This window comes from Mycobacterium sp. NGS61 (assembly GCF_059812325.1).
The window spans coordinates 1-56,293 of sequence record NZ_JCALCL010000004.1; the positions used below are offsets into that span (position 1 = coordinate 1).

50 protein-coding genes and 4 pseudogenes (1 of these 54 cut by a window edge) are annotated in these 56,293 nt (G+C 66.6%); 25 read left to right on the forward strand and 29 right to left on the reverse strand.

From position 1 onward, the window contains the following. Nucleotides 1-71: 71 nt before the first annotated feature. From AC5Y3Z_RS10055 to AC5Y3Z_RS10070, 4 genes and pseudogenes are all read right to left on the reverse strand, one after another. Nucleotides 72-1,634 (reverse strand): AMP-binding protein, encoded by a 1,563-nt coding sequence (locus tag AC5Y3Z_RS10055; protein ID WP_473138940.1) that lies wholly within the window; start codon nucleotides 1,632-1,634, stop codon nucleotides 72-74. Nucleotides 1,635-1,636: 2 nt separating this feature from the next. Next, on the reverse strand, nucleotides 1,637-2,521 hold the full coding sequence (locus AC5Y3Z_RS10060) for an SDR family NAD(P)-dependent oxidoreductase (RefSeq protein WP_473138827.1): 885 nt from the start codon (nucleotides 2,519-2,521) through the stop codon (nucleotides 1,637-1,639). Between the two features lie 101 nt (nucleotides 2,522-2,622). Beyond that, nucleotides 2,623-2,777, reverse strand: a pseudogene (locus AC5Y3Z_RS10065) (phenazine antibiotic biosynthesis protein); the annotation flags it as partial. A gap of 64 nt (nucleotides 2,778-2,841) precedes the next feature. Next, complete coding sequence (locus AC5Y3Z_RS10070) at nucleotides 2,842-3,762, reverse strand: oxygenase MpaB family protein (RefSeq protein ID WP_463827861.1); 921 nt, start codon at nucleotides 3,760-3,762, stop codon at nucleotides 2,842-2,844. A 138-nt stretch (nucleotides 3,763-3,900) separates the two neighbouring features. Between AC5Y3Z_RS10070 and AC5Y3Z_RS10075 the strand changes: the two genes are divergently transcribed. From AC5Y3Z_RS10075 to AC5Y3Z_RS10085, 3 genes are read left to right on the forward strand one after another with little or no spacing between them, the layout of a single operon-like run. Beyond that, nucleotides 3,901-4,476: a TetR/AcrR family transcriptional regulator gene (locus AC5Y3Z_RS10075; protein WP_463827860.1), complete on the forward strand. Its 576-nt coding sequence runs from the start codon at nucleotides 3,901-3,903 to the stop codon at nucleotides 4,474-4,476. 58 nt (nucleotides 4,477-4,534) lie between these two features. Then, the gene (locus AC5Y3Z_RS10080) at nucleotides 4,535-6,790 is read left to right on the forward strand and encodes a heavy metal translocating P-type ATPase (protein WP_473138826.1); all 2,256 of its coding nucleotides are present in this window, start codon (nucleotides 4,535-4,537) and stop codon (nucleotides 6,788-6,790) included. Beyond that, nucleotides 6,783-7,001 carry a heavy-metal-associated domain-containing protein gene (locus tag AC5Y3Z_RS10085; protein ID WP_463827858.1) on the forward strand — a complete coding sequence of 73 codons (219 nt, stop codon included), beginning with the start codon at nucleotides 6,783-6,785 and terminating at the stop codon, nucleotides 6,999-7,001. The genes AC5Y3Z_RS10080 and AC5Y3Z_RS10085 overlap by 8 nt, the downstream gene beginning before the upstream one ends. Nucleotides 7,002-7,017: 16 nt before the next feature. On the opposite strand, the gene AC5Y3Z_RS10090 is transcribed toward AC5Y3Z_RS10085, so the two are convergent. Continuing rightward, entirely contained in the window at nucleotides 7,018-8,979 is a 1,962-nt protein-coding gene (locus AC5Y3Z_RS10090) for a cytochrome c oxidase assembly protein (RefSeq protein WP_473138825.1), read from the reverse strand. Between the two features lie 62 nt (nucleotides 8,980-9,041). Between AC5Y3Z_RS10090 and AC5Y3Z_RS10095 the strand changes: the two genes are divergently transcribed. Then, complete coding sequence (locus AC5Y3Z_RS10095) at nucleotides 9,042-9,659, forward strand: DUF5134 domain-containing protein (RefSeq protein WP_463827856.1); 618 nt, start codon at nucleotides 9,042-9,044, stop codon at nucleotides 9,657-9,659. Between the two features lie 23 nt (nucleotides 9,660-9,682). Here the strand turns inward: AC5Y3Z_RS10095 and AC5Y3Z_RS10100 are convergent, their stop codons facing one another. The 6 genes from AC5Y3Z_RS10100 to AC5Y3Z_RS10125 form a co-directional block, all read right to left on the reverse strand. Beyond that, nucleotides 9,683-13,810, reverse strand: coding sequence for an AMP-binding protein (locus tag AC5Y3Z_RS10100; RefSeq protein ID WP_473138824.1), 4,128 nt, complete (start codon nucleotides 13,808-13,810; stop codon nucleotides 9,683-9,685). Beyond that, nucleotides 13,797-14,030, reverse strand: a complete 234-nt coding sequence (locus AC5Y3Z_RS10105) for an acyl carrier protein (RefSeq protein WP_463828016.1) — start codon at nucleotides 14,028-14,030, stop codon at nucleotides 13,797-13,799. The genes AC5Y3Z_RS10100 and AC5Y3Z_RS10105 overlap by 14 nt, the downstream gene beginning before the upstream one ends. A 4-nt stretch (nucleotides 14,031-14,034) precedes the next feature. Then, nucleotides 14,035-15,600: a fatty acid--CoA ligase FadD10 gene (gene fadD10 / locus AC5Y3Z_RS10110; protein ID WP_473138823.1), complete on the reverse strand. Its 1,566-nt coding sequence runs from the start codon at nucleotides 15,598-15,600 to the stop codon at nucleotides 14,035-14,037. A gap of 28 nt (nucleotides 15,601-15,628) precedes the next feature. Then, nucleotides 15,629-16,189, reverse strand: a complete 561-nt coding sequence (locus AC5Y3Z_RS10115; RefSeq protein WP_463827853.1) for an FcoT family thioesterase — start codon at nucleotides 16,187-16,189, stop codon at nucleotides 15,629-15,631. Continuing rightward, nucleotides 16,186-17,055, reverse strand: coding sequence for a (3R)-3-[(carboxymethyl)amino]fatty acid oxygenase/decarboxylase (gene scoE / locus AC5Y3Z_RS10120; RefSeq protein ID WP_463827852.1), 870 nt, complete (start codon nucleotides 17,053-17,055; stop codon nucleotides 16,186-16,188). Before scoE ends, AC5Y3Z_RS10115 begins: the two co-directional genes overlap by 4 nt. 194 nt (nucleotides 17,056-17,249) lie before the next feature. Next, nucleotides 17,250-18,641 (reverse strand): PPE domain-containing protein, encoded by a 1,392-nt coding sequence (locus AC5Y3Z_RS10125; RefSeq protein ID WP_473138822.1) that lies wholly within the window; start codon nucleotides 18,639-18,641, stop codon nucleotides 17,250-17,252. A 133-nt stretch (nucleotides 18,642-18,774) separates the two neighbouring features. Here AC5Y3Z_RS10125 and AC5Y3Z_RS10130 point away from each other — a divergent pair, with 133 nt between their 5' ends. Further along, on the forward strand, nucleotides 18,775-19,584 hold the full coding sequence (locus AC5Y3Z_RS10130; RefSeq protein ID WP_473138821.1) for a class I SAM-dependent methyltransferase: 810 nt from the start codon (nucleotides 18,775-18,777) through the stop codon (nucleotides 19,582-19,584). 72 nt (nucleotides 19,585-19,656) lie between these two features. Then, nucleotides 19,657-19,755: pseudogene (locus AC5Y3Z_RS10135) on the forward strand (zf-HC2 domain-containing protein); the annotation flags it as partial. 513 nt (nucleotides 19,756-20,268) lie between these two features. On the opposite strand, the pseudogene AC5Y3Z_RS10140 reads toward AC5Y3Z_RS10135, so the two are convergent. Continuing rightward, nucleotides 20,269-22,607: pseudogene (locus tag AC5Y3Z_RS10140) on the reverse strand (heavy metal translocating P-type ATPase). A gap of 105 nt (nucleotides 22,608-22,712) precedes the next feature. On the opposite strand from AC5Y3Z_RS10140, the gene sigC reads away from it, so the two are divergent. Next, the gene (gene sigC / locus AC5Y3Z_RS10145; RefSeq protein WP_473138820.1) at nucleotides 22,713-23,279 is read left to right on the forward strand and encodes an RNA polymerase sigma factor SigC; all 567 of its coding nucleotides are present in this window, start codon (nucleotides 22,713-22,715) and stop codon (nucleotides 23,277-23,279) included. A gap of 1 nt (nucleotide 23,280) precedes the next feature. On the opposite strand, the gene AC5Y3Z_RS10150 is transcribed toward sigC, so the two are convergent. The 4 genes from AC5Y3Z_RS10150 to AC5Y3Z_RS10165 all read right to left on the reverse strand — a co-directional run bounded on the left by AC5Y3Z_RS10150 (nucleotide 23,281) and on the right by AC5Y3Z_RS10165 (nucleotide 26,313). Then, nucleotides 23,281-24,084: an SDR family NAD(P)-dependent oxidoreductase gene (locus tag AC5Y3Z_RS10150; RefSeq protein ID WP_473138819.1), complete on the reverse strand. Its 804-nt coding sequence runs from the start codon at nucleotides 24,082-24,084 to the stop codon at nucleotides 23,281-23,283. Nucleotides 24,085-24,449: 365 nt separating this feature from the next. Beyond that, the gene (locus AC5Y3Z_RS10155) at nucleotides 24,450-24,932 is read right to left on the reverse strand and encodes a winged helix-turn-helix transcriptional regulator (RefSeq protein WP_473138818.1); all 483 of its coding nucleotides are present in this window, start codon (nucleotides 24,930-24,932) and stop codon (nucleotides 24,450-24,452) included. Between the two features lie 25 nt (nucleotides 24,933-24,957). After that, nucleotides 24,958-25,473 (reverse strand): PaaI family thioesterase, encoded by a 516-nt coding sequence (locus AC5Y3Z_RS10160; protein ID WP_473138817.1) that lies wholly within the window; start codon nucleotides 25,471-25,473, stop codon nucleotides 24,958-24,960. 66 nt (nucleotides 25,474-25,539) lie between these two features. Then, nucleotides 25,540-26,313 (reverse strand): DUF2127 domain-containing protein, encoded by a 774-nt coding sequence (locus AC5Y3Z_RS10165; protein ID WP_463828015.1) that lies wholly within the window; start codon nucleotides 26,311-26,313, stop codon nucleotides 25,540-25,542. 245 nt (nucleotides 26,314-26,558) lie between these two features. On the opposite strand from AC5Y3Z_RS10165, the gene AC5Y3Z_RS10170 reads away from it, so the two are divergent. From AC5Y3Z_RS10170 to AC5Y3Z_RS10180, 3 genes are read left to right on the forward strand one after another with little or no spacing between them, the layout of a single operon-like run. Beyond that, nucleotides 26,559-27,602, forward strand: coding sequence for a zinc-binding dehydrogenase (locus tag AC5Y3Z_RS10170; RefSeq protein ID WP_473138939.1), 1,044 nt, complete (start codon nucleotides 26,559-26,561; stop codon nucleotides 27,600-27,602). After that, nucleotides 27,599-28,006 (forward strand): nuclear transport factor 2 family protein, encoded by a 408-nt coding sequence (locus tag AC5Y3Z_RS10175; protein ID WP_473138816.1) that lies wholly within the window; start codon nucleotides 27,599-27,601, stop codon nucleotides 28,004-28,006. Before AC5Y3Z_RS10170 ends, AC5Y3Z_RS10175 begins: the two co-directional genes overlap by 4 nt. A gap of 8 nt (nucleotides 28,007-28,014) precedes the next feature. Continuing rightward, nucleotides 28,015-28,836 (forward strand): SDR family NAD(P)-dependent oxidoreductase, encoded by an 822-nt coding sequence (locus AC5Y3Z_RS10180; RefSeq protein ID WP_473138815.1) that lies wholly within the window; start codon nucleotides 28,015-28,017, stop codon nucleotides 28,834-28,836. Here the strand turns inward: AC5Y3Z_RS10180 and AC5Y3Z_RS10185 are convergent. Next, nucleotides 28,784-29,419 carry a class I SAM-dependent methyltransferase gene (locus tag AC5Y3Z_RS10185; protein WP_473138814.1) on the reverse strand — a complete coding sequence of 212 codons (636 nt, stop codon included), beginning with the start codon at nucleotides 29,417-29,419 and terminating at the stop codon, nucleotides 28,784-28,786. The genes AC5Y3Z_RS10180 and AC5Y3Z_RS10185 overlap by 53 nt on opposite strands. Nucleotides 29,420-29,496: 77 nt before the next feature. On the opposite strand from AC5Y3Z_RS10185, the gene AC5Y3Z_RS10190 reads away from it, so the two are divergent. Then, the gene (locus AC5Y3Z_RS10190) at nucleotides 29,497-30,318 is read left to right on the forward strand and encodes an SDR family oxidoreductase (RefSeq protein WP_473138813.1); all 822 of its coding nucleotides are present in this window, start codon (nucleotides 29,497-29,499) and stop codon (nucleotides 30,316-30,318) included. Between the two features lie 17 nt (nucleotides 30,319-30,335). Here the strand turns inward: AC5Y3Z_RS10190 and AC5Y3Z_RS10195 are convergent, their stop codons facing one another. Continuing rightward, nucleotides 30,336-31,949, reverse strand: coding sequence for a PE domain-containing protein (locus AC5Y3Z_RS10195; RefSeq protein ID WP_473138812.1), 1,614 nt, complete (start codon nucleotides 31,947-31,949; stop codon nucleotides 30,336-30,338). 168 nt (nucleotides 31,950-32,117) lie between these two features. Continuing rightward, entirely contained in the window at nucleotides 32,118-32,756 is a 639-nt protein-coding gene (locus tag AC5Y3Z_RS10200) for a TetR/AcrR family transcriptional regulator (RefSeq protein WP_473138811.1), read from the reverse strand. A 117-nt stretch (nucleotides 32,757-32,873) separates the two neighbouring features. Between AC5Y3Z_RS10200 and AC5Y3Z_RS10205 the strand changes: the two genes are divergently transcribed. Further along, nucleotides 32,874-33,509, forward strand: a complete 636-nt coding sequence (locus tag AC5Y3Z_RS10205; RefSeq protein ID WP_463827839.1) for a TetR/AcrR family transcriptional regulator — start codon at nucleotides 32,874-32,876, stop codon at nucleotides 33,507-33,509. Between the two features lie 143 nt (nucleotides 33,510-33,652). Then, nucleotides 33,653-34,378 (forward strand): cutinase family protein, encoded by a 726-nt coding sequence (locus AC5Y3Z_RS10210; RefSeq protein WP_463827838.1) that lies wholly within the window; start codon nucleotides 33,653-33,655, stop codon nucleotides 34,376-34,378. Nucleotides 34,379-34,468: 90 nt separating this feature from the next. Here the strand turns inward: AC5Y3Z_RS10210 and AC5Y3Z_RS10215 are convergent, their stop codons facing one another. Together AC5Y3Z_RS10215 and AC5Y3Z_RS10220 are read right to left on the reverse strand one after the other, a co-directional pair. Continuing rightward, complete coding sequence (locus AC5Y3Z_RS10215) at nucleotides 34,469-34,936, reverse strand: SRPBCC family protein (protein ID WP_463827837.1); 468 nt, start codon at nucleotides 34,934-34,936, stop codon at nucleotides 34,469-34,471. Beyond that, nucleotides 34,933-35,919 carry a LysR family transcriptional regulator gene (locus tag AC5Y3Z_RS10220; protein WP_473138810.1) on the reverse strand — a complete coding sequence of 329 codons (987 nt, stop codon included), beginning with the start codon at nucleotides 35,917-35,919 and terminating at the stop codon, nucleotides 34,933-34,935. The genes AC5Y3Z_RS10215 and AC5Y3Z_RS10220 overlap by 4 nt, the downstream gene beginning before the upstream one ends. A 153-nt stretch (nucleotides 35,920-36,072) precedes the next feature. On the opposite strand from AC5Y3Z_RS10220, the gene AC5Y3Z_RS10225 reads away from it, so the two are divergent. The 5 genes from AC5Y3Z_RS10225 to AC5Y3Z_RS10245 all read left to right on the forward strand — a co-directional run bounded on the left by AC5Y3Z_RS10225 (nucleotide 36,073) and on the right by AC5Y3Z_RS10245 (nucleotide 40,656). After that, a complete protein-coding gene (locus AC5Y3Z_RS10225) occupies nucleotides 36,073-36,948 on the forward strand; it encodes an SDR family NAD(P)-dependent oxidoreductase (RefSeq protein ID WP_473138809.1) in 876 nt (291 codons plus the stop codon). A gap of 8 nt (nucleotides 36,949-36,956) precedes the next feature. After that, nucleotides 36,957-37,778, forward strand: a complete 822-nt coding sequence (locus AC5Y3Z_RS10230; RefSeq protein ID WP_473138808.1) for a mycofactocin-coupled SDR family oxidoreductase — start codon at nucleotides 36,957-36,959, stop codon at nucleotides 37,776-37,778. Further along, nucleotides 37,778-38,548: an SDR family NAD(P)-dependent oxidoreductase gene (locus AC5Y3Z_RS10235; RefSeq protein WP_463827833.1), complete on the forward strand. Its 771-nt coding sequence runs from the start codon at nucleotides 37,778-37,780 to the stop codon at nucleotides 38,546-38,548. Before AC5Y3Z_RS10230 ends, AC5Y3Z_RS10235 begins: the two co-directional genes overlap by 1 nt. A 176-nt stretch (nucleotides 38,549-38,724) precedes the next feature. Beyond that, nucleotides 38,725-39,534: a polysaccharide deacetylase family protein gene (locus tag AC5Y3Z_RS10240; protein ID WP_473138938.1), complete on the forward strand. Its 810-nt coding sequence runs from the start codon at nucleotides 38,725-38,727 to the stop codon at nucleotides 39,532-39,534. A gap of 552 nt (nucleotides 39,535-40,086) precedes the next feature. After that, a complete protein-coding gene (locus AC5Y3Z_RS10245; protein ID WP_473138807.1) occupies nucleotides 40,087-40,656 on the forward strand; it encodes a DUF3558 domain-containing protein in 570 nt (189 codons plus the stop codon). Nucleotides 40,657-40,675: 19 nt separating this feature from the next. On the opposite strand, the gene AC5Y3Z_RS10250 is transcribed toward AC5Y3Z_RS10245, so the two are convergent. Then, a complete protein-coding gene (locus AC5Y3Z_RS10250) occupies nucleotides 40,676-41,281 on the reverse strand; it encodes a TetR/AcrR family transcriptional regulator (protein ID WP_473138806.1) in 606 nt (201 codons plus the stop codon). 64 nt (nucleotides 41,282-41,345) lie between these two features. Here AC5Y3Z_RS10250 and AC5Y3Z_RS10255 point away from each other — a divergent pair, with 64 nt between their 5' ends. Continuing rightward, nucleotides 41,346-42,176, forward strand: coding sequence for an alpha/beta fold hydrolase (locus tag AC5Y3Z_RS10255; protein ID WP_473138805.1), 831 nt, complete (start codon nucleotides 41,346-41,348; stop codon nucleotides 42,174-42,176). Between the two features lie 132 nt (nucleotides 42,177-42,308). On the opposite strand, the gene AC5Y3Z_RS10260 is transcribed toward AC5Y3Z_RS10255, so the two are convergent. Together AC5Y3Z_RS10260 and AC5Y3Z_RS10265 are read right to left on the reverse strand one after the other, a co-directional pair. Next, complete coding sequence (locus tag AC5Y3Z_RS10260; RefSeq protein ID WP_473138804.1) at nucleotides 42,309-42,722, reverse strand: Zn-ribbon domain-containing OB-fold protein; 414 nt, start codon at nucleotides 42,720-42,722, stop codon at nucleotides 42,309-42,311. Continuing rightward, entirely contained in the window at nucleotides 42,719-43,876 is a 1,158-nt protein-coding gene (locus AC5Y3Z_RS10265; protein ID WP_473138803.1) for a thiolase family protein, read from the reverse strand. Before AC5Y3Z_RS10265 ends, AC5Y3Z_RS10260 begins: the two co-directional genes overlap by 4 nt. Before the next feature lie 495 nt (nucleotides 43,877-44,371). On the opposite strand from AC5Y3Z_RS10265, the gene AC5Y3Z_RS10270 reads away from it, so the two are divergent. Further along, the gene (locus AC5Y3Z_RS10270; RefSeq protein ID WP_473138802.1) at nucleotides 44,372-45,349 is read left to right on the forward strand and encodes a LacI family DNA-binding transcriptional regulator; all 978 of its coding nucleotides are present in this window, start codon (nucleotides 44,372-44,374) and stop codon (nucleotides 45,347-45,349) included. Nucleotides 45,350-45,438: 89 nt separating this feature from the next. Here the strand turns inward: AC5Y3Z_RS10270 and AC5Y3Z_RS10275 are convergent. The 3 genes and pseudogenes from AC5Y3Z_RS10275 to AC5Y3Z_RS10285 form a co-directional block, all read right to left on the reverse strand. After that, nucleotides 45,439-45,844 (reverse strand): annotated as a pseudogene (locus tag AC5Y3Z_RS10275) (Zn-ribbon domain-containing OB-fold protein). 15 nt (nucleotides 45,845-45,859) lie between these two features. Further along, the gene (locus tag AC5Y3Z_RS10280; protein WP_473138801.1) at nucleotides 45,860-47,068 is read right to left on the reverse strand and encodes a thiolase family protein; all 1,209 of its coding nucleotides are present in this window, start codon (nucleotides 47,066-47,068) and stop codon (nucleotides 45,860-45,862) included. A gap of 10 nt (nucleotides 47,069-47,078) precedes the next feature. Continuing rightward, on the reverse strand, nucleotides 47,079-49,310 hold the full coding sequence (locus AC5Y3Z_RS10285) for an acyl-CoA dehydrogenase family protein (RefSeq protein ID WP_473138800.1): 2,232 nt from the start codon (nucleotides 49,308-49,310) through the stop codon (nucleotides 47,079-47,081). A 145-nt stretch (nucleotides 49,311-49,455) separates the two neighbouring features. Between AC5Y3Z_RS10285 and AC5Y3Z_RS10290 the strand changes: the two genes are divergently transcribed. From AC5Y3Z_RS10290 to AC5Y3Z_RS10310, 5 genes are all read left to right on the forward strand, one after another. Next, entirely contained in the window at nucleotides 49,456-50,031 is a 576-nt protein-coding gene (locus AC5Y3Z_RS10290) for a TetR/AcrR family transcriptional regulator (protein WP_463827824.1), read from the forward strand. Between the two features lie 12 nt (nucleotides 50,032-50,043). After that, complete coding sequence (locus tag AC5Y3Z_RS10295) at nucleotides 50,044-51,108, forward strand: DUF1214 domain-containing protein (protein ID WP_473138799.1); 1,065 nt, start codon at nucleotides 50,044-50,046, stop codon at nucleotides 51,106-51,108. After that, on the forward strand, nucleotides 51,105-52,283 hold the full coding sequence (locus AC5Y3Z_RS10300) for a sulfotransferase family protein (RefSeq protein ID WP_473138798.1): 1,179 nt from the start codon (nucleotides 51,105-51,107) through the stop codon (nucleotides 52,281-52,283). The genes AC5Y3Z_RS10295 and AC5Y3Z_RS10300 overlap by 4 nt, the downstream gene beginning before the upstream one ends. 72 nt (nucleotides 52,284-52,355) lie before the next feature. Beyond that, entirely contained in the window at nucleotides 52,356-52,727 is a 372-nt protein-coding gene (locus tag AC5Y3Z_RS10305) for a hypothetical protein (RefSeq protein ID WP_473138797.1), read from the forward strand. Between the two features lie 77 nt (nucleotides 52,728-52,804). Then, nucleotides 52,805-54,175, forward strand: a complete 1,371-nt coding sequence (locus AC5Y3Z_RS10310; protein ID WP_473138796.1) for an acyltransferase family protein — start codon at nucleotides 52,805-52,807, stop codon at nucleotides 54,173-54,175. A 91-nt stretch (nucleotides 54,176-54,266) separates the two neighbouring features. Here AC5Y3Z_RS10310 and AC5Y3Z_RS10315 read toward each other — a convergent pair whose 3' ends face one another. Together AC5Y3Z_RS10315 and AC5Y3Z_RS10320 are read right to left on the reverse strand one after the other, a co-directional pair. Next, nucleotides 54,267-55,259, reverse strand: a complete 993-nt coding sequence (locus AC5Y3Z_RS10315; RefSeq protein WP_463827819.1) for an ATP-binding cassette domain-containing protein — start codon at nucleotides 55,257-55,259, stop codon at nucleotides 54,267-54,269. A gap of 2 nt (nucleotides 55,260-55,261) precedes the next feature. Beyond that, nucleotides 55,262-56,293: the 3' portion of an ABC transporter permease gene (locus AC5Y3Z_RS10320; protein WP_463827818.1), read on the reverse strand. Its footprint extends 18 nt past the window's final position; only the last 1,032 of its 1,050 coding nucleotides appear in the window; the start codon falls outside the window, past its right edge; the stop codon is at nucleotides 55,262-55,264.

A 56,293-nucleotide genomic window follows, 5' to 3' on the forward strand; every position in this document is an offset into this window, starting at 1 on the left:
CCTACCACCACCCCGAAAAACTCCTCAACCCCGAACACGACGACGAACCCGCTTGACGACTTGACCCGTCGCTACCCGGACAACTCCCGGCGGATCACCTTGCCTGCGGGATTACGCGGGATGCTGTCGACGATATTGATGTCCCGAGGCTGCTCGAAGCGGGAAACCTTGCCCTTCAGGAACTCTCGCAGGGCGGACTCGTCTACGTCTGCGTCCGGCCGCAGTACAACGAACGCTGCCAGGCGCTTGCCGAACTGCTCGTCGGGAACACCGACCACCGCGTTCTCGGCGATGTCGGGATGGCCGGCGAGCGCGTTTTCCAGCGCACGCGGATAGACGTTCTCACCGCCGGAGACGATCATGTCGTCTTCACGGCCCACGATGTACAGCCGGCCGGCTTCGTCGAGGTAGCCCATGTCCCCGGTGCCGGCCATCCGGTCGATCACCGTCTTGGCTCCGCCGCCGATGTAGCCTTCCGAATTCAGTTCGCCACCAACGAATATCCGCCCGGTAACCCTCGGCCCGACCGGCCTGCCGCTGCGGTTGTAGATGCGGACGGGGCATCCCGCGACGGGCCTGCCCACGGTCTCCGGGAAGCGCCGCAGCTCGGCCGGTGTCGCCAGAGATCCGATTCCGACCTCGGTGGAGCCGTACAAGTTGTAGACCACATCGCCGTATTCATCCATGAAACGCCGGGCGAGTCCGGGATCGAGCCGGTCGCCGCTGGACACCACTACTCGCAAGCAGGGCAACGGGTTTCGCGCCCGAACTCGTTCCGGCAGGTCCAGGATGCGGGCCAGCATGATGGGCACCGCACTCAAAGCGTCGGCCCGGTGCAGCGATGCCTGCGCCAGAGTTGCTTCAGCGTCGAAGCGCCGATGGGTCAGGACAGTTCCGCCCAGGCTGACAGTCAGCGTCAGCATGCCGAAACCCAGACCGTGAAACATCGGTGTTGCCATGGCCATTCGGGTGCCGATGTGCAGCCCGGTGCGCTCGAGAACCGTGACGCCGACACCCAGTCCGGAGCTGACCTTCGGGGTGCGCGGCACCCCCTTGGGAACGCCGGTGGTTCCCGACGTCAGCAGAATGATCCGGCCCGACCGCGCGACCTTGGGCCGCGGACCGCCCCGCGGCTCGACCTGCTGCGGGTCGATTGCTGTGATGGACTCGGCGGTTTGGTGTATCTGGTGCAGAAACTCGTTGTCGCAGCACATCGTCAGGATCTGATGTGCGTCCAATGCGCCGGCCAGCGCGTCAGTACGGAATTCGGTGTTCACCAGCACCACGTCCCCGCCCACCAGGCCGGTGGCGAACACCGCCGCGAGGAAGTTGCGTCCGTTGCGGCACATGACCCCAACCGGCTGGCCAGTCCGGAGGCCGGCGTCGCACAACGCACGCGCCAGCGATTCGGTCATCGCCTGCAGCTCGCGGTAACTCAACGCACCGTCGTCATCGATGATCGCGGTGCGGTCAGGCCACCGCGCCGCCGAAACCGCCAGCAGCGTGAAGAGGTTGGTGCCACCCCGGGCGACCTCGCGCACCAGCCGCAGCGCCGTCAGCGGCCCGGGCGGGGCGAGCAGACCCGACGACAGCACCGCACGAGCTGCCGTGCCCAGCACGCTGTCTGTCACGATCGTCACGCTAGCCCGGGACGGGGCTGTGCAGTAAACCGGCGGTGCCACAATCGGGCCGCGGTTTCGGCCGGCCCGGCCAGCAGTACCGAGGCGAGTTCGGCGGGCCACACCCACGGTGGTTCGCTGGTGCGGGGCCGTTCGATGATGGCCTTTGCGATTGCATCGGCCGCCTCATCAGGAGTCAGCGCCGGGAGCCGGCCCAGCAGCGGAGTGGGCTCGATCATCCGGGTGCGCACCAGCGCGAAGTAGATCGTCGACACGCGGACGCCGTCACCGTGCAGTTCGGGCGCCACGCTGCGCAGCCAGCGGTCGAAGGCTCCCTTGGACGCCTGGTAGGCGCCCCAGTGTGGTCCGGGAACCACCCGTACGCCGACACTGGAGACGTTGACGACGTGCCCGCCGCCCGCCTCGCGCATCGCCGGCAGCAGTCCCAGCAGCAGCCAGATCGGCCCGAGGTAGTTGATGTCGATCGTGCGTTGAAAGTCGTGCGGCCGGTCGTACTGGTCCTGCAGCGACCTGCGCAGCGACTTGCCCGCGTTGCTCACCACGATGTCCAGTGGTCCGTGAGTCTCGTTGATCTGCTTGGTCAGCACGCTGACGGCGGTCTCGTCACTGAGATCAGTCGGGTAGGCGACCGCCCGTCCGCCCCCGGCGTTGATCGCGGCGGCGAGGTCGTCGAGTCGCTCCGCGGACCGGGCCACGATCAACACCGTCGCTCCGGCCGCGGCCAGTTTGCGGGCAGTGGCTTCGCCGATGCCGTATGAAGCACCGGTCACCAGCACGGTCAGGCCGGCCACCACGTTGCGCAACTTGTCGGGATCCGATGTGCGCGCCGGATTGGCAAGGCGGTCGACGCCCGTCTGCAGAGCCGCCTGTACCAGATTCATGGCTGCGTCTCCCGGTTGCGTTCGACCTGTGCCCTCCCATTGTGACCCATGGTCACCACGGAAATTCAAGTCCTCGATCCAGTCCCGCACGACGCCTGGCTGGTCAGCGGATCGAAATCCAGCTCTCACGAGTGCGCAACCAGAACCGGCTGCCGGTCTCCTCGCCGAAGTGCCAGGCGATGGCGGCACGCAGATATGCGTCGGGGTCCGGCACCGGTTCCCGCCTCGGTACGTCCAACAACGAAAAGTCGGCCACGCAAACCACTCTGAAACATCAGGGTGGCAGCTGTCGCGTTCCGGGGCGACCCGCCACCAGGGATTCAGCGGTTATTGATCTTGCGGGGGTCGATCCCCACCCGCTCCCACGCGTCCGCCGCCCAGGACGCATAGACCACGCGCAGCGGTAATCGGTTGAACAGCGGATTGAGCGCTCGCATCACGGCGGCGAACCGCTGAAATCGCTTTTCCTTCTTGGCGTTCCAGTCCAGCTGACAAACTTCGCGCATTTGCGGCGGGCAGGTTCCGGCGACGATCAGCCGGGTATATGCGTTCAGCGGCGCGGACAGCACCTTCCAGATCGGCCGCGGAATCCGGCGCGGTCCCGGGATCCCTTTGCGGATGTAACCGGTGCCGTACAGCACCGTCTTGTGCGGCACGAATCGCTCGAGCATGCCGTCCCAGTAGGCGACGAACTCGTCATAGGTCTGCGGTTGGCCCCGGTCACTGACACCGTAGAGGCTGAACCAGACCTTGCTTTCCTCGAAGATCTGTTCCTTCTCGGCGCGCGACAATCGCCGGATGAAAGTGTCGGTGTTGTAGAGCACCTGGTCGACGAACGTGGCGTGCGCCCAATAGAACAACTCCGGATTGAGCGCGTGATACCGGGAGCCGTCGCTGATGGTGCCCTTGATCGGCTTGTGGAAGTCCCGCACGGTGCGGCCCCACGCGTGTGGATCCTCGGAATAGACGGTTTTCATCAACGGCGGCGCGGTGCGTTTCGCCCGGCCCAGGGTGTCGCTGAAGATCACCGAATGGTCCAGCACACCCTGGCCGAGTTGCTCGATGCAATTCTCGGTACCGGCGACCCGCTGGAATCCGAAGAGTTGGGTGCGGTGGTCTCCGTAGAACTTCCAGATCAGCGAGTCCGGACCGAGCACCGCGGTGTCGTCGACGTCGTCGATCACCATGGGCGTCGCTTCGCGCACGCCGGTATCGAAGCCAAACCCGAGTTCAGCAGTCATCAGGACCCCCCAGTCCAGTTGTGAAGCACAGACACAAAACTGTACCTTTGTTTCAAAGGTACCCCAGGACAGCGGCGTAGGTCGACTGCTGTGGTGACCGCCACAGCCAACCCGGTGCGGAAGGGAGGAGGCACAGCCATGCCTGCCAAGTCCACAGAGACCGACCTCGACCGCAACATCCTGGACACCGCTCGGGCGGTGTTCGAAACCTACGGGGTTCGCCGCGCCAACATCGAAGACATCGCAGCCCGGGCCGGTGTCAGCCGGAGCACCATCTACCGGCGATTTCCCAGCAAAGACGACCTGTTCGAAGCCGTGGTGCGGCGCGAGGGCAAGTCATTCTTCACCACGCTGGACCAGGCCACTACCGGTCGCAACCCCCAGGAGGCGGTGATCGAGGCTTTCGGCCTGGGGGTGCGCCTCATCCGGGACTCACCCCTGTATTCGCGCATCGTGGAAAGTGAGCCCGAGCTGTTGGGCATGTTCTCCCGATCGCAGGCCTTCCCGATCAACCAGTTCGCCGACGGGATCGCGCTCACGCTGCGCCGATGTGGCGCTGAGATGCCTGACGCCGACCTGGCCAACATCGCCGACATTCTGTTGCGGGTCGCCGTCGGGATCATCGTGTTCCCCACCGACCGCCTCGACACCGAGGATCCCGCGGCGGTGCGCGAATATGCGGCGCGTTACCTGGTGCCGATCATCAGCCGGTAGCCGCTGTACTGACCCGTGCGCAGGTGGCCGGCATGCCCTGACCCGCTTGTACCCTGGCGTGGTGACTCCTGTTGTGCAGGGCTCCGACCTGGCGCAGCGGGTCCAGCTCGACGTCTCCGGCATGTCGTGTGCGGCGTGCGCAGCGCGGGTGGAGGCCAAGCTCAACAAGATGGCCGGCGTGCGCGCATCGGTGAACTTCGCCACCCGGGTCGCCACCATCGACGCCGTCGAGGTCCCGGTCGACGAGCTGTGCGAGGCCGTGGCGAGGGCCGGCTACCAAGCCGCACCGCACGACGAGACGACAGCCCGCCACCAGGACGGCCCCGACCCCGACGCCGCCCACGCCCGCAGCCTGCTGCGGCGACTGCTGATCGCCGCCGTGCTCTTCGTTCCGCTGGCCGACCTGTCCAGCATGTTCGCCATCGTGCCCGGCGCCAGGTTCCCCGGCTGGGGATTCGTGCTGGTGGCGCTGGCGACGCCGATCGTCACGTGGGCCGCGTGGCCGTTCCACTCGGTCGCGCTGCGCAACGCCCGCCACCGGACGGCGTCCATGGAGACCCTCATCTCGGTCGGCATCGCCGCCGCCACGGTCTGGTCGTTCGCGACGGTCTTCCGTCCCACCCCGCCCCGGGACACGCACGGTATATGGCAGGCGATCCTGCACAGCGACGCGATCTACCTGGAGGTCGCCGCGGGCGTCACGGTGTTCGTGCTGGCGGGCCGATACTTCGAAGCCCGCGCCAAATCGAAGGCCGGCGGCGCGCTGCGTGCCCTGGCAGCCTTGGGCGCCAAGAACGTGACGGTCCTGCTGCCCGACGGCGCCGAGTTGGTGATTCCCGCCGGCGAACTCAAGAAGCGCCAGCGTTTCGTCGTCCGACCCGGTGAGACCATCGCCGCCGACGGCGTCGTCGTCGAAGGCACCGCAGCCGTCGACACCAGCGCCATGACCGGCGAAGCCGAACCCGTCCGCGCCTCTCCGCGGTCCGACGTGGTGGGCGGCACCGTCGTGCTCGACGGGCGCCTGATCGTCGAGGCGACCGCCGTCGGTGCCGACACCCAGTTCGCCGCGATGGTCCGCCTCGTCGAAGAGGCGCAGGCGCAGAAGGCTCGGGCGCAACGCCTTGCCGACCGCATTTCGGCCGTGTTCGTTCCGGTGGTGTTCGCCATCGCGCTGGTCGCCGGGGCCGGGTGGCTGGTGGCCGGCGCCGGTGCCGATCGCGCCTTTTCGGTGACGCTCGGCGTGCTGGTGATCGCGTGTCCCTGCGCGCTGGGACTCGCGACGCCGACGGCGATGATGGTGGCCTCGGGGCGCGGCGCGCAACTCGGGATCTTCATCAAGGGTTACCGGGCGCTGGAGACCGTCCGCAGCGTCGACACGGTGGTGTTCGACAAGACGGGCACCTTGACGGTCGGGCAACTCACGGTCAGTTCGGTGACGACCGCCGACGGGCACGACCGCGATGAAGTCCTGTCGCTGGCCGCGGCCGTGGAAGCGGCGTCCGAGCATGCGGTCGCCGCCGCGATCGTGGCCGCCTCTCCAGACCCGTTGCCCGTCAACGATTTCGTCGTGGTAGCGGGTTGTGGGGTATCGGGGGTCGTGGACGGCCGCCATGTCGAGGTGGGCAAGCCGACGTGGGTCACCCGCACAGCGCCGGGAGCCGCCCTGCTGGAGTCCGCCCGCGCCGACGGTGAAACACGCGGCGAGACAGTGGTGTTCGTCGCGGTGGACGGCACGGCGCGCGCGGCGATCGCGATCGCCGACACCGTCAAGGACTCAGCGGCCGACGCGATCGCCGCACTGCACCAGCGCGGGCTGCAGACGGTGCTGCTCACCGGCGACAACAAGGCGGCGGCCGACTCGATCGCCGCTCAGGTGGGCATCGACACAGTCGTCGCCGACGTGCTGCCGCAGGGCAAAGTCGATGTGATCCAAGGACTGCGCGAGCAGGGCAGGACCGTCGCGATGGTCGGCGACGGGATCAACGACGGCCCCGCCTTGGCTTGCGCCGATTTGGGATTGGCGATCGGGCGGGGCACCGACGTCGCTATCGGCGCTGCCGACATCATCCTGGTTCGCGACGATCTCGACATCGTGCCGCAGTCGCTGGATCTGGCGCGCGCCACCATGCGCACGATCCGGATGAACATGGTCTGGGCGTTCGGCTACAACGTCGCCGCGATCCCGGTGGCCGCCGCCGGACTGCTCAATCCGCTGATCGCCGGTGCCGCAATGGCGTTCTCGTCCTTCTTCGTGGTGTCGAATAGCCTGCGGCTGCGTAACTTTGGACACAGATATGAGGTAAACCATGGCTGAACAAGTATTTTCGGTAGCCGGACTGCACTGCCAGGGCTGCGTCGCCACCATCACCACCGCACTCACGTCGCTGCGGCCCGTCAATGCGGTCAGCGTGGAGTTGAATGCCGAAGGCACCTCCGCAGTGCGTGTTTCGACCAATGTCGAACTCACCCGAGAGCAGGTCCAAGCGGCGTTGGCGGGCGAGGGCAACTTCACCGTCGTCGAGTGAGCCCCGCCTTGTGACATCAGCGGCGCATCCGCGCCAATTCGCGCAGCATGGCGTTGTAGGCCTCCAGGTCGTCGTCGGCGTAGTCGCTGTCGGCGTGCCGGTCACTGCGTGAGGCTACTTTGCGGTCCTGGCGGGCCCACTGCGTCACCAACGCCACGATGACGATGATCACCGGCAATTCCGTGAGGCTCCAGGCAATTCCACCGCCAAGATGCTGGTCGGCCACGATGTCGTGCAGCCACGGCAGGTTGACCGAGCGGTAGAACGTGCTGCCGACCGGCGTGGCCATCGTCATCAGTGCGATTCCGAAGAACGCGTGAAACGGCATGACAGCGAACAGCAACCCGATACGCCCGGGGTAGGGCAGGCGCCGCGGGCCGGGATCGATGCCGATGATCGCCCAGTAGAAAAGGTAACCGACCAGCAGAAAATGGATCGCCATGAACTCGTGGCCCCAGTGGTAGCGGACCAGCGTGTCGAACAGCGGGGTGAAGTACACCACGAAAGGCGAACCGACGAACAGGACGAACGCCACCACCGGATGCGAGACGAACTTCGTCACTTTGGAGTGCAACAGCCAGGTCAGCCATTCCCGTGGGCCCGGCGCCTCGCCCTCTGCGGCGGCCGGCAGCACCCGCAGCGCCAGCGTCACCGGTCCGCCCAGCACCAGCAACACCGGGATGAACATGTTGAGGATCATGTGTTCGGCCATGTGCATGCTGAACATCGCCGATCCGTAGGCCCGCAGTCCCGAGCTACTGGCGAAAACCAGTGCGGCGCAACCGCTGAGCCAGGCGATCAACCGGCCGACCGGCCACGTGTTGCCGTTGCGCCGCAGCCGCAGGAAGCCGACCGCATACGCGATCGCCAAGACCAGACCGGCCGTTCCGATCAGTCCGTCGAAACGCCAGAAGCTCAGCACCCCGAGGACGGTCGGCGGTCGCGACAGTTCGTAACCCAGGAACACGTCCCAGCCGGTGAAGTGGTGCGTGAGCAGGCGCGGCCCGGTCTGCACCGCCATGGCGGCGATCGCCGCCGTGGCCGCCGTCATGGCCAGCGCGACAAGCGTGCCAACGCCCGCGGAGTTCTGCGGCCGGACGTATCCGCAGCAGTCAGCCAGCAGCACCAACGCGGTCAGGCCGCCCACCACGAGTCCGAGGCGGGCAAAGGTCGAGCCCAGCGTCCAGCCCGGGATCAGCAGGTACAGCAGCACCGCCCCGTAGGTGATGACGAGCCCACCGCAGATCACCCGCAGGCCGCGCACGAAGGGGGTCGGCATTGCCCCGGTCAACGCTGCAACCACCGTCAGCCCGGTCAGTACCGAGACCGCGGCGGCGACGACGAGCACGGTGCTGGTCGAATAGTCGTGATCGGGGCCCTGCCCCGCGTTACCGGTCACCGCGGTAGCGACGACCGCGATCAGCGCGGGAACCAACAGCACCACATGGCTGAGCCAACGGGTGCTGATCCGCAGCGTCACCGCGATCGGCAGGGCGCAGACCAGCACGACGATCCAGGCCCGCGCTGTCTCGGACAACTCGACGGCGTCCATCAGCGCCCCGCTGCCCAGCAGCGCAACCGCATCCACCCCGGTGTCGTGGGCGGCCTGGATGACCACCATCAGCGCGGCCGTGATCGGCCAGAAAAGCGAAACACGCTCTGCCACAAGATGGATGCGGAAGGCAGCGGGATCGAGTAGGCCGTCCGCCTCCGGCCGCGAGATCACTACGACCAGGATCAGTGCGCCCAGGCACAGCGCACCCAGCATCGACGCGACGAAGTAGCCGACCGGTTCGGCGACGCTGACAAAACCGCCGGGGAACGGGTTGCGGCCTTCGGCGTAGCGGCCTGGCCCGGAGATCCATCCGTAGCCGGCGAGGGCGATTGCGACAACCGCGAACCCGACGGCCAATGCCACCCTTTGCACGACCGGCGACCGGGCAGGCGGCGTCGTCGCTGCGCTCGGCTCGGTCTGCACCCTTGCAGCTTACGGGCGCACATACAGCCGGTTCGTCGGTGCAACCGCATAGTCTTCGGTGAATGATCGAGGACCTGCCGCTGCGTTGGGCTGTCACCGCCCTTTTCCTGCTCAGCGGTATCGGCTTCGCGCTCGTCCTGGACCGTCGGTCCTGGACGTCGGCGATCAGTCACGTACTACACCTCACGATGGTGATCGCGATGGCAGTGATGGCGTGGCCGCAGGGTCGCCGGTTGCCCGCCACACCGGCTGAGGTCTTTTTCCTGGCTGCGGCGGTGTGGTTCGTGATGACGGCGGTCCTCGCCGCCCGCGTGATCGCGTCCCGGCTCGCGCGGGGTTATCACGCGGTGAAGATGCTGGCGATGGCGTGGATGTACGCCGTGATGGGCGGGCACCTGACGCCCGGGAGTGCCCACGCGGCGCCGGACATGTCGATGCCGGGCATGGAGATGGCCGAGGCCCAGGAATCCACGAGCGAGGCGGCCCACAACTGGATCGGCACCGGCAACTGGGCGTGGGTCGTGGTCTTCTCGGTCGCGGCTCTGGTGTGGGGATACCGGTTCCTCAAGCTGCCACGGCGGCGCGGCAGGCGGTGCTGGCGCAAGCGGTTGGGCAGTGCGGTCCAGGTGATGACGGCTGTCGGCATGGCGATCATGTTCGCCGTGCTTGCCACGGACTGATCCGTTCCGGCTGCGACGAGATCTCACCCCGCCCACGCGTGCGCCAACAGATCCGGGATCGACTGCACCGGCGCGGTGAGTTCGGCAACGGATTCGAGGCCGAGTGCAATGGTCGGGTAGTCCGCCAGATGCTCGGCGTAAGACCGCCCGCCCAATGTCATGCCGAGGGTCAGCCAGCCGTCGACCACCGACCATCTGCGCGGATTCGTCTTCGCCCAATCGCTGCCGTCGAGCCGATACTTCCACGCTGCAACGTCGAGTTCGTCAAGCGCAAATCCGTTGAGCAGCTTGGCATAATCCGTCGCTTCGCCGCGCAACACGGTGATGCCGCGCCCTAACCCGGTGGGCGCTGCCGAGACGCGTCGCAGGATCGCGGACGCCGCGGCGCGTCCGGTGGTGATCTCTTCGGTGAGCGTGAGCGAAGGGTAGGCCTGCACCGCGTGACACGCGTCGGCGACCGAGACCAGGACATCGGCGGAGTCGCGCACCTGATAGTCCTCGCCGAGCACCCGGGGCAACCGAACAACGGTGAAGTCGAGCGTCTCCGGCGCGGCGGCGACGATCAGTTCCGCCAGGGACTTGGCCGCCGCGTACGGATACGGCGCTGTGCGGGGATCGGTGACCCGCGGCGCCGTGACATCCGCGTCAACGACGAAGGTAGACAAGTGCACCAGTTTGGTGTTGCGCTCGGCGCACACCCCGACCAGTGCGGAGACCAAATCGACGTTGGCCGTGCGTAGTTCGCGATAGGGCACCAGCACATTGGTATTGCCGATGCAATTGATGACGGTCCCGGCATCGCTGTCGCGCAACAGCGCGTCCAGTTCCGCCGCACCGAAGTTCGGCGGGAGTTGTTGTATCCGTACCCCGTCCAGGGTCCGCAGCGCACCCCAGGGACCGGCTGCGGGGAGGTCCGACCTGGCGGCCAAAACTATGTCGGGACAGTGCACTCCGGACTTCTTGAGGTCCAGGATTGCGCCGGCGAATCCGGTTCCGAGGATGCCCGATGCGCCCAGTACGACGAGGGCCGCACCGGAGCCGGTCCCCGCGCGCACCGGGTTCACCGGTCGCGTCAGCACGGCGAGATCGTGCTCGATCTCGGCGGCCGTGTCGGCGTCCATCCAGGACCCGACCGGGGCTGTGTCGGCAACCAGGTTGGCGGCGGTATCGGCACTGATCAGATCGAATATGGAGACCTGTCGGCCCAGGAACTGCCGGCTGTCCGGCAGGATCCGGATCAGGTCCAACGATCCGATGCCCTCGTCGAGCAACGACGAGTCCGCCTGAATGACAGTCCCGAGCCGCCGGCTCCAGACCTGCGCCAGGGCGGTGGCTCTGTCGTCGGCCTCGGCATCGTCGCGCGCCGCACCCGCGAATTGTGGCAGTGCGCGCAGGTGGTCGCTGTCCACCTTGCCGTTCGGCTTGCGTGGGATCGTCGGCACGCCGACAACGAAGAACGAGGAGACCCCCGCGTTCAGCAGGATCAGCCGGATGCGCGCCGCCGCGGCGGCGTCTTCCGCCGCCTCGCGGGTTCGCAAGGTTTCGAACCACACCCCGAGACTGCCGTCGTGCAGCTCGACGGCGACATCGGAGACCGCGGGGTCTTCGGCGATGCGCCTGGTCACGTCCGCGATGTCGACCCGCTTGCCCGCGATTTTGACGACGGCGTCCTTGCGGCCGGCGAACAGCGGAAAGCCGTCACCGTCCAGGGTCACCCGGTCGGCGGTGGCGAACGCCCGAAGTTGCGTGCCGTCGTCGGTGGTCACGGTGCCGAAGCTGCGATCCGCTGTCCCGAGATAACCGGCGGAGACCAGGTCGCCGACGACGACGATTTCACCGAACCCGACGACGACGGTGTTCGGCACCATCGGCCGGCCCACCCTGAGCCGGGCACCGCCCGGCACGTCGGCAGCATCCGGCAGATAGGTCACCACCACGGTGGTCTCGGTCGGCCCATAGGTCGATACCAGCGAAATCCGTTGTGCTGTACCCGAATCGATCCACTTGTCGACGGCGACGGGTCGGACGGCTTCACCGCCGATGACAATTTGGCGCAGGCCTGAATCACGCATCGCGTCAAGTGCGTCGCGATCCTCACACAACAGATGCCAGACGGCAGTCGGCAGGTCGACGACGGTCGCCGCCCGGTCCACGAAATCTCTTGTGAGCGCTGGGAAATCGCCGGTCTTCATCGCTGTGGTGCGGACCAGCCGCGCTCCGCAGCGGACCGCACCGAAGATCTCCTCGACGCTGATGTCCGACGTCAACGGTGCGCATTGCAGCACCGTGTCCGACCGCCCCCACCCGTAAGCACGCGTGACGGCATCACAGAACAACGCCAGCGAGCCGTGGTCGACCCGGACGAGCTTGGGTTGGCCGGTGGATCCCGATGTCGGCATGATGTATGCCGGTTTCGTGGCGAGTGAATTGTCCTGGACCACGTGTGCAATGCGTTCATCAGCCCGCGCGCGCACTGACTCACTTACGACTTCGGGAAAACTGATATCGGACACGTCCAGGGCATGGGCGGCCAGACCAGCACCGTGCTCGGCGATCGCGCCGGCGCGCAGCCCGACCTGGTCCGCGGAGTCGCAGACGCTGTAGGCGTAACCGGCGAGGTGGCAGGCGATCAACAGATCGATCGTCTGGTCGGTGTCGTCGTCGGTGAACACCATGACGTCGCCGGGTCTACCGATGTGCTGCGTCAACCACGCCACCCAGCGGTACACCGTTGGGCGTCTGTCGAGCAGGTCTCGAACATCGACACCTGCGAACCACGCCGGTGTCGACGGTCGCGGCATCTGGGCCGAATCACTGTGGCGCAGTGCGCCGTCCGGGCCGGCCACCAGCCATTCGCCGACCGTCGTGGCCAGGGGCTGTTCCCACCGGGTCGGCATCGCCGCCAGTGCCGCACCGATCCGTTCTGCGATGCCCGTCTTCGACTCCGGCAGATCGGCCCTGTCCCAGATCGCCAAGTGCAGGGTGCGCTGTTGCTCGTCCAGCACGCTCGCCACCGTCATGCCCTCGACTGGGCCGATGTCCGTCGCTACGGGAGCCTCCAGCAGGAACGGCCGCAACTCGGGCGCGCACGTCTCGCGGATGAAGTTCAGCGTCAGCGCCTCGATGTGGGACGTGCGGTTGATCGCCAGATACATTCGGCGGTAATGCTCTTCCCGAAGCCAGCGGCGCCGCACAGCTTTGACATAGCCTCGGTCCAGGGTTCGGACCACGTCGTGCACCGACGCGAAGGGGGAGAAGCGGGCGGAATGTGCGACCGAATTGACCAGACACGTCGCGACATTCAGCGTCGGGTCGCCGAATCGGTTGTCGACGGCGTGGACCAGCAGACACTCGGTACTTTGCCGAATGCTGGCATCCACTGCCACCGCCGCCGCGGACACCAGCACGTTCAGCGGTATCTGCTGGTCCTCGGACAGGGCGAGGATTGCGTCAAACGCGCTGCCGGACAACGTCACCGATTCGCGTAGGACACCTTTGGCGGCCGTCGCGGGCGCCGTCCCCGCACCCTGTCCGTGCGCACCCAGCCGCGCTTCGTCGGCGAGCTCGCGCTGCACCCCGGCGGCAGTCCGCTGCAACGACTCTTCGACTTTGGCTCGCTCCCGCCGGTGAGCCTCGACCAGTTTCGCCAAGCCCGCAGAAACACCGGGCTTTTCGATGATGTCCACGGCGGTGAGATGGCGCGCCAGGGCAGCTTCGATCAGCCCGGTTCCGCCACCATCGACCACGATGTGATGGCTGCACACCGACATTCCGGTGATCGAACCGTCCTCATCGGTCCACACGGTGTAACGGATCAGCGGCACACCGAGGATGCCGGAGGACCAACTGCCCACCAGCTCGTCGTCCGGCGGGCCCGGGGCACCCGGGCGCACCCGGACGATGTCGTCGAATGCCAAGCGCAGTACGAGTTGCGGATAATCTTGGTCGGTCGCAGCCGGTTCGAGCACGCAGAGCTGCACCGGGTTCTCCAGCACCGAGGCCTCCAGTGCGCTGAGAAACCGGGACAGATCCAGCGGGCGGAACCGGTACTTCTTACCGATCAGGTACAGCTCCGGGTCGTTGTCCTGCAGCACCCCGTGGTAGAGGTTCTGTTGCGACCGGCTCAGTGGAACCGGTTCAGACGGACTCACTCGCGCACTCCAGTTCGCGCACCCAGGCCGCGATCGACAGATTGTCCGCCAGCCGGGACGGCATGTCGGATTCCCGGTCCACCCCAAGCTGTTTCATCAACAGGACGAACCGGACGGAGTCCAATCCCAGGTCCCGGAGATCGGTGGCGTCGCCGTCGGTCAGGTCTTCCTCGTCGATGTACAGCACGTCGCAGACAGCCGCCAGGACCGTGTCCCGCAGATTCTCAGCCACCGGTACCCACTCCCCCCACCGTTCCCGCCAGCGAGGCCCGCATGACCTTGCCGGACTGGGTGCGCGGAATCTCCGCGACGATCACGATCGACGACGGTCGCGCCGCCGACTCGGACTCGCCCCGGAAATGCGCCGCGACCGCCTGCTTGAGCTTGCGGGCCTCGGCGTCGTCAAGACGCTTCGACGGGACGACGGCCAAACCGACCAGTGCCCCGAATTCGGGGTCCGGGATTTCATAGCACGCGGCCTCGCGCACACCCGGCACGCGTTCGGCGATTCGATCCACCTCGTCCGGCGCGATGTTCACGCCGCCGGAGATGAACATCTCCGACGATCTGCCTTTGATATAGAAGAAGCCGTCGTCGTGCCGCTCCAGCAGGTCGCCGGTGTTGACCCAGCCGTCGACCAGTACCTCCTGGGTACGGACGGGATTGTTCCAGTACCCCAACATGTTTGCCGGTGACTTGATCCACAGCGTCCCGAACGAGGCAGACGGTGCCGCGTCCGGGTCCGTGGGGGCGCCGCCGTCCGGGCCGGCGAGGTAGAACTCGACACCGGGGTAGGGACGTCCCACCGCGCCCGCCTCGATCTTGGCAATCGAATTCTCATCGGTCGGCAAACACAAAGCGGTGCAGCCTGTTTCACTCAATCCGTAGACCTGGGCGGTGCGCACTCCGGTCGCTTCGATGAAGCGCACATCAGCCGCGATCGCCCGCGACCCGCCATATCCGACCAGCCGCAGCGACGGAACCTTCCCGTCACTGGATTTCAGTTCAGCAACCAGTTTCGAGAGGAGGGTCGGCACCAGGCAGGTCGTCGCGACCTCGTTGGTGTTCAGAATCTCCATCAGAGAGGTCGTGTTCTCACCGCCGGTGATGCAGGTTCCACCGCGCATCAGGCAGGTGAAGATCCACCACAGTCCACCGATGTGTGTCGCCGGCAGCGGTGAATAGGTGGTTTCGCCGTCCACCCAGGTGACCCAGTTCAACCCCGTTTCCCGCAGGATGTCCGGGATGGCGAAAAAGGTGCGGTTGGCCAGCAGGACGGCTTTCGGCTCGCCCGTCGTGCCGCTGGTGAAGATCATCGCCAACGGAGTCTGCGCGCCCTGCCGGTCAGGCTTGGCATCGTCGACGTTGTCGATGCTCTGACCCGTAGCCGCGAAATCGACGGCGATCGCCGGTATCGAAGCCGGCAGGGCGGCCGATCCGATCCTGCTGGCGGGCGCGACGAGAATCGCCTCCGGGCTGGTGATCTCGGCGAACCGCGCGATGGTTGCCGGCGGCAGGTTGCCGTCGGCCATGACCGCGATCGCCCCGAGCCGGGCGCAGGCCAGCACCGACAGATAGGTCTCGGGACCGTTGTCGGAGATGACGAGCACCCGGGAGCCCTGCGTCACCGCATGCGCTCGCAACCCTGCGGCGAGCCGCTCTACTTCCCTGACGAGTTCCCCATACCGCAGCGCGCTGCCGCCGTCGCAGCGGCGCAGGGCAACTGCCTCGGGCCGCTGCTGCGCTTGGGCAACCACGCGCTCCAGCACGGTGGGTGGTAAGTGCGACATGACTGTGCAGCTTTTCCTTCCAGCGGGTTCAGGGGATGTTGAGCGCGGCCAGTTCGACCTCCGCGGTCGCGGCTCCGCCGAACTCGTCCCAGAACTCGATGGTGCAGGGAACCGAAAGATAGCGCATCGATCGTTCCATGACCTGGAAGTTCTGGCACAGCAATCGCGCGGAGAACTTCTGCGCGTGGATCATCCGCTTGAACCGCGACGAGGTGTTCTTGATCAGCATGCTGGGCAGCTGCAGGCTCAAGAAATCCGCGATCGACCAACCCCGCAGTGGCGGAATTTGCTCATGCAACACTGCCGGCGCGAAAGCGCTGTATGCGAGCTGATTGAAGCAGATGATGAGTTCGACCGCGTTGAAATGCCCCGTGCTGCGAATGTACGCCGGGTCGCTGATGCTGAAATTTCCGTACGCCAGAACCGAATCTTCGGTCGCCTTGTAGCTGGCGTCGATCAAATAGCGGCACCCTTTGTAGGCATACGGCTCGAGCACTTGCTCAAGCAATTTCTCGTCAATCGGTTCCGTATCGCTGATGTCGGTGAATTCAGTCGTCCGGGTGTACGGGGACAAAGTGATGGTGGTCATGCTGGATATCCTGGTGTGATAAGGCCGTCCAACATGGTCAGACGGTGAGTGGTCAGATGTCCCGCGGCGGTACCGTGTTTCGCCCGGTGCATGAGCACGCGGTTGTCCCACAAAATGATGTCGCCGACTTCGTAATGCTGGGTGTGGATGAATGGCGATTCGTATTCGGCGTCGAGCTGCCCCGTCGCCTCCATGAGTTCCTGCAGCACCGCCGGGTCGAGGACATTCCCCTCTGTGTCCTCGATCTTGGTGGTGCCGGTCGCGCAGATGTACAGAATCTCCTGGCCGGTGTGCGGGTGCCTGATCACCGTCGGCCACTTGATCGGCGGCGTGGTGCGGTTGATCTCGTCCCAGACTTCGCCGATCGGCTTGTAGACGTCGCTGGGACGAATCTTGATGTGGCGCCTGGGATCGTGCGTGCTGAGTGTGCCGCGGACCGCGTCCTGCTTGGTGGCCGGCAGCGACTCCCAAACTCGGTTGAGATCGATGAAATAGGTTCCGCGATCGTGCCCGGGCACCGTCAGCGGCAGCACCATCGAAAAGGCGAACGGCTCCGGCATGAACATGTAGTCGATGTGCCAGAACGCGCCGGTTTTCGGGACCCCTTGGCCTTGCTCCGTGGACGACACAAAGATCTCGTGGTGGTCCTTGTGGTGGTAGACCGGCTCGTAATAGGGAACGATTTCTCCGATCAGCCGGCCGAGGTTGATGAATTCTTCCGGTGTCGGGTGCACATCTTTCAGAACGACGAGCTTGTTCGTGTAGACGATATTGCGGAGTTCTTCGGTGGTGATATGGTCCAGATTCGAGGGATCCAGTCCGGTGACTTGCGCACCGAGCCCCTCACCTTTGACGTTGAGCGTCATTGACGATTTTCCTTTGTCGATTTCGGTTTGGCTGTGTCGTGTCGGGGCCGGCAGCGCGCCTGAACACGTATTGCGCTAATTTGGACCAGCGTGCACCAACCTCCTTGGCTTCGATGTGATTTCTCGAGAATGCCAGTGCGCGCTCCGCGTATTCTCAAAGCATTCTTGGCGGATTCTTGGAGTTGGGGTCGGCATTATCGGCGTCCCGCCGCGCTGTAGGTGTCGTCCGGCCACGTGGTGGGCAGCAACGGGACGCCGGTGTTGTCGAGTGCTTGTCGCACCAGTCCGGCCGGGCTGGTGGCGGCCGTCGGCAACGTGCCGGTGAAGCCGAGCGGACCCGCCCCCTGCCCACTGGTGCTTGATTCCGGTTCAGCGTCGTCGGCGACTTCCAGGTCGGCAGTGAGGAATTCGTCCCGGTATCCGCGTACTCCGGTCTTGCTGCGTCGGTGCCGACTGATTCGCCCGGTGGCGGGGGCCGGTCGAGTTGGCGCTGCGGCCCCGACGCTGTCGGCCATGTCGTCGGGGGATTTGGCACCGGCTTTGGGCCCTGAACTCACCCCGGGCGGCGCCGACGCCGCGACGGCGTAACCGATGCCGGCGGCCGGCGGTGCACTGCCGGCCGGAGCGGACGTGGGTGCACTGGATACCGGACTGCTGGCCGGTGCGCTAGCGCCGGCGACGGCCGCGCCGACCGGTGCAACAGCAGCCGGCAGGTCTGCGGCGACGTGCTGGCCGACGCTGGGCACCGCGGGAACAGCAGACAACCCGGCCGCCGGCCACCCGTTGAGCCACTGCGCCAACACATTCAGGGCCCCCAGCGCACTGAGCGCCGGGGTGAAGAAGGGCAGCAGCAATAGCGCATAGGACGCGTAGTACGGGTACCAGAGGATGTCGTACAACAGCAGGGCGATGACAGCCAGCACGACGGTAGCCCCCGGACTGAACCCGAACTGCTGGAAGAAGTTCAAGAAATAGGTGTACGGGTCGGCCATCAAATCTGCCAGCTCGCTGAAGAACTGGGAGATCGAGCCCAACCCGTCCCACGGCGCGCCGAGCGCTTCCGCGCCGCTGGTGCGAATGGGCGGTGCCGGTGCGGTGGTGGGGGTCGCGGCCATCGCGGTTTCGGTGATGGTCTGGTAGACCGCCATGGTGTCGGCAGCCTGAATCCACATCCGGACGTAATCGGCTTCGTTGACGGCGATGGGAATGGTGTTGATACCGAAGAAGTTGGTGGCCAGCAGCACGCCGTGCACCGTGTGGTTGGCGGCCAGTTCCACCAGGGTGGGCATGGTGGCCAGGGCGCTGCTGTAGGCCGCGGCCGCTGCGTCGTGTTGCGTGGCGAACGCCGCACTGTCGGCCGCGGCTTGCTCCAACCAGGCGAGGTAGGGGCCGTGTGCGGCCACATATGTGGCCGCACTACTGCCCTGCCAGCTGCCCTGGACCTCGGCGAGCAGCTGGCTCAACTCGGCTGCGGTATTGCTGTACTGGATGCTGAGCCCCTGCCACTGGGCTGCGGCGGCCAGCAGCGACCCCGGGCCCGGCCCGGCGCTCAACAGGGCCGCATGCACCTCCGGAGGCATCGCCATCCATATCGGGCCGGTCAGGCGTCCACCTCCTTCTCGCGCGTGTCGGAGGTGTAGTCGTTGCGGGCCGGCGGAAAGTTCCCGCGGCGCTCAATTGGAGCAGGACCCTCGTGCGCAGGCCAGTACAGTCAGATCCATGCCAGTCGTCGACGGCCGTCACCTCGACGGGATCTCCGAGACCGCACTCATCACGCTGCATCAGCGAGCGAGCGAGGCCGCCCGGTCCGACGGCATCATCGACGACCCGATGGCGATCGAGCTGCGGGACAGCATCGACTACGACTACGAGAACTTCGGCCGTACCCATCAAGCCACTGCGTTGCGCGCCTTGGCATTCGACGATGTTTCACGCCAATTCCTGGCCGCGCATCCGCGCGCCACCGTCGTCGCACTGGCAGAGGGACTGCAAACGAGCTTCTGGCGTCTCGACAACGGCGAACTCAACTGGATCTCGGTGGACCTGAAGCCGATCGTGCAGTTGCGCCGGCAACTGCTGCCCGCCTGCGACCGGCTGCGGTACTGTGCTCAGTCCGCGCTCGACCACTCCTGGATGGATCAGGTCGACGACACCGACGGTGTGCTGATCACCGCCGAGGGATTGTTCCAGTATCTCGACCGCGACGCGGTGTTTGCCCTGATTGCGGCGTGCGCCCACCGTTTTCCCGGTGGCCGGCTGGTTTTCGACAGCATCCCGTGGTTGCTGAGCGTGTACTCGCGGCGGCGGGGGTTCAAGCTCAGCAAGTACTACACGGCGCCGCCGATGCCGTTCTGGTTCACTGCCGACAACTACGACGACTTGCGCGCGGTGGCCGGTGTCCGCTCGGTGCGTGAGTTGCCGGCGCCCCCGGGGCGGGGCAGGCTGCTGCGGAGCGTCGTCCCGCTGGCTTACCGGCTGTCTGCGCTGCGCCGCTTGCGGGCTCCGACCACGCTCGTCGAATTCGGTTGACCGGTTTGACTACCGGCGGAAAAGTACGGGTGCACCGGGAATTATTCGCCGCCGTTGCGCGACTATAGAGACATGGATTGCGAGGTGGCCCGCGAAGCCTTGTCGGCTCGCATCGACGGGGAGCGGGAGCCGGTACCTTCGGCGCGCGTCGACGAGCACCTGGGCGAGTGCGCTGCCTGTCGAGCCTGGTACGAGCAGGCAGGCGACCAGGCCGAACTGCTGCGGCGCCTGGTCCAGTCCCGGCCGGTGATCACACCACTGGGCCCGTTCGGGCCCGACCGCATCCCCCGGCCCCGACGGGCCCGAATGGCTTGGCAGCGTTGGGCTTTGCTCGGTGTCGGCCTGGTTCAGCTGATCCTGGCCGTCGCACAGGCCCTGGGCCTGAGTGTCGGATTGGGTCACGATCACGGTGGCAACCCGGGCAGCCACCTGGTCAACGAGTCGACGTCGTGGTCGGTCGCACTTGCGGTTTCGATGATGGGTGCGGCGTTGTGGCCGCGTGCCGCTGCCGGTCTCGCCGGCGTGCTGACGGTGTTCGTCGGTGTGCTGACCGGCTATGTGGTGGCCGACGCCCTGTCCGGTGCCGTCACCGCCGCGCGGATGCTGACCCACGGTCCGGTGCTGCTTGGCGCCGTCCTCGCGATCATGGTGTGGCGAAGCCACCAGACTCCCCGGCCGGCGCCGTCAGATATCGCAACAGAGCCGGAGATTGTGTTGCCCGACAACGCATCTCGCGGCCGCCGGCGCGGTCACCTGTGGCCGACGGACGGGGCGGCCTAGCCTTTCGGTCGGCGGCCCACGCCGAAGTTGCGCAGCCGCAGGCTGTTTGACACCACGAAGAACGACGAGAACGCCATCGCTCCCCCGGCGATCAGCGGGTTGAGCAGCCCGGCCGCGGCGATCGGGATCGCGGCGATGTTGTAGCCGAACGCCCAGATCATGTTGACTCTGATGGTGCGCATCGTCGCCGCAGCCAGATCCAGCGCCAAGGGCACCACTTCGAGGTCGTCGCGCACCAAGATGACGTCAGCCGCACCGATCGCGACGTCGGTGCCACGTCCCATCGCCATACCCAGATCGGCGCACGCCAGTGCCGGTCCGTCGTTGATGCCGTCGCCCACCATGGCCACCACGTGCCCGCGCTCGCGCAGCTGCTCGATCACGTCGACCTTGCCTTCGGGCAGGATGTCGGCGATCACCTCGTCCAGGCCGACGCGAGCGGCCACCGCGGCCGCTGCTGCCGGGTTGTCTCCGGTCAACAACACCGTCCGATAGCCCCGCTCGTGCAGGGTGGCGACCGCGCCGGCCGCCGAGTCCTTGACGGTGTCACCCACCGCGATGACACCGCAGGGCGCACCGTCGACTTCGACGAGAACCGCTGTCTCGCCCCGTGATTCGGCGCTGCGCCGAGCCGCGGTGAGGACGGTTTCCGGTCCCGGGGCGCCGATCCACGACGGTTTGCCGACTCGCACTTTGCGGCCGGCCACACTGCCGCTGACGCCACGACCGGGCGCCGCACGGAAGTCGCTGACCGGTTGGTGTTGGGCTGCCGATGCCGCGATCGCCAGCCCGACCGCGTGTTCGGACGCTGCCTCCACTGCCGCCGCCAGCTCGCGTACCTCGTCGGCGTCCCAGCCCGGCGCCACGGTCACCGCGCCGACCGTCAAGTGGCCCGTCGTCAACGTGCCGGTCTTGTCGAATACGACTGTGTCGACAGCGCGGCTGGCCTCCAACGACTGGTGGCCCTTGATGAAGATGCCGAGTTGGGCGCCACGACCGGACGCCACCATCATCGCTGTCGGGGTGGCCAGGCCCAGCGCACACGGGCAGGCGATGACCAGCACGGCCAGGGTGGCTGAGAAAGCCTGATCAAGCCGTCCGCCAGTGATCAGCCAACCAGCGGCGGTCAGGGCCGCGATCGCGAACACGCACGGCACGAACACCGAGGCGATCCGGTCGGCGAGTCGTTGCGCCTCGGCCTTCTGCGCCTGCGCCTGTTCGACCAACCGGACCATGCCGGCGAACTGGGTGTCGGCGCCCACCGCTGCCGCCTCCACGATCAGCCTTCCGTCGAGCACCGTCGTGCCGCCGACGACCTGCGATCCGGGACGCGCCCGCACCGGTTTGGCCTCGCCGGTCATCGCGCTGATGTCCACCGCGGCGGACCCTTCGACGACGAGTCCGTCGGCGGCGATCGTCTGACCGGGGCGGACAACGAAGCGCTGCTGCTCTTGCAGCTCGTCTGCGGGAATGACCGATTCCGACCCGTCAGCCTGCAGCACCGCTACATCCTTGGCGCTGAGCGCGGCCAGCGCCCGCAGAGCGCCGCCGGCCCGCGACTTCGCCCGGGCTTCGAAGTAGCGGCCCGCCAATACAAACACCGTCACGCCTGCGGCGACTTCGAAGTAGATCGCGTCACTGCCCAGCAGTGCCTGCCAGACACCCCGCCGCTCGGTGGTCGGGTGGACGCTGAAGACGGTATAGAACGACCAGATGGTGGCGGCCGTGATGCCCACGGAGATCAACGTCTCCATCGACGCGCCGCCGTGCATCGCGTTGCGCAGCGCGATGCGGTGGAACGGCCACGCCGCCCACAGCACCACCGGCAGGGCCAGCCCGGTCAGCACCCACTCCCAGCCGGTGAAACGGGAGCTGGGCAGTACCGCGAACAACACCGACAGGTGCGCCAGCGGGACAAAGCACACGGCGGCGACCGCCAACCGGATGAACAGATATCGCGCACGGTCGGCGTCGGGGTCGCTGCCGAGGTCACCGCCGCGGCGCACCTCGGCGTCATACCCCGCAGCGCGGACCGCCTCGCACAGCTGGTCAGCCGTGACGTTCTCACCGGATTCGACGGTCGCGACCCGGGTCGCGAAGTTGACCGAGGCACGCACGCCGGGCAGTTTGTTCAGAGTCGATTTCACCCGGTGAGCGCAGGCGACGCACGACATCCCGGTGATGTCGAGTCGGACGACCTCGAGCTCTGGGTGCGCCTCAGTGGGGGCGGTCGTCGCCGTCATCGTGGGTCCTCATCTCGTGAAAATCCGTTCCGACTAGATCAGTCGTAGCAACCAGCCCGCTAGTTCCCACCTCGTCGTGGAAGTTATGCCCTATTCTCAACATCCGTGGCGACAGGTGGCGACGACGACCAGATCACCCAGCTCGCCAAGTGCGCCGGACGAGGCGACCAGGCCGCGCTCACGCAGTTCATCCAGGCCACCCAGCGCGACGTGTGGCGGATGGTCGCTTATCTCACCGATCCCGCCAGCGCCGACGATCTGACGCAGGAGACGTTCCTGCGGGCGATCGGCGCGCTGCCGCGCTTCGCCGGGCGTTCCACCGCCCGCACCTGGTTGCTGTCGATCGCGCGTCGCGTCGTGGTCGATCAGATCCGGCACAACACGAGCCGGCCGCGCACCACTCACGTGGTCGATCTCGACACGGCGCTCGCCGCCGGCCAGGCGGTGGGCCCGCGCGGCAACCGGATCGAGAACATGGTGGAGATCCGGATATTGATCGACGGACTCGACCCCAAACGGCGCGAGGCCCTGGTGCTGACCCAGATCCTCGGGCTGTCCTACGACGAAGCAGCCGAGGTGGCCGGGTGTCCGGTCGGTACCGTCCGCTCCCGGGTGGCCCGGGCGCGCGACGATCTGCTGCGCGCCGCCAGCGAGAGCGACCGCACCGGCTAGTTCAGCGCTTGAGCGCAGGATGACTGCGGGTGAGCAGCGGCAGCATCCACTCCGGTGGTGCGATCCGGAACAGTCCGGACGAGATCCGGTTGACCAGACCCGGTACGACGACGGCCTTGCCGGCGGCCAGCCCGTCGATTCCGGCCTGCGCCACCTTATCGGCCGGGACCCACATCACCCGAGGTAACGCCGCGTCGGCCTCTTCCTTGGAGAATCCGGCCGCTTCGCCGAAGCCGGTGTCCACCGGGCCGGGGCACAGCGCCGTCACCGAGACGCCGGTGCCCGTCAATTCACCCCGCAGGCTGTGGGAGTAGGACAGCACGAACGCCTTGGCCGCGCCGTAGGCTGCTTGCCCCGGCAGCGGCCCGAACGCGGCCACCGAGGCAACGTTGAGGATGGCGCCGCGATGGCGGTCCACCATGCCCCGCAGGAACCGGCTGCACAGGTCGACGACAGCGGCGACGTCGACCTCGACCAGGTTGAGTTCCTGCTCGGGGTCGGATTTCGCGACGACGCCCGTGGTGGACAGCCCGGCGTTGTTGATCAGGATGTCAGGGGTCAGGCCGAGGGCAGTGACGCGGTCCAGCAGGCTAGCCCGGTCGGTGCGATCGGACAGGTCGGCGGGCAGTGGATGCGCCGATGCGCCCAATCGGGCGGCGATCTCTTCGAGGCGGTCGGCGCTGCGCGCCACCAACACCACCTGATAGCCGCGTTTCGACAGGATCTGGGCGAGCTGCTCGCCGATACCCGACGAGGCACCGGTGACGATCGCGGCGCGGTCCTTACCGGCTGGTGGGAGGGCCATCTGCTGACCGTACCCGGTATCTCAGCAGCGCTCGGCGCCCCGCTCCATCAAGCGGAAAGCGCTGGCCGACCGGCTCGGTTGGCTGCGCCGCACGGCGTGCCACGCGTGGCAGGCCCGCGCCTTGATGGGTGCGACGATGTCAGCGCCACTGGGGCCCGGATTCATCCAGTTGTGTAGTGCTGTCACGGCAGTGGTCCCTCGTCAGTGCGACTCGTGTTGTCCTCGGCGAGTGCCGGGTCGGTGCGGCGGATGAGTCACTTGTTGAATTGCAGTCTGTCCCCTTTACATCATGGCCGCCCTCAGGTGAACAACGAGAGAACCGGCTGTGTGGGATCCGGCACAACTGCGTGGGGCAGGCCGCGACGTCACACCATGCGGCTTCCGCGCTTCGCAATGCGCACTGTCGTGTCAGCCAACGAAACGTCGTGACCCGCTGTACACCGGACGTGCGGTGCCACGGCCGCACCGCAGCCGTCGTGGACGAGCTCCATCGCACCGGCCTCGCCCTGCAGCAGTCTGCCGAATTCGATCAGGCTGACGAGCACCGGGAACAGGGCGCGGCCACGCTCGGTAAGCACGTATTCGTAACGGGTGCGCTGGCCCGGCCGTTGATAGGGCCGCTTTTCCAGCAGGCCCGCGTCGACGAGTTGGCGCAGCCGTTTGGCCGCGATCTGTTCGGTCACCCCGGCGCGGCGCGCCAGATCGTCGAAGCGCCGTTCACCGAAGAACGCCTCCCGTAGCAACACCATCGCTGAACGGGTGCCGATCAGCTGCAGCGCGTGTTCCATCGGGCACCAGTCCGCCGCCGCCCAACGGTCCCGATCAGCTAGCTGGCCCGCTAAGTTCATGTCTGTCCTGTTGTGCTGCAATCGATTACGGATGGATGATCAGACAGTTGCTGGTCGCCGTGGCCAACAGCTTGCCGGTGCCGCTGGTCAGCACCGCTTCGGCGAGCGCGGTACGGCGGCCGAGGTGTTTGACGGTTCCGGTGGCGCGCACCGGTCCGGTGTCGACGCTGATGGCGCCGATGAAGCGCACCGACAGATCGAGGCTGGTGTAGGCGACGCCGGCCGGCAGCATGCTGTGGACCGCACAGGCGGCGGCCGAGTCCAGCAGCGTGCAATACATGCCACCGTGGACGGAACCGATCGGGTTGTAGTGGAATTCGGCCGGCGTCATGGTGAAGACGGCGGTCCCTTCCGAGACAGCCTCCAGTCGCGCACCGATCGTCGTCATCACCGGCGGCGGCGCCACTTCGCCGTCGACCATGGCCTTGAGGAAGTCCAGCCCGCTGCGGTTGCGCGCCGCGTTGGCCGGCTCCAGCGGATCGGCCCATTCGATGGTCCGGGTTCGCCCGGCTCGTCGGGTATCGCAGGTTGTCTCGGTCACAGCGACCATCCTCACCGCTGACTAAACTCGAGTCAAGTCAGTGTCGTCTTGGTCACTCGGCGGTATTCAGGAAGCGGTCATCGCAGCACGTTCGAGGTCCAACAACTGCTCGCCGTGCAATTCCTCGTCGTAGGCGCGGCGCCCGCCCCGCGCCCCGAACAAGCGCTTGGAGATCACCAGGTACAGGACGGCGGCAATGTTGATGGTCAGGGTGGCCACCCTGGTGGTGGTCACTCCCTTGAGCAGGTCGTGAATCTCCAGCGGCAGAAAGACAGACGTAGCCACCACCGCGAAGTACTCGCCCCAACGTTTGAGCAACCAGAGGCCGATGCCTTCCACGATCTGCAGCACGGCGTATGCGGCGAGCAGGCAGGTTATCAGCGCCAGCGTGGAAGGCTTTGCCGCCAAGGCCTTTTCCAGCTCGTGGATGGCCGACATCTGATCGACCTTGAAGCCGGCGGCGCGAAAGATCGGCAAGTCGCGATCGAGGGTGGCCTGAATGGCTCCGCGCGATCCGCGAAACGTCCAGACCGCCCACGCAGCCAGACCCAGAATCACAGCGCGCCCGAGTCTTTCGACGGCCAGTGCACGGATGATGATGGCTTGACGCAGGGCCTTGCCGCGCATGATCAACGGCGCGTCCTCCGGGCGCCCGCGACCGTGCGGCTCGCCGAGCGCGAAATCACCACAGCGTAGGCAGCGCCACACGTCGCCAAGGTTGGTCTTGGCATGCAGCCGGTCGGCCAGCGCCTCGTCGTCGGGGGCGTAGGTGGCGTGGCCGGCGAACGCGCAGGTGATCAACTCCCACCGGTTCAGGGCACGGTTCCTGGCTTTGGTCACGCGCGCTCCTTCGGGGCCGGTGTGCGACCGGTCCGACGCCGGCATGCGCAGATCATTCAATGTGGGTAGCAGACAACGCAAGCGGATCCGTGCCGCGGCTTTACGTCCTTGCGACACCACCGGCTCCTCGGCATCGAACCACTCGACGGCAAGAACCCCCGTTCCATAGAGTGAGTCCTTGAACATTCGGGGCTGTATCTCGAATGTTCGAAAATTCAGGAAGAGGGTCTGTGGCGATGCGGGCAGTGGTATTGCGTGGCGGCAAGTTGGAAGTGCGCGATACCGCCGACCCCCGGCCCGGCCGCGGGGAGCTGTTGTTGCGGACGCTCAGTACCGCGATCTGCGCCTCCGACGTGCACTTCATGGATCACCCGGAATTGGGCGTCAACGACCCCACCGGCCGATCGCTTTACGACGCCGACCGGGACGTGGTGCTCGGTCACGAGTTCGTCGGCGAAGTAATCGAGCTCGGACCCGACTGTTCGGATCAGTGTGCGCTCGGCACCCGCGTAACGGCCATGCCGGTCCGCCTGGTGGACGGCGGTGCCGGAGGCATGCGCATCATCGGCCAGCATCCTGAAGCGCAGGGCAGCTTCGGTGAACTGCTGGTGGTCTCCGAGGCAGCTGCCAAACCTGTCGACAGTGAAATCTCCAGTGACGCAATCGCGCTCACCGATGCCTTCGCCGTCGGCGAATTCTATGTGCGATCGGCGGCCGTCGCGCCCGGTGAAGTCCCGATCGTCGTCGGTGCCGGCGCGGTCGGGTTGTCTGCCGTTGCCGCCCTGGCGAGTCGCGGCCTAGAGCCGATCGTCGTGTCCGACTTCAAGGCCGAACGACGCGAACTGGCCCGGAACGGATTCGGTGCCCACGTTGTGGTCGACCCCGCCGAGCAGTCGGCGTTCGACGCATTCCGCGAGATTCGCAGTCAGCGCGGATTGCCCGGGCCGGCAGTCATTTTCGAGTGTGTCGGCGCCCCCGGCCTGATCCAGCGGCTCGTCGAAGACGCCGAATTCGGCACCCGGATCTATTGCGCCGGCGGCTGGTACACCGGCGACACCCTGGACATCACCACTGCCACCCGGCAAGGCGTCACCATTCAATTCGGTGGCGGCCCACATCCGCAGGACTGGTACGGCACGCTCGAGGCGATCGTCTCGGGACGACTCGACCCATTACCCAGCGTGGGCAAGGTCATCACCCTCGACGAAGTGCCCGACGCGCTCGACCTCGCCCGCCGATCCGATGGTCCGCCCCGGATCGTGGTTCATCCCAACGGAGCCGTCAAATGACTGAACGCGAAGACCGCCAGGATATTTCGGAGCTGTTGGTGCGTTATGCCACGGCCATCGACCGGCGCCAATGGCAGCTACTCGGCACGGTTTTCGCCGCCGAGTGCGACGTGGACTACGGCGAGATCGGCACCTGGACGAGCGCTTCCGCGGTCGCGGAGTTCATGGAACTGGCGCACGCGATGGCCGGATACACGTTGCACCGGCTGAGCAACATCGCGATCACCGTCGAGGGTGACCGCGCCGAGGCCCGCACCTACATCGACGGCCTGATCATGGCGGCCGACAACCAGGGTGGTGTCAACGCGGTCGGCTTCTACGACGATGTGCTCGTCCGCACGAACGAAGGCTGGCGCATATCGAAGCGCCAATTCACGTCGGTGCGCATCACCGCGGTGAGCTAGGAGTGCCGATGAACTTCGCCGCGAAGTACGGCCCGTGGGCATTGGTCGCGGGCGCATCCGACGGCGTGGGTGCCGCGTTCGCCATGGGCCTGGCACAACGCGGGGTCAACGTCGTGCTGCTGGCGCGGCGCCGGGACGTGCTGGATCAGGTTGCCGCACAGATTAATTCGGCGACTCACGCGCAAACGCGGACTCTGGCAGTCGATCTCGCGCAACCGCACGCGGCGACCATCATCGCCGAAGCCACCAGTGATCTGGAGATCGGCTTCCTGGTGTACTGCGCGGGCGCCGACCCGAATTTCGAGCCGTTCCTGGCCAACTCGGTCGAGGCCGCGGAGTCGATGGTGCGCCGCAACTGCATGGTGCCGATGCAGCTGTGCCACCACTTCGCTCCGGCGATGGTCGAGCGGGGGCGCGGCGGCATCGTCCTCTTCGGATCGGGCGCCGGATTCGCCGGCGCACCCAACATGGTCGCCTACGGCGCCTCCAAGGCATTCGACATGGTCTTCGCCGAGGCGTTATGGGCTGAACTGCACGGCAAAGGCATCGACGTCCTGGGTCTCATCCTGGGTAAGACCGACACCCCCGCACTGCGCGAACTCGAATACCGCCGCGGTCAGATCACATCGGCCGACGACATGCCACCCGGCGCGGCCCCTGTCGACGAGGTGATCAGCGAAGCGTTCGACAACCTGACGAACGGTCCGACCTGGATCGTCGGTGCAGACATGCGCGCGGCGATGCAGATGCTCGGATCGCTGACGCGCAACCAGGCGGTCAACCTGATGGCGCAGGCCAGCGCTGCGGCGATGGGCACACCTCCGCACTAGCCTGCCAGCTGATCAGCACCCGTCCGTAGAGCAGCCGGCGGACGCGGGCTCCGGGGAGCACCGCGCGAACGTGCGTGCGCAGCTGCGAAAACGTATCCGGCGGAGGCCATTTGATCGGCGCGGTGTGCTCCCATTTTCCCTTGACCTGGTTGACGACCGCGCAGGCCACCCAGCTGGTCAGGTGCCACAAACTTTCTCGCAGGGCAGGTTTGACGAAGCTGACCACGGCCAGCGTTCCGCCGGGTCGCACCAGGCTCGCCAATCTTGCCAGCGCGGCTCGGGTGTCGTCGATGTGGTGCAGGGCGGCGTTGGACACCACGGCGTCGAACCCGGGCAGATCGGCCGTCATGACGTCTGCATGTGTCCAGCGGACCGAAGTACCGGCAAAGCGAGCCCGGGCACGCCCCAGTACGGGAGCGTCGATGTCGATCGCGGTGACCTCGGGTATTCGAGCGGCCAGGCGGGCGGCCAGAAAGCCGTCACCGCACCCGACGTCGAGCACCTCGCGCGCGGTGGGCGGGACGGTCGCATCGACCAAAGAGTCGTAGTGGATGTTGATGTTCCACGGTCGTTCCGCCGACACGCAGCCAACCTAACCGCTCGACCACCCTATTCTTCGCCTGGGGACGTTTTAGTCAGGACGTGCGCAGAGGAGATGCAATGAGTCAGTACCGGGAAGTGCTGGTCGTGGTCGGCGTGGGCGGCATGGGTCAGGCCATCGCCCGGCGGCTCGGTCCGGGCAAGACGGTACTGCTGGCCGATAACAACGACGCCACCCTGAGCTCGGTGACCGACGCGCTGGTCGCGGATGGGTACGAGGTGCAGAGCCAACGCGTCGACGTGTCGGCCGCGGAGTCAGTGCACGCACTCGCCGACTTCGCCGCCTCCCTCGGCACCGTTACCCAGTTGGCGCACACCGCCGGCCTGTCCCCGGCACAGGCTTCGGCACAGGCGGTGATGGCCGTCGATCTGCTCGGTGTCGCCCTGGTGCTGCAGGAATTCGGCGAAGTGATCGCGCCGGGCGGGGCCGGCGTGGTGATCGCCAGCATGGCCGGCCACCTCTTCCCGCCGTTGACCGCAGACCAGGAAAAGGCGTTGGCGCACAATCCGCCCGCGGAGTTGCTGGACCTCGAATTCATCAGCAGCGTCACCGAATCCACGTTTGCCTATCCGATCGCCAAGCAGGCCAACCTCATTCGGGTCCGAGCTGCCAGCGCACAATGGGGCGAACGCGGTGCGCGGATCAACTCGATCAGCCCGGGCATCATCTCCACTCCCATGGGTCAGGAAGAGTTGGCATCCGCGGTCGGTGACGGTATGCGGGCGATGACCGCGATGTCGGGCACCGGCCGCATCGGCACTCCCGACGACATCGCGGCCGCGGCCGCATTTCTGCTCGGCCCCCAGGCATCTTTCATCACCGGCGCCGACCTGCTGGTCGACGGCGGGGTAGTCGCTGCCCTCAAGGCCGGGAACCGCTGACAGCCCAGCGAACCTGACTACCGTTCGTGGTATTCGTGCAGAGTTTGACCGGCATACTCGCTGATGGTCACGTATCCCCGTCCATCGGGGTGGAATGCGATCGCCTCACCCTGCCGTTCGGCCGCGACCGGCCCCTCCACCGGTTGCTCGCTGAACGGTGACCAGGAGCTGCTGCCGGTGCTGCGGTCCCATAACAGCACGTCGTCGTAGGTGCGCACCGCCAACTGCGACCCGTCCGGCGAGAAGTCAGCGCTGGTGACGAGTTGTTCGTCAGCCGCCGAAAGGTTCAGTGTGGCAACGTGTGTCAGTGTCCTGGTGGCCGGGTTGGCGCCAGCGGTGCTCCACCCGCTGTCCGGTGTCGAATACACCCGGGAGACGTCTCCGTCAGTCTTCTCGATGAGCAACATGTTGTGGTGGACCGGATCGACCGCCAGCGCTTCGGAATTGAGCTTCAGCCCGTTCGGGTAAACCAGTTTCTGCTGCTGGACGCCGGTCAGCGTCGTGTTCGTCGGGTTGTTCGCGGTGCCGGTGACGATCGGCTCCTCGACACGGTAAATGGTTACGCTGCTTCGTGATTGACCGTTATCGCCGATGTCGCCGACATAGATGTAGGACTTGCCGTCCGGCCCCTTGGCCACCTCGATGTCCTCCCAGTCGTTGGCGGTTGCTCCACTGAGTTGGTAGGTGGCCAGCGTCTGGCCGGTCTTGGCGTCGATCGCGAAGATGCGCGCGGTGTCCCCGGAATCGTTGTGCACCCAGTAGACGTCCGGGTTGTTGATGCCCGCATCGATGCCGGAGATCTCGGTCAGATTGGCGTCGGTGACGGTTCCGCCGTTCGACGAAACCAGGTCACCGTCGCGGGCCGCCGCCACGGCATTCGGCCGCGGTGGTTCGCTCGGGGTGCCGGGATCGGTCGGGGATCCAGGGTTCGTCGCTGTGGCTCCCGACGCCCCGGCGGCACCGTCAGCACCCAGCAACCCACCGGACCCGCCAGCGCCACCCGCGCCCGGAATCTGGCCGGTGCCGCCGCGGCCACCGACGCCACCGTCACCGGAAAGCCAACCGCCGTCACCGCCGCGACCACCGGCAGGAGCCGCAGCCATGGCATCGACAGCCGCGCCACCCTGACCACCGGCGCCACCGCGTCCGATCAATCCGGCGCTGCCACCGCGGCCGCCCGCGTGACCGGCGGCGCCCGAGCCACCGTCGCCGCCGTCGCCGTACAGCAGTCCGCCCGCGCCGCCGTCCTGTCCAGTGCCGGGCAGGCCATCCGTGCCGGTGCCGACCAACGGGCGACCCAGCAGAGTTCGGGTGGGTACGTTGACCAGGTCCAATGCCAGTGCGGCCGCGTTGTTTGTCTCGGCCGTTGCGTACGCGCCCGCCCCCGAACCCAGCAACTCGACGAACCGGGTATGGAACGCTCCGACCTGCGCGCTCAGGAGTTGATACTCGCGACCATGCTCGGCGAACAGGGCGGCCACCGTGGTCGACACCTCATCGTTGGCCGCGGCCGGTATCCCGGCAGTTGGTAGCGCCGCGGCGGCGTTCGCCACTGCGAGGGCCAACCCGACGCGCCCTAGTTGAGTTGCTGCCGCCGACAACAACTCCGGTGCCGTTACCACGTACGACATGGCCGCCTCCGTCCACCGCTCATATAATCAATCGATTGATCGTAAATGGAACGCGTCGTTCAGGGGCCGGAAACAGGAAACCAATTGATCAGTCGATCACTTCAGGCGGCGTGAATCTCGGGCAATAGGTTCGGCCCCGCTCCAGGATTCGCCCGACGCTGCAATCAATCAGTTGATCGCATCAGAGCTGCTGCTGCCGAAGAGTGCCCCGGCGACCAGGACCTTGGACGCGCCGAGCGCATCGTGGAAATCCGCCGGCGCCAGGGTGGCTGCCAGTTCGGTCAACCCGTAGATCAGCGCGTAGACAGCCTCCAGCACGGCCTGCGGATCGGGGTCCGGCCCGAGCTCTCCGTTCTGGTGTGCATCGCCGACGATGTCGGCGAGAATTTCGCGGACCGACTCGAACCCCGGGCGCGTGTCACCGGAGGCGCCATCGCTGCCGATGTTCTCGGCCCGAATCGCCCACTCGAAAGCAGCCAGGTCGGGGTAGTCCCGCAGTAGCTCTCCACACTCCTCGAGCACTGCTGTAATGCGGTCGACGACGGTGCCCGCGGCTGCGGCGGCGCGGCGTAACCGTGGCATCGCGGTTTCGGACCGGGTCGCGATGGTCGCCCTGATCAAGTCCGATTTGTTCGGAAAATAGTTGTACAGGCTGGCACTTGTCACGTGCGCCAACTGTGCGATCTGGCGGATCGTCGCCCGGGAGTATCCCACCTCGGCCACACACTTCATCGTTGCCAGGATGACCCGCTGCCGAGTCTGTTCGCCGCTGGCGCCGGCCGGACGCCCCAGCTGCGTGCGGGCCATGCGTCTCGTGTCCTCACCGGCCCGATCGGCCACTCGCAGGTGCTGCACCGAACGCGGCACATCGGTCGAATATATTCGACCGATCAATTATTTCCGGTGTCCGCGGCGGTACCTGGCGTGACCGGCGGCTCTTCCCCACTCGGTCGGCCGGTCGGCGCCAGCGGCGAGCAGACCCGTCGGCGAATCATCCACGCGACGATGAAGTGTGTGGCCACGACCGGCTACTCCCAGGCATCCATTCGCGAGATCGCCCGCGCCGCCAACATGACCAGCGGCAGCCTCTATCACTACTTCCCCAATAAGGCCGAACTGATCCGAGCGACCGGGGAAGAGATCGAGCAGATCGTCCTGCCGCGGCTGCGCGACGCCGCTGCCCGGTCCGACGAGATCGTCGACCGACTCGAGGCGGTACTGGACGAGTCCAAGGCTCTGATGCGCGACTACCCCGCCTTGGCCGGATTTCTGCAGGCCACCCGTGCGCAGGGCACCACGCAGTCGCGTCCCGAAGGCCCGCAGTACCCGGGATCCAGGGCACTGCGCGACGTCGTCACCGAGATCATCGACGACGCCCGAAGCCGCGGCACGCTGTCTCCGAGCACCAGCACGACCGCCGCGACCGAAGCCGTGTGCGCGCTCACCCGAGGCCTGTCCGAGCAGGCCGCGCGGCTGTCGCCGCAGGCATACGACGCCACCCTGGAGTCGATCAAACAATTGCTCAAAGGCACTCTCTTTGGCATCCCGACCGAACGGTGACCAGAGTCTGCCGGCTACGCGACACAGCATTACCGCAGGTGCAGGCACACCCCACCGGCTCGCTAGGTACCGGTCGAGCCGCTAAAATTTCTCGTCGTCGTTACGCTTGCATTGGTTTGGGATGCGGTGAGGAGGGAAAAATAATGCCCATGATTTCGCGTGTTCTGGGGTCCGCGGCTGCCGTAGCCGCAGGGGTGAGTTCGGCAATATTCATGCCCGTCATACCGTCCGCGTCGGCGGCGCCGCCGTGCCCGGATGTGCAGGTGGTGTACGCCAGGGGTACCGGGGAAGACGGTTTGGGCGCCACGGGTCAGGCGTTCGTGGATTCTCTGCGGCCCCGGATCGGTGCGCAGTCGATGGACGTGTACTCGGTCAACTACCCCGCCAGCGACGAATGGGCCACCGGGATCGATGGCGTCCGGGATGCCGGTGCGCACGTCAACTCGATGGCAGGTGCGTGCCCGAAGACCAAGATGGTGCTCTCCGGCTTCTCCCAGGGCGCGGCCGTGATGGGCTTCGTCACGTCGGCCCGGGTGCCCGACGGGGTCGACCCCGCCACGGTGCCCAAACCGCTGGACCCCGGGGTGGCTGATCACGTCGCCGCGGTGGTGTTGTTCGGGACGCCGAATGCGCGGGCCATGGAGTTCCTCGGTCAGCCGCAGGTGGCGATCGGACCGCTGTACCAGGCCAAGACGCTGAAGATCTGCGCCATCGACGACCCGGTTTGCTCCGAAGGCGTCAACTTCGCCGCCCACAACTCCTACGCCGACGATGCGGCGGCGATCGATCAGGGTGCCGCGTTCGCGGCCAGTCGGGTCGGCGCGCCGGGTCCGGCGCCGGCGCCGCCTCCGGCCGGGTTCGGGGAATAGTCGCTGCGACCAGGGACCGGCCGCCCATCTCACACCATGGCGCGTCGCCCCGGGCAGGTGTCGTGAGACGCACACTCGGTGCTGCGGCGATCAGGCGTAGCGGTCGCGCAGCTTGGTGAGCGTTGCCTCGATACCGGTCGCGTTAGATTTCGCGAAGCCCATCCGCTCGTAGTACTTCAGCTTGTTCTTCAGCGTTCCGGCGCTGTGGTAGTCGAAAGTCTCGGTGACCCGGGTCAGCGTCGGGGAGAGTGCCTCGAACTCCCAACGCCACCGGTGCCCCAGCGGATGACGCCATTCGACCACCTTGTCCGGTTCCAGCACGGTCACCGTGCTGGTGATGCGGTATGGCACGCCCAGCATCTTCATATGGGTCGAAAACTTAGATCCCTCAACAAGATTGGCCGGCGTCTTGATGTTGTCGCGAACCGTGCCGGATCCGTCGAGTTCACTGTGACGCCGGGGATCGGCTGCCATCTCGAACAGTTCGGTCGCCGGGGCGGCAACCTCCACCGATCGACTGACCCGCCGTGGTCCGGCATCGACGACGTTGATGGTCATCGTGTCTCCCTTTCTCTCAATTGTTGCGGCTCTGCGAAATTCGGATCCCAGGCCGCGGACGGCACGACGCGCGCCGGCCAGCGGCCGGATTTGACCAGTCGCGTGACCTCGTCGCGCAGTAGCACCCCGACCTTCGCGGCGAACTCGCGGGGCACCTCGAGCGCAGCAGTGGCCGCGACACCGAGCTGATGACTGATCTCCGGTTCGCAGATCGGTGCATACCGCAGCAGGCCGGCCCTCACCTCCGCGTCGCAGGCCGACAGCGGCAACACCGCATGCGCCAGCCCCGCCCCGACCAATGACTTCGCCACGTCGGGCGAGTCCGTCGAAAAGCGGGCTGTCACAGTGACTTTGAGACGCAACGCGGTGTTCTCCAAGGTGTTGCGGATCCCGGTGGGCGCACCGGGCAACACCAGCGGCATAGTGGCCAGTTCGGTGAACCGGACCGGGACGTCCGGTGCCAACCCGGATGCGGGACCGCCCACCAGCACCAGCTCTTCGACCAGCAGTGGACGGAAGAACAGCCGGTCGTCGGGCACCGGATTGATCACCGCGAGGTCGATCGCGCCATGGAGCATCCGCTGCACCAGATCGTCGGTGTCGGCGACCGCCAGGTGGATGTGGACGTTGGGAAACGCCGCGGCAAGACCGCCCGACAGCGGAGCCGCCAGCACGCCGGCGGCGGTAGGCACCACGCCGAGCAGCAGGCCACGCTCGATCCGCGCCAGCGGGGACCCGGCGTACTGCACGGCGAGTTCCAACTGACGCAGCGGCGCGGCGGTCGACGCCCGCAGCCGCTCGCCCTCCTCGGTCAGCACCACACCTCGCCGCGTCCGCTGGAACAGCGTGATGCCGAGATCTTCTTCGAGCAGCCGGACCTGGCGACTCAGGGCCGGCTGCGCGATGCCCAGGGCGGTGGCGGCACGTGTGATCGAACCTTCTTCGGCTATCCGCAGGAAGTACTTGAGCCGATGAGTGTCCATCACCTCCACATCTACCAGCCATACAAATCGAGCATGACTGGTTTTCTGAATCGGTATTACCTGAGCTGCGCATTTCGGTCATATCGTCGGCGTGAGCCGCCCGGTGTTGCCGGCCCGGTGCAGCTGTCTGGTCGAGTGGAACGTGGGGTCTGAATGCCGCAGGACGTCGAGACCGATTGGGTGCAGCTACTCGGATTGGACCAACTGCCGGAGCACGTCGTCGGTAAACGGGTTACCGACCTGATGGACCTGTCCGGCAAGAAGGCGTTCGTCACCGGCGCTGGTGGTGACGGGCTGGGCCAGGCCATTGCCCACCGCCTCGGCGGTCTCGGCGCAGATGTGGCACTGATCGGTCGCACCTTCGAGAAGGTCCAGCGGCGCGCGCAGGAGGTCGAACAGCGCTGGGGTGTCCGCGCCGTCCCGGTCAAGGCCGACATGTCGCAGTGGGACCAGGTGCACCAGGCTGTCGATCAGGCCTACGGCGAGCTCGGTGGGCTGGACATCATGGTGAATAACCCGGTGATGGTGGCTGCCGGTCCCTTTGAGAAGCAGACCCAGCAGGAGATCGACTACACCGTGCTGGGCAGCTTGACCATGATGATGTACGGCGCGCACGCCGCGCTGCAGCACCTGCTGCCGCAACAGTCGGGCAAGATCATCAACATCGGAGCCGTGGGCGGCCGCATCCAGCAGCGCGGTCTGGTGGTCTACAACTCCTGCAAGGCGGGCGTCATCGGGTTCACCCGCAACCTGGCCCACGAGGTGGCTCCGCGGGGAGTCAACGTGTTGGGCGTGGCGCCGGGAATCATGATCAAGGCGGAGATGCGCCAGTATCTGCTGGACCCGCAGGATGACCGGCAGCGCGCCGGCCGCGACGCGATTCGCGAGGCGATCACCCACCAGGTCCAGCTCGGCCGGGCTTCATTGCCCGAGGAAGCCGCCAACGTCGTCGCGTTCCTGGCGTCCGAGGCCGCCGACTACATGTGCGGGCAGACCATCGATGTCGCCGGCGGGCAGTGGATGGGATGAGCGACCCCATGGCTCGACCACTTTCGGGACGCGTGGCGTTGATCACCGGCGCGGCACGGGGGCAGGGCCGTGCACATGCGGTACGGCTCAGCGCCGACGGCGCCGACGTCATTGCGGTGGATCTGGCCGGACCCTTGCCGGCCAGCGTGCCGTACGACTCGCCGACGCCGGCCGACCTCGCCGAGACCGCACGGCTGGTACAGGACAACGGCCGGAAGGTCATCACTGCCGAGGTGGACGTACGCGATCTGGACGCGCTGCGCGGAGCGGTCGACTCCGCCGTGCGCGAACTCGGCCGATTGGAGATCATCGTCGCCAACGCCGGGATCTGCAGCCCCGCGCCCTGGGATCAGATCAGCGCGCAGGCATTCCGCGACACCATCGACACCAACGTGATCGGCACCTGGAACACCGTGATGGCCGGGGCCCAGCACCTCATCGACGCCGGCCGTGGCGGATCGATCATCCTGATCGGTTCCGCCGCGGGGATAAAGATGCAGTCGTTCATGATCCACTACACGGCCAGCAAGCACGCCGTCGTCGGCATGGCGCGCGGATTCGCCGCCGAGCTGGGCCGGTACAACATCCGCGTCAACAGTCTGAACCCGGGAGCGGTCGCCACGCCGATGGGCACCGGCCGGATGCGGGAGGCGCTGCAATCGGCGGCCGACACCTACCCACACCTGCGCGGCATGCACAAACCGTTGTTGCCCGACGGCATCGCGCAACCAGAAGACATCTCCGACGCGGTCGCCTGGCTGGCCTCCGATCAATCCAAATTCGTGACGGGAAGCCAACTTTCGGTCGACATCGGGGTTGGTTACTGCTGATGCGCGGACTACGGGGCAAGACTTTCTGCATCGCCGGCGGTGCTACCGGGATAGGGGCGGCCACCGCCAAACGGTTGGCCGACGAAGGCGCGCGGGTTGCGATCGGCGATATCAACGTCGACGCGGCCACAGCCACCGCCGAACAGATCACCGAGGCGGGCGGCGCGGCCATCGTCGTCGAATTCGACCTCGCCGATGAGAGGTCGGCCCGCCACTTCGTCGAGCGGACCCTCGCGGAATTCGGCGCGGTGCACGGTCTGCACAATGTCGGCGCCGACCTGTCCGAGGACAACCTGGGACGCGACACCACGATCCTGGACACCGACCTCGACGTGTGGCACCGGACATTGGAGGTCAACCTGCTGGGCTACGTCCGCACGATCCGAGCGGTTCTACCGCATCTGCTCGAAGCCGGCGGCGGCAGCATCGTCAACACATCCTCGGGTGCGGCATTGGGCAGCGACCCGATGCACGTCGCCTACGGCGCGTCCAAGGCCGCGGTGAATCACCTCACCCGCCACGTAGCGGTCAACTGGGGCCGGCACAACATCAGGAGCAACGGGGTCATGCCCGGCCTCGTGATGGGCGAGACCCAGGAGCGGCAGAACGACCAGCAACTTCAGCAGGCCTTCCTGACCTTCGGCAAGACCACCCGCCTGGGCAGACCCGACGACCTCGCCGGCGTGGTCAGCTTCCTGTTGTCCGACGAAGCGGAATGGATCACCGGCCAGGTCTGGTACATCGGCGGCGGTTCACACCTGCGGCAGTGACCCACTGCTGTGACTGCCACAACACTCGGGCGGCACACCGGCGTTTCCGGCCGAGTCGGCCGCCCCGGCCGTGGTACGGTTCGCTGCTGTGGTGTCGTCGCTGGTCAGCCTAGGTCGCAGCCCGAGTGGGGGCGTGCCCGGATCACGCGATCGATTGCGGCCGGGAAATGTCTGAGCTGAACCGACGCCGATTTCTCGGGTCGCTCGCCGTCTCCGCAGTGGCCAGCGTGGGTCTGGCCCGCTGCATGGTCGACCCGCAACCGCGAACGTTCGCCCAGACGCCGGCAGCTGCCATGCCACTGCCCGCCGGTCCGACTGTCGCCGGCCTGCTGCCGCCGCCGCCCCCCAGTGCGCGCATCCGACTCCCCGGCGGAGGTGCGCTCAGCCAGCTGCCCGGGACCGGTGATCTGCTCGCCCTGACGGTCGACGACGGCACCAACAGCGAAGTGGTGCGTGCCTACACGCAGTTCGCCAAGGACACCGGTATCCGGATGACGTTCTTCGTCAACGGCATATACGACTCGTGGACCGACAACGTGGCGATGTTGCGGCCGCTGGTCGAATCCGGTCAGATCGAGCTCGGCAACCACACCTGGTCGCACCCCGACTGCACCTCGATCCCCCCGGGCGAGATCACCAAGCAGCTCAGCCGCAACGACGAATTCCTTCGCAAGACGTATGGCGTTGGCGCCAAACCCTATTGGCGCCCGCCGTACGCCAAGCACAACGCGGCTGTCGACGCCGTGGCGGCAGACCTCGGATACACCGTGCCGGTGCTGTGGTCGGGTTCGCTGTCGGATTCCACGTTGATCACCGAGGAATACATCGTGAAGATGGCCGACCAGTACTTCACCCCGCAGTCGATTGTGATCGGACACCTCAATCACCTGCCGGTCACCCACGTCTACCCGCAGCTGGTCGACATCATCCGCGAGCGAAAACTACGCACCGTCACCTTCAACGACATTTTCCTGAAGACGCCGTAGCCTTTCCTGTCCACCCTCCCGCACACGGTCGCGGGGACAATTTCATGTCCATTGTCCTCGTCAGCCTCAGCACATGTGCGTATGCCGGTCAGCGGCGGATGCTACAACATCGTCTGATCGATCAACAACACGTGGGGCCGCACTGCAGAAGGCTGGGGCCGGCATCTTGCTGCCCAAACACGCTAGCCCGCAACGCATTCGCAAAGCCGTAGCGGCAACGCTGCACGACCCTCGCTACGAGCAAGCCGCCCGCAGTCTCGGGGTGGCGATCCGGCGCCGCGACGGAGCGCAGTTGGCAGCGGACGCGATCACCCAGTTCGCAGTGACATCGATGTCTCCCTGATCGGATCTCCAAATAGCTTGTCGGACAACAGCACCGTCACTGCGGGCTGATTAAGTTGTGCGAAGGGCACGCTCATGGGCGACCGAATCAAAAAGCCCACGACTCGGTGTTGAGTCGCGTCATCGACAAGAATGGCAAGAATGCCCGCTGCGACCCGGCTCACCACCCGAACTCTCGTCCACGAGTCGAATGAAAAGCGCCGGCAATAGATGGCTGAGAATGTGTTTCGACATCGACGCGCCGTAGGTTCGCTCGTCCTGGCTGGTCTGGTTGGCGCGACATCCCTGCTGGTCAGTTGCCAGGACCACCCGCCGGGACCAGGGGGCCAGCAGTCATCGCCGTCGCGCACCACGAAGCAGGCCGTGCACGGACCGGCCTTCCCGGAATGCGGTGGCGTCAGCGATCAGACCGTCGCGCAACTCACCAACGTGTCCGGCCTGGTCGTCACCGCTCGCAACCCGATGGGCTGTCAGTGGTTGCTGCACGGCAGCATCGACGGGCCGTGGTTCTCCTTCAGCTGGTTTCGCGGCAGCCCGATCGGGCGTGAACGCAAGAACGAGGACCTCACCCGCTCCACCGTCAGCGACGTCACCATCGACGGACACAGCGGCTACATCGCGGCAGGCACCGACCGGCTCGGCACCCGGTTGTGCGACGTTGCCGTCCAGTTCGGCGACGACTTCTTCGAATGGTCGATCCAGTTCACCAGGAAGCCGTTTCCCGATCCGTGCGAGATCGCCACTGAGCTGTCCCGCCGGACCATCGCGGCGGTGAAGTGACGGCGGCCGCCCGGGACCGTCAGCCCTCGAGCATCCCATCGATGATCAGACGCAGCACCTGGCTGATCTCCTCGCGCGCCCGCTTCTGGTCGGCCGCCGTGGCGATCGCCATGGCGGCTTCGTCGAGTGCGCCGATCAACACGGTGGCCATCGGACGAACCGGTAGCGGTTGCAATTGGCCGGCATCGATGGCCGCCGTGATCAACTGCTCGGTCATACCCAGGCTGTAACGCTGGGCAACGTCACGGAAGCCGGCCCAACCCAGCACAGCCGGCGCGTCCAGCAGGATCAACTGGCGCGCCTCCGGGTCCCCGGAGACCTCGAGCCAGGCGTCGACCGCGGCGCGGATCGTGTCGGCGGGCGTGGTGGCACCCGATGCAGCAACCAGCGTGGCCATCCGATTCATCAGATCCTGCTCCACCGCTTCGACGACGTCGCGGAAAAGCGCTGCCTTGTCGGCGAATTGGTGATACATCGCGCCTCGGGTCACGCCTGCTTCGCCGGCGATCTCCGGCGTACCGACGTCGGCGTAACCCCGCGATCCCCACAGCTTGCGGGCAGCCGAGACCAGCGCCGCGCGGGTTGCCGCGGAACGCTGTTCCTGAGTGCGCTTCTTGATTTCCATACACCCTGTTGGTAACTTACGAACAGACAGCCTGTTTGTAACATATTGCGAGTAGGAGCTTGCCATGCCGACGATCGACATTAACGCCGGAACCATCCATTACGAAGCAACCGGACCCGCAGCCGGGCGTCCCGTCGTGTTCGTGCACGGATACCTGATGGGCGGCGAACTCTGGCGCGACGTCAGCACCCGCCTCGCCGAACAAGGACTGCGCTGCATTGCCCCCACCTGGCCGCTCGGTGCCCACACCCAAGCCCTGCGCGCCGGTGCCGACGCCACCATCACCGGCGTCGCCAGGATCGTCGCCGACACGCTGGCGGCGCTCGACCTCGACGACGTGGTCCTGGTCGGCAATGACACCGGCGGGGTGGTCACCCAGTTGGTGGCGGTGCACCATCCCGAACGGCTGGGGGCGCTCGTCCTCACGAGTTGCGATGCGTTCGAACACTTTCCGCCGCCGATCCTCAAGCCGGTGATCCTTGCCGCCAGGTCCAGGTCGTTGTTCCGCACCGCCATTCAGACCATGCGAGCGCCCGTCGCGCGCCGGCGCGCCTATGCGGGTTTGGCCCACAACGACATTGACGATCTCACCGCGGTGTGGGTGCGCCCAGCACTGTCCGACCTCGCGATCGCGGAGAACCTGCGCCAGCTCTCGCTGTCGCTGCGCCCCGAGATCACCACCGGGGTCGCCGCACGGTTACCCGAATTCGGCAAACCTGCCCTCATCGCATGGTCGGGCGACGACAAGTTCTTCGACCTCGAAGACGGCCGACGACTCGCCTCGACGATTCCGAATGCCCGGCTCGAGGTCATCGAAGGGGCCCGCACCTATTCGATGGTCGATCAACCCGCGCGTCTCGCCGAGCTGTTGGCTACGGTCGCGGTGCCTGCGTAGCACGAGCGGTCCAGCCACGCTGGGCGCTCACCCGGCCGGGCCATGCGGCGACGGAGCTGATCGTCAGTGGCGGCCAGCACCCCAGCACCAGGTAGGCGGTGATCGGCAGGCCGTTGGCGGTGCGAGCGGGACTCACGGCGATCCGGTGAAGTACGGCAGCGTGACCTCGGAGTCGACCGCGTGGAATTGCACACGCACCCGCATCCCGATCCGCAGTGCGTCGGCGGCCACGCCGACGATGTTGGTCAGCAGCTGATAACCCTCGTCCAAGGTGACAATTGCCGGCGCATAAGGCGGTTCGAATTCCGCGGTGACCGGCCTGTGCACGACGGTCCAACTGTAGATTTCGCCGACGCCACCGCCCCGTGTCCACCGCAGCTCGGCCGACAGGCAATGGCGACAGTGCTCGGTCGGTGGGAAGTTGGCCAGGCCACACTGTCCGCAGCGTTGGTAGCACAGTTCGTGACGACGGCATCCCGCCCAGAACGGCACGCTGAGGTGACTGCCGGCGTGCGGCAACGGGCCGGTCTGCGGCAATAGATTCATCGCGGTTCGTCCCCCAGTAGCAGCACTGTGGTGAACATCGCACCCGCTCCCCCGTTGCTGCACAACGCAATACGCGCGTCCGGCACCTGCAGTTCACCCGCCTCGCCGCGCAGTTGCTGCACGGCCCGCACGGCGCGCTGCATCATCTGCGGGTTGGCTCCCGCGTGACTGAACGACATGGTTCCTCCGTCCGTGGTGATCGGGTGACTGCCGCCGATCGCGATGTGACCGTCGGTGACGAACGGCCCGCCTTCACCGGGTGGGCAGAACCCGAACGCCTCCAACTGGCGGATGATCTCGAACGAGAACGGGTCGTAGAGCTCCAGCACGTCGACGTCGTCGCGGCGCAGACCCGCGTGCGCGAAGGCACGGTCGGCAGCCCGCCGGCCCACCACGCCGTTGACGTGATCGCCGCGGCGGCCGACCAGGTCCCACGCCGGCGGATGCTGATAGGACGGCCCGTGAAAGTCTGCGCCACTGCCCAAGATGTAGACCGCACGGTTGCGCGGGTCGACCTTGGCGAGGTTCGCCAGTACCAGCGCACAGCCACCCTCGGACGTGGTGGCGCAATCGAGAAGGTGGAAGGGATCGGCGATCAGCCTGGACGCGGTGATGTCGTCCGGGGTGAACGGACCACGTTGGTGATACACGGCTTTCGGGTTGCGCGATCCGTTGTTGCGGATGGTGGCCGCCACGATGGACAGCTGCTCGCGGGTGGTGCCGTAGACGTGCATGTGCCGACGCGCGATCAGCGCGAATTCCGCGGCCGTGAACATGCCCCACGGCGCTACGAATTCGTTCTCCGGTCGCGTCCAGGGCGCGGTGGCTTCGTGGTCGCGATACTCACCGGCCTGGGCGGCGACCAGCACCACCACGTCGGCCATGCCGTGTTCGATAGCAGTGGCCGCCTCGGTGATCATGCCGACCCCGAAGCCCAAGCCTTGCCACGCCGGTCCGAGCCGCAGGTCATAGATCAGTGCGGTGGACTGTGGACCCGCGCTGATGCCGTCCACGTCGTGCAGGCTCAGACCGGCGTCGGCGAGGGCTCCTCGGATCGCAGTAATGGCCAGACTTCGTGAGGTCTCACCTTCCAGCCGGCGGCCCTGCGCGGTGTTGAACACCCCGACGATGGCCGCGGTGCGGTGTGCGCTCAATCCCACTCCACTCTGATGCCGTCAGTTTTCATCAGCGACGACTCTCGACGCCGGTAATGCGATGGCGCGCAGTCAATTCCATCACCACCGAATCCTGCCGCAGCAGGAACCGCACCGGTGCGCACAAGTCACCGCAGCGAGGCGGCACACCCAGGGTGACGGCCATGCCACAGCCCTGCCGGTCCTGTGGCGCTGACGCCCGACCGGGAGAGATCCAGCAACTTCTCTGGGGTGCAATGCAATACATCCCGCAGCACTTCCTCCATGTGCTGGCCGTAGAGCGGTGACACCCTGCCGATCCAGCGTCTCGGCTTGGCGGCGAAAAACCAGGTCAGCTGGCAAGTTCTAGGGTCATTCCTCTCACCAGGTCGCTCGGACGGACACGCTCGATTCTGATGCTATTAGTCTGCCAACAGACCGGATATCCGCGGGAGGGTGCGCTGGCGTGGACACCCCGTGCCACCATGTGGCAGGAGCAGCCCGGGAAGGTGACGCGTGAGCACGGACAAAAGTGTGCGACCCACCACCGCTGACGTGGCTCGGCTGGCGGACGTGTCGACCGCGACGGTCAGTTATGTGCTCAACAACGCCGAGGGCCGCCGAATATCGGCCCAGACCCGGGACGCGGTCAATCGGGCCGCCAAACTACTCGGCTACCGGCCCAATCTGGCCGCGCGCAATCTTGCCCGCGGCAAGAGCGGAGTGGTGCTGTATGTGGTGCCACACGTGGCGGTGGGCGACATGCCGATGCAGGCCGGCAGCCGGATGACCACCGAGCTCGCGCGACTGGGTCTGTTGCAAGTGCAGATCTTCGAGACCGAAGACGACCACCACGTCGTCGATGCGATCGCCAATCTCGATCCGGTCGCGGTGACCAGCCTGTTCCCTCTCAGCGAAGCCGCCGCCGGGGCGGTGAGCGAGGCGGCCATTCCGCTGGTCGAAATCGGGACCCTGCCGGCGCTGGGTGATCCCCACCTCGCGGTCGGCGAGATGCGGGTCGCCCATCTGGTGTCGCGGGGCCACCGACAGATCGCGTTCGCCAATACGGGAATCGCGAAGTGGCGGGCGCTGGGCGAGTACTGGCTCGAAGGTGTCGTCCGCGCGACACAGGTACGCGACCTCCCGCCGGTGCCCGTCGCCGAAATTACCGTCGCCAACGCCGCCGACGTCGTCACCACGTGGGTGCGCGACGGCGTCACCGCGGTGTGCGCGCAGAGCGACGAAGTCGCCTGCCTGGTGCTGTACGGGATACACCTGGCGGGTATGCGCTGCCCCGGGGACCTGGCCGTGATGGGCGTGGACGCCAGCACCATGGGCATGGTGAGCACCCCGCCGCTGACCACCGTGCAGTTCGACCCGAACGCGGTTGCCGACGCCGCGATCGCCGCGGTTTACGAACGGCTGGGCTACCCGCCGCCGCCGTCGCCGGATATCACCGACATCGCGCGTCTGATCGTGCGCTCCTCGACCTGACGTGCCCGCCTGCTGACCGAACGTCCGTGGTTAAGCGCATCACTCGCGATGACGTGCGGCTGATACCCGAGGAGGAGTACCGATCGCGCTCAGGCAGGTTCGTAGCGCAACATGGTCACGTCGTGCTCGGGATAGTCGAAGAACACCGGACGCACCCGCATTCCGATTTCGAGGTCACCCGGCTCGACGTTGACCATCTCGGTGGAAAACCTTGGGCCCTCGTCCCATTCGACGATGGCCAGCAGTTGTGGCACCGCGTCGGCGAAGTGCGGGCCGGCGCGCCACCGTGAACGAGTACAGCGTGCCCATACCGGAGATCTCGCGCCATTCCAGGTCGTCGGCCAGGGTGCGGGGCGCGCGCACCCGCGGGTAGAACACATAGGCCTGCGACGACGGCGAGTACTGGATCACCACCCGGTGTTCGGCCAGCGCATCCCAGAACGGCGCGGTGGTGGGCGTCTTGACCGGCATCGGTCGGTCGAAGCTGATCGCCATGAATCCTCCTGCTGCTCAATCGCCTTCGAGGACCAGCGCGGTCTGTTCGGACAGGATTCCGCCGTTCCCCGACACGAAGGCCCGGTTGCAGTCGCTGACCTGCGCCGCACCCGCACGCCCCATGATCTGCCGGGTGGCGTCGCAGACATGATGCATGCCCCCGGCCAATCCGGCCTGACCGAACCCGAGTTGGCCGCCGGCGGTGTTCAGCGGGAAGTCACCGCGGAAGGTCAGGTCGTGGCCGGCAACGAATTCCAGGCCCTTGCCCTTCGGGCAGAAGCCCGCGTCCTCCAGGGACAGCATCACGGTGATGGTGTAGCAGTCGTAGATCGAGACCATGTCCATCTGGTCCCGGGTCAAGCCGGTCATTCCGAATGCAGTGTCGGCGGCCTCGAGCATCGGTGTCTGCAGCAGATCCTCGGCATAGGTGGGTGTCTTGAACGGCACGTTCTCACCGAACCCCCTGACCCACACCGGACGGTTACGGGCCCGCTTCGCGATGTCGGCGTTGGCGACGACGACGGCAGCGCCGCCGACGCAGGGCATCACGATCTCGAGCATGTGCAGCGGGTCGGCGATGACCGGACTGGCCAGCACATCGTCGACCGACAGTAATTTGTCTTTCCAGATCGCACCGTCGGTGTGGTTGGCGTTGACCCGCTGGTCGACCACGATCTTGGCCATAGCGCGCTCGTCGTAGCCGTAGACCGCGGCGTAGCGTTGCGCTACCTGGCCGTACGGGCCATTCTGACCCAGGTTGCCGTAGGGAATCTCGAATTCGGCTTGCGGAGAACCGTATTGGTTGCTCGACGAGCCGAAGAACATGGCATCCACCAGCGGCCTGGGCTTCTGCTTCGACGACGGCGTGATGTAGCGGGCCGGCAGGGCACACAGCACCGCGTCACAGATTCCGAGCTCGATCGCCGCGGCGGCCCGCCACACCATGGCGGCGGCGCTGGCTCCGCCGAGATCCACCAGTTCGGCGAATCGGGCCGGCATTCCGAGGTATTCGGCGATGGTGGACGGGACGAAGATCTGTGACTCGGCAAGGTGGGACGTCACGATGCCGTTGACTACATCACCGGACAATCCCGCGTCCTCGAGTGCTGCCGCGGCCAGTTCTGCCCACTGCTCGATGACGAACGGCGCCGGTGCCGCTTTGTTGAGGCGCTCGGGTGGCAGCTCGACGTAGCCGACTATTGCGGCTTCTCCGCGTAATCCCATGTGCGTTCCCTTATTTCCGCGGCAGTCCGAGAATCATTTGAGCGATGATGTTGAGCTGAATCTCACGGGTGCCGCCGCCGATCAACTCCGCCGGCAACCGCAGGTACGGCTCCACTACAGCAGGTTGCGCAGCGGGATCGGGGTCGGCCACCATTGCCAGCCGTCCGGTCAGTTGCAGTGTGGCCGCAAAGGTGCGGCGCAGCAACACATTCATCGCGACCTTGGCGATGCTGGACGCCGGACCCGACGGCTGCCCGTCAAGCAAGCGGATGGTCTCCCGCACACCCAGCGCTTTGATCGCATTGGTGTATGCGTCGAGTTCGCCGAGCGCGCGCAGCGCGTCCGCACGGTCCGGGCCGTCCTCCGACGCCAACCGGCGCAGTGCGGCAGCGCGGTCGAATTTGACGTAACCGCTGATGGCCGAACGCTCTTCGGCCATGGTCGCGATCGCCAGATTCCAACCGCCGACCGGGTCACCGAGCAGCATCGCGTCGGGCACGAAGACATCGGTGAGGAACACCTCGTTGAAATGCGCCTCGCCGGTGGCGGTCTTGATCGGCTGGATCTCGATGCCCGGGGATCGCATGTCCAGGATGAAATAGCCGATGCCGCGGTGCTTTGCGGCGTCGGGATCGGTGCGGGCCAGCAGCGCCCCGAAGTCGGCGCGGTGGGCCACCGATGTCCAGATCTTGTGTCCGTTGATCTGCCAGCCGCCGTCCACTTTGGTGGCGCGGGTGGTCAAAGCGGCCAGGTCGGACCCTGCTCCCGGCTCACTGAACAGCTGGCACCAGGCGATCTCGCCGCGTTGGGTCGGCGGGATCAGTTTGTCCTGCAGCTCTTTCGGCGCAGCACGTAGCACCGAGGGCAGGATCCATTCGGCAATGCCGAGCGACGGGCGCACCAGGTCGGGCCGCTTGGCGAACTCGTCGTCGATGATGAGCTGGCGTAGTGGCCCGGCGTCGAGTCCCCACGGCGGCGGCCAATGCGGCGCGATCAAGCCGGCTTCGGCGATCAGGGTGCGTTGCGGACCGGTCTTGAAGTCGTCGTAGTCACCTTGACGGCCGGGTTGGTCGTTGCTCAATTGCCGTGCCGCGTCCAGGGTCTGGGCCACCTGCGACCGGAACTCGGCATCCGCGTCGCCCAGGTCCACCGACATGTCACGCTGCTGGGTGCAGGTGAGCCGGCCCAGCCGCCGGGCCCAGCGATTCGCCGGACCGATCGATGCGGCCAGGCTGATTGCGCGCCGCCAGTACAGGTGTACGTCATGCTCCCAGGTGAATCCGATGGCGCCGAACATCGTGAGCGCATCCAGCACGAGATCGGGCACCGGCGACACCGCGATCAACGCGGCTCCGGCCGCGGCGATGCGGTGCTGATCGAGTGGCTCATCCACCGCCCGCACCGCGTCCCACGCCGCCGACGTCGCCAATTCGCTGCTGACCAACAGCATCGCCGCGTTGTGCTGCAGGGCCTGGAAGGTGCCGATCACTTTGCCGAACTGTTCCCGGATGCGCAGGTGCGCGGTGACCGCATCCACGCACCACTGCGTGATGCCGGCGGTTGTCGCGGCCACCAGTGCCAACACCACGCATTCGGCGCGTTCCGGCTCGATGCCGGTCAGCACGTCGGCCGCAGCGTAGTCGGTCAAACGCAGGATTCCGGCATCGGTCACCAGATCGGTGCCGTCTGCCGAATCGATTGCTGCCGCGGGGTTTTCGGTATCGACCGGAATCCATACCACGCCACCGTCCGCGGTCCGCACACCGACCAGGACCAGCCGCGCCGAGCACACCCCAGCGGTAACCTCCGAGGTCCCGGTCACCCGCCATCCCTGGCCGACCCGATCGACGCAAAATTCGCCGTCGCCCGGCAGGATGACCGCTGCCGGCGCACCGGCGGCAAGCTCACGCAGCAGCGACTCCGCCATCGGGGTCCGATCTGCCGACAGCGCGACCGCGCCGGTGGCGACCGTCGGCAGCAACGGCCCGGCCAACAACGCTGTGGCCGCGGCCTCGAGCACACATGCGCCGTCGACCAGCCGACCACCCTGGCCGCCGACCTCCTCCGGCAGGTGAACGGCGTGAAAGCCGTTGTCGACCAATGCTTCCCACCAGTCGGGCATCTTCCCGGCGGCGAGCGCGTCCAGGCTGTCCCGGGTGGCGGCAACCGGAGCGTGCCGTGCGGCGAATTGTCCGACAGCGGCGCACAACTCCTGCTGCTCGGCGGTCAGTCCCACGCTCACGACGGCGACCCAGCCGTGGCAGCTGCGCTCGACAAACTCCACATGGGCGGCACCGGCTGCTATCCTCTCGCTTTACAAGACGAACCGTCTCGTCTTGCAGAGACTAACAAGGCGGACGCCGGAAAGTCGAACAGGACCACCTGACATGTCGACCGATCTCACGCCGCGCCGCCGCAGCGAAAAATCACGTACCGCAATCGTGACAGCAACGCGCGAGTTGCTCCTGGAACGCGGCTTCGATGCGCTGACCATCGAGGCGGTGGCCGCCCGGGCCGGGGTGGGCAAGCAGACCATCTACCGCTGGTGGCGCAGCAGGCCCGAGCTCGTCGCCGACGTCATGCTCGAGGACGCCGACAAGATCCTCGCCGCGATGAACCACACCGACGATCTGGCCGCCGATCTGGTCGAGTGGGTGGGCAAGCTCGCCGCGAGCCTGACCACCGCCCGCGGCTCGGCAATGCTGCGCACCCTGACCGTTGCCGGCATGGAACACCAGGACACCGCGGCCAAACTGCGCGACGGATTCAGTACGCCGCTGCACGACAGCGTCCGCACCCGGCTGCTCGCCGCGGGGATCGATCCGGCGACCGCGGACTCGGCGGCCGATGCCGTCGTCGGCGGCGTCGTGTATCCGATTCTGTCTGCCGGACAGGCGTATCCACGACGGCGCGCCGAGCTCACCACCCGGCTCATCGTCGACGCGCTGACACTCAACCGCTAGGAGATCGAAGCTATGACTCGGGTCGACGCACCCCAGGCGGTCGGCGCCTGGAAGTTCTTCCAGCAGATGCTGGCCGACGTCACCACCATCGTCACCCAGGACGCCGAAACCGAACGCGAACTCCTCGAAGGGCTGCGGGTGATCGCCCGGGTGTCGTCGCTGTGTTCGCAGATGGCCGTCGAAGCCGACCTGAGCCGGCCGGTGTTCTTCGACATGTGCTCGCCGAACCGGATGGTCGGCGGCCCGAACCCGGACGGCAACTACTACCTGGCCATGATCCGCGGTGACCGTCGCTATCGGATCACCGGCGCCCGGGGTACGTCGGCCTACCTCGGGATGCAGATCCTGGCCGGCACCGGTCTGACCCCGCGACGCATGTCCGGCTATCTCAGTGACACCGAATTGGACTTGTGCTCAGAACAATTCGCGATCGTGCTGGCCGCACAGCAACCGGCGGACCTCGACGGGGCGCAGTGGTTGCCGATCCCTGGGGACGCGTCGTCGGTGGTGGTGCGGGAGTACATCGGTGACCGCGCCCGCGAGGAACTGGCCACCCTGCACATCGAGGCTCTGGACCCCGACCCGGTGACTGCGCTGACCGACGACGCGCTGGCCGAGCAGTTCACCGCGATGGCGTGGTCGCTGATGAAGCTCGCAACCCTGCACCGCACCATCAAGCCCGAGCTGCTCGATCAGCCCAACGCGCTGTTGACCGCCGAGGCCGCCGACCTGGGCGCGGCGGACACCACGCCGGACAACCTGTACATGATCGGCACCTACCGCCTGGAGCCGGGCCAGGCACTCGTGCTCGACATCGAGCCGCCCGACACCAGGTATTGGAACGTCACCCTGGAAAACATCTGGCACGAGTGTCTGGAACCGCGGCGACGGCACAGCTCGGTGACCAACCGCGGCGTGCAACCCGGCCCGGACGGGCGGGTGCGCATCGCGATCGGTGACCGGGATCGCGGGCTGGGCCACTGGCTCGACACCGGTGGCCGTCACCGCGGGTTCATCGTGCTGCGCTGGCTCGACAACCCGAACCCGCCCCGCGTCGAGGTGTCGGTACAGCGATGACGCCGCAGGAGCGTTTCCAGCCCGCACGTTTGATCGCCACGGCCTGCGCGGAAACCGGGCACGACGACTTCGGAGATGCCGCCCCGGGCTGGGAAGCCGGACTCGAACGGGTGGTGGACGGCCTGCTCAACGAGGCCCGGCTGTCGGCCATCGGAGTCGAGATCGCCTATCTGGATCTGATGCGTGCCCTGAAGAACCGGCTGGACGTGATCGACTGGCGCAATCGCAACCCGCAGATAGCGACCGAGCCGGTCGAGGCGCCGATCTTCATCGTCGGGCAACCCCGCACCGGAACCACCATCCTGTACGACCTGCTGGCCCAGGATCCCGCCCTGCGCGCGCCGCTGACCTGGGAAGTGGATGCGCCCTGCCCGGTTCCGCAACCGCAGACCTATCACGACGACCCGCGGATCGCCCTCACGCAGGCCAGCCTGGAGATGGCCGAGCAGATCATCCCCGGTTTCCTGAAGTACCACCCGATGGGCGCGCTGGTCGGGCAGGAGTGCGTCCGCATCACTGCCAGTTCCTTCGTCAGCATGATCTTCTCGGTGCAGTACCGCCTGCCCACCTACTACCGCTGGCTGCTCTACGACGCCGACCACGCCGCGGCCTACCGGTTCCACCGGATCTTCCTGCAGCACCTGCAGTCGGGCGTGCCCGGGCAGTGGCTACTGAAGTCGCCGGCGCACCTGTGGCAGCTCGATGCGCTGCTCGCCGAGTATCCCGACGCGCTGATCGTGCAGACGCACCGCGACCCGCTCAACGTCATCTCGTCGATCGCCGCCCTCACCCATCATCTGCGCCGGATGGGCAGCGACGAATCCGATATCGGTGAGTGCGCGGCCCAGTCCTACGAGGAGATTGTGGTCGGTCTCGAGCGGGAGATGGCGCTGCGTGACAGCGGCAAGATCGCCGCCGACCGCATCATCGACGTCCACTACGCCGATTTCATTGCCGACCCTTGGACCACCATCGACGGCATCTACCGAAAGCTGGGCCGCGAACTGCGGCCGCAGGCGAAGCAACGCATGCGCGACTTTCTGGCCGCTCACCCGGGAGACGGCGGACGGGGCCGCTACACCTGGTCGGACACCGGTCTGAACGCCGACGAGGTGCGCGACCGGGTCCGCAGCTACCAGCAGCGCTACGCGGTGCCGACCGAGCAGCTGCGCTGAGGCCGCGAATCCGCGAAAAATGCGGGACGGATCTGTCCCCAAAATGTGATGAAGGACATAGACTTCCCGCTTGTGACGACCCCGTCGAACCCCTGGGGCGACGAACGACAGCGACTCGCGCAGCAACTGCAGCTACGCGGCCAGGTTCTCGGCCGCAGGCAGGCACGACGACTGAGCCGGCGCTTCGCAGCCGTCGGAGTGCATATCCCGGCGACCCGCCTCCGCCAGTTGTTCACCGGCTCCCCGGTGGCCGAACGGGAGATGACCAACGTCAATTTCGCGTTGATCGCCACGGAACTCAACCGCGAGAAACAGTCCGCCCGAGTCACGCGGCTGCAGCGGCGCTGCAGGCACGCGCTGGTGTGCGCCGGGCTGGTCCTCATCTCCCTGAACTTCTTGTTCTGCCTCGCCTACGTCTTCTTCACCCTGGCCCACCAGGCCTAGTCAGTGGTAGGACTACCCGCCCGGAACGAGTAGTCCTACGCAGGTGCCGGCCCGCACCCACCAGCAATGCTGCAGGAATGACAACTTCCCCGGGCTTGCTGCGCTTTCCGAGCGCCCCTGAACTGGCCGCCACCACGCCGGTCGACCGCGACCGCGCCATCGACGTCATCCGCATCACCGCACTGGTCGGCGTGGTGATCGGCCACACCGTGATGGCGATCAGCACCATCCGCGACGGCGTGTTCATCTGGGACAACCTGCTCACCACTTCGACCGTGTTCCAGGCTTTGACCTGGATTTTCCAGATCATGCCGCTGTTCTTCTTCGCGGGCGCCGCGGCGTGCGTCTCGTCCTGGGGACCGGAGGTCAACTGGGGGGGTTGGCTGTTGAAGCGGTGCACCCGGTTGTTCCGGCCGGTCTTCTACTACCTGGCCTTCTGGGCCGTCGCGTTGGTAATGCTGTATCCCTTCCTGCCCCAACATGTGTACGAACCGGTCGCAGGCATCAGCATTCAGCTGCTGTGGTTTCTCGGCGTGTATGTGCTGGTGCTCGCGGCGATGCCGGCCTTGTGGCGGATCACCACGGCGACCCGCCTGGTCGGCGGCGTCGCCGCCGTCTACGCGATGGTCGCGGTCGTCGACGTGCTTCGGTTGCATTGGCCGGCACTGGCGCCGATCGGCTATCTCAACCTCGCGGCCTGGCTCATCCCCGGCATGTTCGGCGTCGCCTACCGCCGCCAGTTGCTCAGCGGTCGTGTCGCGTTGAGTGTCGCGGCGGCAGTGTTCACGGTCAACATCGCGCTGCTGCAGTGGGGTCCCTACGAGCTGAGTCTGGTCGGTATTGAGGGCCAGCAGCTGCCTAACATGAGCCCCCCCTCGCTGCTGCTCGCCGGACACGCGATCGTGCTCAGCGCCCTGGCGATCGCGGCCGCACCGGCGATCAACCGCTGGGCGCAACGGCCGCGGGTGTGGTGGTTCACGGCGATCGGCAACTCCGGCGCAATGACGCTGTACCTGTGGCACATGCCGGCGCTGCTGGGCGTGCACCTGCTGTTCGACGCCTTCGGCCACCCGCGCTTCCCGGGTCAGCCCGACTTCCTGGCGATCGGCGTTGCGCAACTCGTCCTGATGATCGCCGTGGTGGCGGTGCTGTTCGTGGCGCTGCGGGTGCTGGAGAACACTCCGCTGCCCGGGTGGGACGGCGCCCCCGCCATTACGTCGGCGTGGCGTGGCGTCAGCGTCGGCGTGTTGCTGTGCGTGGCCGGGGCGGCGATCCTGGCCGCGGTGAAGTGGGGTCTCAAGGACGACGGGCTGGTCTGCGTCTCGGTGATGCTGGCGGCGTTGCTGGGCGCCCGGGGGGTGGCCGCCGTGCGGCTGCCGAAGCGGGAAACGGCTGCCCGGGCGCGCCGGGCGCTCGGGCGCGCACTCGGTGTACGTGCGATGCGCTGACGTCTGCTCGGCGACTCAGTCCGACGCGGCCAGCCCCCGGACGCCACCGACACCATCTGGCGGTTCTTCGCCCAGCACCACTCGTAGCGGATCAGTCGCTGCTGAGCTCGCGGTGTCCGATCAGGTCGCGCGGGCCGCCTGCGCCGAGACGCTCCCGGAAGGCCTGGGCGGTGTACCCCATCACCTTCGCATCGGTGCGCGCCCGCGCGGTCGCCGAGCGTGGCATGTGGAACAGCACGCCCATCTCCCCGAAGTAGTCACCCGGCCCGACCACCTTGATCAATTCCTCACCGCCGTCGGCCAATTCATGTACCAGATCGAATTCGCCCTCGATCACCACGTAGATCAACTCACCCATGGTGCTCTGCTCGAACAACACCACTCCGGCCTTCAGTTCGAACAGCTCCGGCGACCTGTTGGTGTCGGCGAAATCCGGAGTCAGTTCGACGACCCGGTCCGCCATCGGCAGCATGCGGCTGTCGTGGGTTGCCACCACCACCACCCGGTCACCGTCGGCCAGTTCACGGATCAGCCGCAGCACCTCTTCGACTTGGATGAAATCCAGGTGTGCGGTCGGCTCGTCGGCCAGGATCAGCGGCGGATCCAGCGCGATCGCCCGAGCGACCGCCACGCGCTGCTGCTGACCGCCGCTCAGATCGCCGGGCCGGTGCTTGATCCGGTCGCCGAGGTTGACCCGTTCGAGCAACTCGGTGGCGCGCTTGCGCGAGGCCGCGCGTGACATCCCGGCGGCCCGCAACGGAATCATCACGTTCTCGAGGGCGGTCAGGCTGGGGACGAGATTGAAGGCCTGGAACACGATGCCGACCTTGTCGCGCCGGTACTGCGCCATCGCCTTGCCGTCCAGTGCCGTGATGTCGACGTCGTCGAATTTGATGGTGCCGGACTTGGGCCGCAGGATGCCGCCGAGACAGGACAGCAATGTCGTCTTCCCGCAACCGCTCGGTCCCAACAGGATCACCAGGGATCCGGACGCCACATCGAGATTCAGTCCGTTGATCGGGCGCAGTGCATAGCCGCCGCTGTAGTACTCGACGACCAGATTCTGGATGCTCAGATCGCCCATGATCAGGGACCTCCGAACGCGAGCGCTGGGTCGATGGCGACCACCCGCCGCAACCCGGCCAGGCTGGCCAGCAGGCCGATCCCGGTGGCCACTACCGGTAACAGCACATAGGCGACGGACGGGACCGCGACGACCATCGGGAACAGCGGCGCCAGCAGCTTGGACAGGATCACCCCCACCCCCGCGGCCAGCAGGGAGACGACCAGCGCCTGCAGCGCCAGGCCGGCGAGGATCGAGCGCGTCGGGGTCCCGATCGCCTTGAACACCGCGAAGTCGCGGACCCGTTCCAACGCGGACAGGTACACCACCGAGCCGATGATCAGCACCGCCACCACCCACAGCAACAGCGCAACGATGGTGATGGAGTTCACCGCGACCTTCAACGGCCGGATCAGGTCGGCCACGGCACCGTCCCGGTCATAGGTCCGGTAGCCGTTCGGCAGCGCCCGGGGGGTGCCGTCGATGCCGATCGAGGTGACCATCGGCTGCCCGTTGTACGCCAGTTGCTGCAAACCCTCGGTGGTCAGAAAAATGTTGGGGATCTTGGCGAGTGCGGTCGAATTGGGCACGATGCCTACGATCCGCAGCGTATGGGCGCCCACCTGCAGGGTGTCGCCCAGCCGGCGCCCCAGCGTGCTTGACGCCGCCACCTCGTCGGGCTTCGACGGGGCCCGGCCCTGCGAAACGGACGGCATGCCGGGACCACGCTCAGGTGCCCCGAACGCAGTGACGTTCCGGGTCGAGTTGCCGTCCCTCATGATCGTCCCCACACAGCCCAGCGGTGCCGCGGCGGAGACACCCGGTTCGGCGCGCACCCGCGCCAGGTCGACGTCGGGAAATGGCGTCGACCCCAGAAAAGGTCCCGCCGCGCCGTCCTTGACCACAAATGCGTCGACCCCCATGGAATCCACGGTCTGCCGGGCTTCGACGCGAAACCCGTAGGCAAGTCCGCTCATCACGAGCGTCATCCCGAAGATCAGCCCGGTGCTGACGATGGCAATAACCAGGCGACGTTTTCGCCATTGCATATCGCG

What these genes read in the sequence shown, in the direction of transcription:
- AC5Y3Z_RS10060 (WP_473138827.1), bottom strand. Translation starts at nt 2,521, where the DNA reads ATGAATCTGGTACAGGCGGCTCTGCAGACGGGCGTCGACCGCCTTGCC.
- AC5Y3Z_RS10070 (WP_463827861.1), bottom strand. Translation starts at nt 3,762, where the DNA reads ATGACTGCTGAACTCGGGTTTGGCTTCGATACCGGCGTGCGCGAAGCG.
- AC5Y3Z_RS10075 (WP_463827860.1), top strand. Translation starts at nt 3,901, where the DNA reads ATGCCTGCCAAGTCCACAGAGACCGACCTCGACCGCAACATCCTGGAC.
- AC5Y3Z_RS10085 (WP_463827858.1), top strand. Translation starts at nt 6,783, where the DNA reads ATGGCTGAACAAGTATTTTCGGTAGCCGGACTGCACTGCCAGGGCTGC.
- AC5Y3Z_RS10095 (WP_463827856.1), top strand. Translation starts at nt 9,042, where the DNA reads ATGATCGAGGACCTGCCGCTGCGTTGGGCTGTCACCGCCCTTTTCCTG.
- fadD10 (WP_473138823.1), bottom strand. Translation starts at nt 15,600, where the DNA reads ATGTCGCACTTACCACCCACCGTGCTGGAGCGCGTGGTTGCCCAAGCG.
- AC5Y3Z_RS10115 (WP_463827853.1), bottom strand. Translation starts at nt 16,189, where the DNA reads ATGACCACCATCACTTTGTCCCCGTACACCCGGACGACTGAATTCACC.
- scoE (WP_463827852.1), bottom strand. Translation starts at nt 17,055, where the DNA reads ATGACGCTCAACGTCAAAGGTGAGGGGCTCGGTGCGCAAGTCACCGGA.
- AC5Y3Z_RS10125 (WP_473138822.1), bottom strand. Translation starts at nt 18,641, where the DNA reads ATGGCGATGCCTCCGGAGGTGCATGCGGCCCTGTTGAGCGCCGGGCCG.
- AC5Y3Z_RS10130 (WP_473138821.1), top strand. Translation starts at nt 18,775, where the DNA reads ATGCCAGTCGTCGACGGCCGTCACCTCGACGGGATCTCCGAGACCGCA.
- AC5Y3Z_RS10150 (WP_473138819.1), bottom strand. Translation starts at nt 24,084, where the DNA reads ATGGCCCTCCCACCAGCCGGTAAGGACCGCGCCGCGATCGTCACCGGT.
- AC5Y3Z_RS10155 (WP_473138818.1), bottom strand. Translation starts at nt 24,932, where the DNA reads ATGAACTTAGCGGGCCAGCTAGCTGATCGGGACCGTTGGGCGGCGGCG.
- AC5Y3Z_RS10175 (WP_473138816.1), top strand. Translation starts at nt 27,599, where the DNA reads ATGACTGAACGCGAAGACCGCCAGGATATTTCGGAGCTGTTGGTGCGT.
- AC5Y3Z_RS10180 (WP_473138815.1), top strand. Translation starts at nt 28,015, where the DNA reads ATGAACTTCGCCGCGAAGTACGGCCCGTGGGCATTGGTCGCGGGCGCA.
- AC5Y3Z_RS10190 (WP_473138813.1), top strand. Translation starts at nt 29,497, where the DNA reads ATGAGTCAGTACCGGGAAGTGCTGGTCGTGGTCGGCGTGGGCGGCATG.
- AC5Y3Z_RS10195 (WP_473138812.1), bottom strand. Translation starts at nt 31,949, where the DNA reads ATGTCGTACGTGGTAACGGCACCGGAGTTGTTGTCGGCGGCAGCAACT.
- AC5Y3Z_RS10200 (WP_473138811.1), bottom strand. Translation starts at nt 32,756, where the DNA reads ATGGCCCGCACGCAGCTGGGGCGTCCGGCCGGCGCCAGCGGCGAACAG.
- AC5Y3Z_RS10210 (WP_463827838.1), top strand. Translation starts at nt 33,653, where the DNA reads ATGCCCATGATTTCGCGTGTTCTGGGGTCCGCGGCTGCCGTAGCCGCA.
- AC5Y3Z_RS10215 (WP_463827837.1), bottom strand. Translation starts at nt 34,936, where the DNA reads ATGACCATCAACGTCGTCGATGCCGGACCACGGCGGGTCAGTCGATCG.
- AC5Y3Z_RS10220 (WP_473138810.1), bottom strand. Translation starts at nt 35,919, where the DNA reads ATGGACACTCATCGGCTCAAGTACTTCCTGCGGATAGCCGAAGAAGGT.
- AC5Y3Z_RS10225 (WP_473138809.1), top strand. Translation starts at nt 36,073, where the DNA reads ATGCCGCAGGACGTCGAGACCGATTGGGTGCAGCTACTCGGATTGGAC.
- AC5Y3Z_RS10230 (WP_473138808.1), top strand. Translation starts at nt 36,957, where the DNA reads ATGGCTCGACCACTTTCGGGACGCGTGGCGTTGATCACCGGCGCGGCA.
- AC5Y3Z_RS10235 (WP_463827833.1), top strand. Translation starts at nt 37,778, where the DNA reads ATGCGCGGACTACGGGGCAAGACTTTCTGCATCGCCGGCGGTGCTACC.
- AC5Y3Z_RS10245 (WP_473138807.1), top strand. Translation starts at nt 40,087, where the DNA reads ATGGCTGAGAATGTGTTTCGACATCGACGCGCCGTAGGTTCGCTCGTC.
- AC5Y3Z_RS10250 (WP_473138806.1), bottom strand. Translation starts at nt 41,281, where the DNA reads ATGGAAATCAAGAAGCGCACTCAGGAACAGCGTTCCGCGGCAACCCGC.
- AC5Y3Z_RS10255 (WP_473138805.1), top strand. Translation starts at nt 41,346, where the DNA reads ATGCCGACGATCGACATTAACGCCGGAACCATCCATTACGAAGCAACC.
- AC5Y3Z_RS10260 (WP_473138804.1), bottom strand. Translation starts at nt 42,722, where the DNA reads ATGAATCTATTGCCGCAGACCGGCCCGTTGCCGCACGCCGGCAGTCAC.
- AC5Y3Z_RS10280 (WP_473138801.1), bottom strand. Translation starts at nt 47,068, where the DNA reads ATGGGATTACGCGGAGAAGCCGCAATAGTCGGCTACGTCGAGCTGCCA.
- AC5Y3Z_RS10290 (WP_463827824.1), top strand. Translation starts at nt 49,456, where the DNA reads ATGTCGACCGATCTCACGCCGCGCCGCCGCAGCGAAAAATCACGTACC.
- AC5Y3Z_RS10295 (WP_473138799.1), top strand. Translation starts at nt 50,044, where the DNA reads ATGACTCGGGTCGACGCACCCCAGGCGGTCGGCGCCTGGAAGTTCTTC.
- AC5Y3Z_RS10300 (WP_473138798.1), top strand. Translation starts at nt 51,105, where the DNA reads ATGACGCCGCAGGAGCGTTTCCAGCCCGCACGTTTGATCGCCACGGCC.
- AC5Y3Z_RS10310 (WP_473138796.1), top strand. Translation starts at nt 52,805, where the DNA reads ATGACAACTTCCCCGGGCTTGCTGCGCTTTCCGAGCGCCCCTGAACTG.
- AC5Y3Z_RS10315 (WP_463827819.1), bottom strand. Translation starts at nt 55,259, where the DNA reads ATGGGCGATCTGAGCATCCAGAATCTGGTCGTCGAGTACTACAGCGGC.